The following is a 55,547-nucleotide window of genomic DNA, read 5'->3' on the forward strand; positions in this document are numbered from 1 at the left end:
TGCTCGCCACCCTGTCAAGGTGGAGGCCGCGGGTTCAAATCCCGTCAGGACCGCATCGATCGAAGCCCGCATCCTCATGGATGCGGGCTTCGCTGTCGTACAGGCGCCCCCTCGGGGGCGCGAGCCGCCCCGCAGGGGCCGGCGCACGGACCGAAAGGCCCGGATCCTCAGGGTCCGGGCCTTTCCGTCGTATTGACGGGCGCACCGGCCGGGGGTACCCAAGCAACTAGGGGAGTGTCCGCAGAGCAGCCTCGTCCGCCCGCCGGGCGGACGGGACCGCGCGGACGCGGCCCGGGGATGCGGGGACCCTTCTGCGGAGGTGGCATGGATGGCGGCGGCAGCCACGGTCAGGCCGGTCAGGCACGAGACGCGCGCCCTGCTGCGCGCCCACCTGGCGGCCGCTTCCGGCTACCGCCACCTCACCCGGCACTGCGTCGTCTGCCATCGCCTCCTGCGGCTCGCCATGGAGCTCCCGGACCTTCCCGACCTCCCCGAGGGGGACGCCGGGAGGCCGGAGGAGCCGCCCCCCAGCGTGTGACGCGAGTCACGAAAACAGTTTTTGAAGGTGCATAACTTAGCCCCTCCCTACAACGGACCAATTTAATATGTGCAATTGCACCGCCATGCAGGGGTGCCGAACGGCTTCCAGGAGGAGCGCCCCGCGGCCCTCCGGCGCCGGCCCGCCAACGCCCCGCACGCCCCTGAGCTGCGCCCCCGGGGCGTCCGCCCGGACATGAAAAGATCGCGCTGGACCCGGCGGAGTCCAGCGCGATCGATGACGAAGGCCCGTTGGGGCGGGCACCCGTCGGTGGAGCTATGGGTGGGCGATCCGGATTGGGGGACCCGGAAATGCCCGTTTCATCGGGGTGTTCAGGCCTCGCTGCGCTGCTGCGGAATGCCCGCAAGCAGTGCGCGGACCTCAGCCTCGCGGTACCGACGGTGTCCACCCAGGGTGCGGATGGACGTGAGCTTGCCCGCCTTCGCCCAGCGGGTCACCGTCTTCGGGTCCACGCGGAACATCGTGGCAACCTCAGCGGGGGTCAGCAGCGGCTCGGCATCAGGGGTGCGAGCGGTCATGAGCGGCCTCCTCGGGAGAACCGAACCTTCTCGGTTCTTTCCTCTAAATTCTGCACCTTGACCCGCGTTGCCCGAAATGGCGGACGCGAGCCGAGTCGGTTATAGGACGAACGGCTTGTCCTCGGCACTACAACTACACCATCTGTCCAGCCACGTTCGGCCAAACCGACGGAATTGCCCTCTCAGGTGTTCATCAGCGGCGGAAGCCGATGGACCATGCCATAACGGACAGTCACGTCACAGTGACGATCAGTCACAGAGCGATCAGGAGCCACCAGACCCCCCATAGCGTGCAATGCTTAGCCTTCCGCCCATAGTTGGACGGAAGGAGCCCCTCCCGGACTCCTTGTCCTATTTTGGCATGAGGTTGGGCGATGGGCGCAAGAGCCCGGTTAGTGCTGTCCGTCACGCTTGGCACAAAGGCCCGGATCGGGACTTGGGGCCCCGCCGTCCGGAAGCGAGATCATCTCAGTTGGCGTACTGGAGGTTCCGCACCGCACGCCACCGCTCCGTGAGCCGCTCGTACGCCGCGCCCGCACCCTCCTCGTCGCCGGCCCGCAGCGCCGCGATCCCCTCCGCCACGTCCGCCGCCGACCGGTCCGCGGCGAGGTCGTCCGCGGACAGGGCGTACACCAGGCCGCCGTAGTCCAGCTCCACGAGCGAGCGCGGGTGGAACTCCTCCAGCCAGCGCCCCACGTCCACCAGACCCTCCGTGAGCGGGCCCTCCTCCAGCGACTCCCGCAGGGCCTTCAGCGCCCGCGCCACCCGCCGCCGCGCCTGCACCATCGGCGTCCGGTAGCGCAGCACCGGCGCCTTGTCGGGGCCCTCGGCCCCGGCGTACTCCCGCTCCTCGTCGATGAAGAGCGCGAACCAGCGCACCGGGACCTGCCACACCGCCGTACGGATCCACGGCCGGGCGTCCGGGTTGGCCTCCCGCCACCGCTCGTGGTCCGCCTCCGCCTGCTCCCGCACCACCGGCGGCAGCGCCGCGTCCAGCACGGCCGGCGGCAGCAGCTCCGGCAGTTCCCGCAGGGCCAGCCAGCCGCGCAGCCGCGTGCGCCACGGGCACACGCACACCACGCCGTCCACCTCCGTGACGAAGGCGTCCCCGCTCTCGTGCACCGGCACCGGCACCGGCGGCGTCCCCACCAGACCCGCCAGCGCCCGGCGCAGCTCGTCCTGCGCGGTCGGGGCGGCCCCGCGGCGCGCGTAGCGGGCCCAGTGGGCGCGCTCGGGCTCCGGGAAGGCCGCCAGCGGCTCGTACACACGCAGGTAGGACGCGTACGGGACCGGGGCCGAGAAATCCGCAGGCATGTCGCAAATCCTTCCACGCCCGTACTCCGGGAGGGGGTGATCCTCGGCACTGTCTCCCGGCTACGCGCAGGTAGGACTTACTCTCATGCCGTCAAGGTCCTCCCCCACCCGCAGGGGGGCCTCACCGCCGCTTCGTACTTGGGAGTCACCACCGTGACCGATGTGACCGACGGCGTCCTGCACACCCTGTTCCAGTCGGAGCAGGGGGGCCACGAACAAGTCGTGCTCTGCCAGGACCGCGCCACCGGCCTGAAGGCCGTCATCGCCATCCACTCGACCGCCCTGGGCCCGGCCCTCGGCGGCACCCGTTTCTACCCGTACGCCTCCGAGGCCGAGGCCGTCGCCGACGCGCTGAACCTCTCCCGGGGGATGTCGTACAAGAACGCCATGGCCGGTCTGGAGCACGGCGGCGGCAAGGCCGTGATCATCGGCGACCCGGAGAAGATCAAGACCGAGCAGCTGCTGCTGGCCTACGGCCGGTTCGTCGCCTCGCTCGGCGGGCGGTACGTGACGGCCTGCGACGTCGGCACGTACGTCGCCGACATGGACGTCGTCGCCCGGGAGTGCCGCTGGACCACCGGCCGCTCGCCCGAGAACGGCGGCGCCGGCGACTCCTCGGTCCTCACCGCGTACGGCGTCTTCCAGGGCATGCGCGCCTCCGCCCAGCACCTGTGGGGCGACCCGACGCTGCGCGGCCGGAAGGTAGGCGTCGCCGGCGTCGGCAAGGTGGGCCACTACCTGGTGGAGCACCTGCTCACCGATGGTGCCGAGGTCGTCATCACGGACGTCCGGGAGGAGTCCGTGCGCCGGATCACCGACAAGTTCCCGCAGGTCACCGTAGTCGCGGACACCGACGCGCTGATCCGCACCGAGGGCCTGGACGTCTACGCGCCGTGCGCCCTCGGCGGTGCGCTGAACGACGACACCGTGCCCGTCCTGACGGCGAAGGTGGTGTGCGGCGCGGCCAACAACCAGCTCGCGCACCCGGGTGTCGAGAAGGACCTCGCCGACCGCGGGATCCTCTACGCGCCGGACTACGTCGTCAACGCGGGCGGGGTCATCCAGGTCGCGGACGAGCTGCACGGCTTTGACTTCGACCGGTGCAAGGCGAAGGCCACCAAGATCTTCGACACCACGCTGGCAATATTCGCACGTGCGAAGGAAGACGGTATTCCGCCGGCTGCCGCGGCCGACCGGATCGCCGAGCAGCGGATGGCCGAGGCCCGTCACCGGTAACCCGGCCCGGCCCCGTGGCCTGACCCGCGGTTGACAGGGGGCGCCCGCCGGCGAGGGGTGAGTCTCGGCCAGAGAGAGAAGACTCACGCCGGTCGGCGGGTCGCCCGGCAAGAAGAGGTTAAAATCGCAGCTGACCAGCGAGGACAGGGCACCTCGTCGGTCCGGCTCCGAGGCACGTCATGCGGGCGGCGTACCGTATGGCGGCGGAAGCAGGTACCGTTGAAGCCCTACGGGCCGGTCTCTCCACGGGGAGTCCGTTCCGAATCATGAACGCGTGTCAAGACTCTGGGGCCGTCGAGCCCCGTCACCGAGGGGGTCGAGCCATGGGGCGCGGCCGGGCCAAGGCCAAGCAGACGAAGGTCGCCCGCCAGCTGAAGTACAACAGCGGTGGGACGGACCTCGCACGCCTGGCCAGCGAGCTGGGCGCTTCGACTTCGAGTCAGCCACCGAACGGTGAGCCGTTCGAGGACGACGACGAGGAAGACGACCCGTACGCCCGCTACGCGGAGTTGTACAACGACGACGAGGACGAGGACGAAGAGTCCGGTCCGTCGTCTCAGCGTCGCGGCGCTTGACGCCTGCACTCTTCCGACCCGGTCCGGGGCCCTGCCCCGGACCGGGTTCTGTGCTGCTCAGGCCCGCACTCAGGCGGCGTAGTCGTTCACCAGCTCGGCACCGGTGGTGTGCTCACCGCGCTCGGTGATCTCACCGGCGACCCAGGCGTCGACCCCGCGGTCGGCCAGGGTGGTCAGCGCCACGTCGACCGATGCGGCGGGGACCACGGCCATCATGCCGACACCCATGTTGAGGGTCTTCTCCAGTTCCAGCCGCTCCACCTGACCCGTCGTGCCGACCAGGTCGAAGACCGCGCCGGGCGCCCAGGTCGAACGGTCCACCGTGGCGTGCAGACCGTCCGGGATCACCCGGGCCAGGTTCGCGGCCAGACCACCGCCGGTGATGTGGCTGAACGCGTGCACCTCGGTCGTGCGGGTGAGGGCGAGGCAGTCCAGGGAGTAGATCTTGGTGGGCTCCAGCAGCTCCTCGCCGAGCGTCCGGCCGAACTCCTCGACGCGCTGGTCCAGGCTCATGCCCGCGCGGTCGAACAGCACGTGGCGGACGAGCGAGTACCCGTTGGAGTGAAGGCCGGAGGACGCCATGGCGATCACCGCGTCACCCGTACGGATGCGATCGGCGCCCAGCAGCCGGTCGGCCTCCACCACGCCCGTACCGGCACCGGCGACGTCGAAGTCGTCCGGGCCCAGCAGGCCGGGGTGCTCGGCGGTCTCGCCGCCGACCAGGGCGCAGCCGGCGAGGACGCAGCCCTCGGCGATGCCCTTGACGATCGCGGCGACCCGCTCGGGGTGGACCTTGCCGACGCAGATGTAGTCGGTCATGAACAGCGGCTCGGCGCCGCAGACGACGATGTCGTCCATGACCATGGCGACCAGGTCGTGGCCGATGGTGTCGTACACGCCCATCTGGCGGGCGATGTCGACCTTGGTGCCGACGCCGTCGGTGGCGGAGGCCAGCAGCGGCCGCTCGTAGCGCTTGAGGGCGGAGGCGTCGAAGAGGCCGGCGAAGCCGCCCAGGCCACCGAGGACCTCGGGGCGCTGCGTCTTCTTCACCCACTCCTTCATCAGCTCGACGGCGCGGTCGCCCGCTTCGATGTCGACGCCCGCGGCTGCGTAGCTGGCACCGGTGGTCTCAGTCTCAGACATGACTGTGAGAGCTTTCGTGTCGTACTGCAGGGATTGCGGGGGTCCTACGGGCGGCGCAGCGCGTCGGCCGCGGCCGTGGCGGCGGGTCCGGCGGCCAGCTCGGTCTCCAGCAGCTGCTTGCCCAGCAGCTCCGGGTCCGGCAGCTCCATCGGGTACTCGCCGTCGAAGCAGGCGCGGCACAGCTTCTGCTTGTCGATGGTCGTGGCCTCGATCATGCCGTCGAGGGAGATGTACGAGAGGGAGTCGGCGCCCAGCGATTTGCCGATCTCCTCGACCGACATGCCGTTGGCGATCAGCTCGGCGCGGGTGGCGAAGTCGATGCCGAAGAAGCACGGCCACTTCACGGGCGGGGAGGAGATCCGGATGTGGACCTCGGCGGCCCCGGCCTCGCGGAGCATCCGGACCAGCGCGCGCTGGGTGTTGCCGCGGACGATCGAGTCGTCCACGACCACCAGGCGCTTGCCCTTGATGACTTCCTTCAGCGGGTTCAGCTTCAGGCGGATGCCCAGCTGGCGAATGGTCTGGGAGGGCTGGATGAAGGTCCGGCCCACGTACGCGTTCTTGACCAGTCCCGCGCCGAACGGGATGCCGCTGGCCTCCGCGTACCCGATCGCGGCGGGGGTGCCGGACTCGGGCGTCGCTATGACCAGGTCGGCCTCGACGGGGGCTTCCTTGGCCAGTTTCCGGCCCATCTCCACGCGGGAGAGGTACACGTTCCGGCCGGCGATGTCGGTGTCGGGGCGCGCCAGGTAGACGTACTCGAAGACACAGCCCTTGGGCTTCGCTTCCGCGAATCGGGAGGTGCGGATGCCGTTCTCGTCGATCGCGATCAGCTCGCCCGGCTCGACCTCGCGGACGTAGGCGGCACCGCAGATGTCGAGGGCGGCGGACTCGGAGGCGACGACCCAGCCGCGCTCCAGGCGGCCGAGGACCAGCGGGCGGATGCCCTGCGGGTCACGGGCGGCGTAGAGCGTGTGCTCGTCCATGAAGACGAGGGAGAAGGCGCCCCGGACCTCGGGGAGCACCTTGGCGGCGGCTTCCTCGATGGTCAGCGGCTTGCCGTCGTCGTCGACCTGGCCCGCGAGGAGCGCGGTGACGAGGTCGGTGTCGTTGGTGGCCGCCACCTGCGTGGCGCGGCCGTCCTTCTTGGGGAGGTCGGCGACCATCTCGGCGAGCTGGGCCGTGTTGACCAGGTTGCCGTTGTGGCCGAGCGCGATGGAGCCGTGGGCGGTGGCCCGGAAGGTCGGCTGCGCGTTCTCCCACACGGAGGCGCCGGTGGTCGAGTAGCGGGCGTGTCCGACCGCGATGTGACCCTGGAGGGAACCGAGCGAAGTCTCGTCGAAGACCTGGGAAACCAGGCCCATGTCCTTGAAGACGAGGATCTGGGAGCCGTTGCTGACCGCGATTCCCGCGGATTCCTGACCCCGATGCTGGAGGGCGTAGAGCCCGAAGTACGTGAGCTTTGCGACCTCTTCACCCGGAGCCCAGACACCGAAGACGCCGCAAGCGTCCTGGGGGCCCTTCTCGCCGGGAAGCAGATCGTGATTGAGTCGACCGTCACCACGTGGCACGCCATCGAGTGTAGGCGAGGTCGACCACTGGTCCGAATTGGCTACGGACCGCCGGGCGGCCGTGGACGGGTCCCACGTCCTCGGCCGCCCCGCTGACAGGGGGCTTTGTCGCACGGCGAGGTGTACGGGGTGTGACGGACCTCGCAGTGGCCCCCGGGGTCACTTGTCGGTCGCGGCCCCGGCCCCGGGGGCTTTCCCCTCGTCGGAGGCGGTGGCCGCGAAGCCCGCGCCGTCCGCGCCGGTCAGGGTGAGACTACGGTCCGTGATCTTGTAGGTGGTCCTGCCCTTCATCGCCTTGAGCAGGGCGCGCTCCACGTCCATCCCGGGGCCGGGGCACAGCTTGCGGGTGGAGGCGACCGGCCCGAAGGTGATCGCCGGGCCCTCGGTGACGGCCTTGGCGCTGAAGCTGTTGCAGCCGAGGTTGCCGCGGGCCGTACCGTCCTTGCCGAAGACGATGTACGCCTTGCCCTGCGCCGCGGCGGGCAGCGACGAGGCCGTCCGGTCCGAGGTGAGCGACTCGACCGTCCACTTCGTGCCCGTCAGGGGCGCGGCCGGCTGCTCGGTGAGCCGTACGGAGTCGCCGTCGGCGGTCGTGAGCGTGAGCGTGCCGTCCTCGAGCTCGGCCGTGACCTTGCCGTTCAGGGCCTTCTTCAGGGCGTTCTCGAAGCTCTGGACCGGCTTCTCGCAGGCCATCTCGGTCGTCACGGCCTGCCCGAAGGTGATGGTGTCGCCCTCGATGGCCGTGTCGGCGCCGAAGTGGTTGCAGCCGAGGTTGCCCCCGGCCCGCCCCTTGCTGTTGATGGACACGTGGGCGTCGGCCGGCGCCGCGGTCTTCTTGCCGTCGACGGTGACGCTCTCCACGCTCCAGCGGACGCCGGCGACCGGCACGTCCGGACGTACGGTGCCGCCGTCGCCCGCGCCGGGCCCCGGGCTGGTGCCGCAGGCGGAGAGGGCGAGGAACGCCACGAGAGCGGCGGACGCGGTCAGGTGGTGCTTGTGCATGGTCGGCATGCCCATGAGACGGATCGTTTCCGGGCTCGGTTCCCGTCCGGGGCACCGGAGCGGACGCCGGGGTGGGCGGAGAGGGTGGCTGCCGCCTGTCAGCCGAGCACGGGCAGCAGGGACGACAGGTCCGCGCGCTCGCCGCCGGCGGAGACCGCGGCCGTGGCGAGCGCGTCCTGCCAGGACGTACGGCCCGTGGCGAGGCGGATCCAGGTCAGCGGGTCCGTCTCCACGACGTTCGGCGGGGTGCCGCGGGTGTGCCTCGGCCCCTCGACGCACTGCACGACCGCGTACGGCGGCACCCGCACCTCCACCGCTCCGCCCGGCGCCTTCACGGCGAGGGCGTCGGCGAGGAGCCGTGTGCAGGCGGCCAGCGCCTGGCGGTCGTACGGGACGGTGAGCCCGGTCGCGTGGTGCAGGTCGTCGGTGTGGACGATCAGTTCGACGGTACGGGTCACCAGGAAGTCCCCGAGGCGGACGCCGCCGAAGCGCGTGGTGATCAGCCGGTCGTCGGAGGCCGACTCCAGGGCGGCGGCCAGTTCCCGCCCGGTCTCCTCGTACAGCGCGGCGAGCGCGGGCAGGTCCTCCGCGGCCGCCTCGGCGATCTCGCGGGTGTCGTGGTCGACGTCCCCGGCGTACTTCCGGGTGGCGAGCGGCCAGTCGAGCAGTTCCAGGTCGCGGGAGGCCGGCTCGGGGGCGGCCACGCCGCGGATGACGGAGCGCAACGCCATGGTGATGTGGGCCGCCAGTTCCCGGACCGTCCACTCACCGAGCCGCGTCGGCAGCGCCAGTTGCCCGGGCGTCAGGGTCAGGACCGCCTCCCGCGCGTGCCCGAACTGGGCGAGCACGGCGGCGCGGGTCTTCGCGGGGTCGTACTTCCGGGTGCGCTTCCTGGCCGGTGGCATGGACCGAAGGGTAACCCCCCACCGCATGGCAGGGGGCGGGGTCCGGGAGGACGATGGAAGAGGCGGCAGACGACGGGTACGAAAGGCGGGAAGCGACCATGAGCCAGCACCCGGACAGCGCCCTGGTCCACCAGGCGTACGACGCCTTCGGCAAGGGAGACATGGAGACCCTGGGCTCCCTGATGGTGTCGGACTGCGTCTACCACGCGCCGGGGTCGAGCCGGATCTCCGGCCACTACAAGGGCCGCGACAACGTCCTGGCCCTGTTCGACGAGCTTTTCCGGCTGACCGGAGGCTCCCTGCGCGTCGACCTCCACCACGTCTCCGTGGACGGCCGCGGGCACGCCGTGACCGCCCACAAGTGGTTCGCCGAACGCGGCGACCGCGGCATCGAGATGCGGGGCGGGCTGTTCTTCACGATCGTGGGCGGGAAGATCTCCGACATCGACGAGTGCGTCGAGGACATCGACGAGGCGGACGCCTTCTGGGGCCCGGCCGACTAGGCGGCCTGCGCACCACCGGCCCGTGCGCCGGCCGGTTCCGTGCCGGCCGGTTCCGCCGTGAACGTCTCGCCGCCCGCCGGGACGCCCACGCCGCGCCAGGTGAACGGCACGCCCCGGGCCGTGTCCAGGTCCGGGCCGTCCATCAGCTGGAAGTGCAGGTGCGGCTCGGTGGAGTTGCCCGAGTTGCCGCAGCGGGCGAGCTGCTGCCCCGCGACCACCCGGTCGCCCGTCCGGACGGTCAGGGAGTCCCGCTGGAGGTGCGCGTAGGCCGCGTACGTACCGTCGCCGAGGTCGAGGACGAGGTGGTTGCCGAAGATCCTGGACGGTCCCGCCATGTCCCGCAGCCACGCCTCGAAGAGCATCAGGTAGGCCACGCCGGGCAGTGAGTTACGGCTGAGGTGGTCGCGCTGGCGGTCCGTGGCGTGCACGACCGTCGCGTCGGCGACCGCCAGGAGCGGGGCGCCGAAGGCGGGGAAGTCGCTGCTGCGGCGCATGACGGGCCACAGGGCGCTGAACTCGGGACGCTCGCGGTCCTCCGGATCGGCGATGACGTCGATCGCGTACGTCTGGCCGTAGCCGTGGGTGCCGTGGCTCGGTGTCTTGTCGGCCGGGCTGTTGAGCGCCGACCAGCGGCCGGTGACGGGTGGGCCGATCTCCACCGGCGGGCGGGACGGCAGGGGATCGTTCAGGTGCCGGGCCCCTACGGCGATGGCGATGGCGTACGCCGCCACGATGGGCGGCAGCATCCACCACCACGCGTAGTCGAGGACGGCCCAGCCGTACACCGTGGCCAGGAAGGTCAGTTGCAGCAGCCGGTACAGGACCATGCCGAGCTTGCGTATCGTCATCGTTCCCCCAAGAAGATGGATCAGGGCCGGGCCGTGGCAAGGGCCGCGAGCAGCGGCACCACGCGGCCCGGCGGGACCTCGTAGCGACCGCGGCCCGCGGTGTGGAGCCAGCCGGCACCGGTCAGTTGGCGCAGGTGGTGGTAGATCTGGCCGGTCGTGCCGATCTCCTCCAGCGCGGCCAGCTCGGCGGCGGTGCGCCGGCCACCGACGATCTCGCGCAGGAGCCGCAGGCGGACCGGGTGCCCGAGCGCCGCGAAGGACTCCGCGGCCTCGGTCCAGTCGTCCTCGAGCTGCCGTTCGACGGGGAGGCCGTACTGCCACTCGTACTGCTCACCCGTGGGCAGTCGTACGGCCCCGGTGAACAGGACGCCGCCGTCCGCCGCGCCGGTCGCGGCGAGCCGCGCCTTGAGGCCCTCCAGCGCCCAGAAGTCGCCTTCGCCGACGGGCGGTACGTCCCGCCCGCCGCCCTCCAGCGCCGCCATGCGCCGTTCCAGCTCCGCGACGCGCTCTTCCAGCTCCATGGAGACGATCATACGTAGTTACGTAATATCGTTCAAGCGGGAAAAGACGAAACCCCCGCCCGGACCGCGAGGGTCCGGACGGGGGCGCCGGGAGGTGCGTCAGGCCAGCAGGCCCGGGATGGTCGCCTCGTGGGCCGTGCGCAGCTCGCCCAGCGGGATGCTGAACTCGCCCTGCACGTCGACCTCGTCGCCGTCCACCACACCGATGCGGACCGCGGGCAGGCCGCGCGCGCCGCACATGTCGGTGAAGCGGAGCTCCTCGCTGCGCGGCACGGCCACGACCGCACGGCCGGCCGACTCGCTGAACAGGAAGGTGAAGGCGTCCAGGCCGTCCGGGACGACCAGGCGCGCGCCCTTCCCGCCGCGCAGGCAGGACTCGACGACCGCCTGGACGAGACCGCCGTCCGACAGGTCGTGCGCCGCGTCGATCATGCCGTCGCGGGAGCCGGCGATCAGGATCTCGCCGAGGAGCTTCTCGCGGTCCAGGTCGACCTGCGGCGGCAGACCGCCGAGGTGCCCGTGGACCACCTCGGACCAGGCCGAGCCGCCGAATTCCTCACGCGTGTCGCCGAGCAGGTAGAGGAGCTGGCCCTCTTCCGCGAAGGCGATCGGCGTACGGCGGGTCACGTCGTCGATCACACCGAGGACGGCGACGACCGGCGTCGGGTGGATCGCCACCTCGCCCGTCTGGTTGTACAGCGACACGTTGCCACCGGTGACCGGGGTGCCCAGCTTCTGGCAGCCGTCCGCCAGCCCGCGCGTGGCCTCGGCGAACTGCCACATGACCGCGGGGTCCTCGGGCGAACCGAAGTTCAGGCAGTCGGAGATCGCCAGCGGCCTGGCGCCGGAGGCGGCGACGTTGCGGTACGACTCCGCCAGCGCGAGCTGCGCGCCCGTGTAGGGGTCGAGCTTCGCGTACCGGCCGTTGCCGTCCGTCGCGATGGCCACGCCGAGGTTGGTCTCCTCGTCGATCCGGACCATGCCGGAGTCCTCGGGCTGGGCGAGGACGGTGTTGCCCTGCACGAACCGGTCGTACTGGTCGGTGATCCACGCCTTGGAGGCCTGGTTCGGGTGGGCGACCAGCTTGAGGACCTGCTCGCGCAGCTCGTCGCCGGAGGAGGGCCGGGGCAGCTTGTTCGCGTCGTCGGCCTGGAGCGCGTCCTGCCACTCCGGGCGCTCGAACGGCCGGTGGTAGACCGGGCCCTCGTGCGCGACGGTGCGCGGCGGCACGTCCACGATCTGCTCGCCGTGCCAGAAGATCTCCAGCCGCTCGCCGTCCGTCACCTCACCGATGACGGTGGCGATGACGTCCCACTTCTCGCAGATCTCCATGAAGCGGTCGACGTGCTGCGGCTCGACGATCGCGCACATCCGCTCCTGCGACTCGCTCATGAGGATCTCCTCCGGCGAGAGGGAGGAGTCGCGCAGCGGCACGGTGTCCAGCTCCACGCGCATGCCGCCGGTGCCGGCGGAGGCGAGCTCGCTGGTCGCGCAGGACAGGCCCGCGCCACCGAGGTCCTGGATGCCCGCGACGAGCTTCTCCTTGAAGATCTCAAGGGTGCACTCGATCAGGAGCTTCTCCTGGAACGGGTCGCCGACCTGCACGGCGGGCCGCTTGGTGGGCTTCGTGTCGTCGAAGGTCTCCGAGGCCAGCACGGACACGCCGCCGATGCCGTCGCCACCGGTGCGGGCGCCGTACAGGATGACCTTGTTGCCGGGGCCGGACGCCTTCGCGAGGTGGATGTCCTCGTGCTTCATCACACCGATGCAGCCGGCGTTGACCAGCGGGTTGCCCTGGTAACAGGAGTCGAAGACGACCTCGCCGCCGATGTTGGGCAGGCCCAGGCAGTTGCCGTAGCCGCCGATGCCCGCGACCACGCCCGGCAGCACGCGCTTGGTGTCGGGGTGGTCGGCCGCGCCGAAGCGCAGCGGGTCGACGACCGCGACCGGGCGGGCACCCATGGCGAGGATGTCGCGGACGATGCCGCCGACGCCGGTGGCCGCGCCCTGGTAGGGCTCGATGTAGCTGGGGTGGTTGTGCGACTCGACCTTGAAGGTGACCGCGTACCCCTGGCCGACGTCGACGACGCCGGCGTTCTCGCCGATGCCGACGAGGAGGGCGTCGTTCTCGGGGGCCTTCTCACCGAACTGCTTCAGGTGGACCTTGCTGCTCTTGTACGAGCAGTGCTCGGACCACATGACGGAGTACATGGCGAGCTCGGCGCCGGTCGGGCGGCGGCCCAGGATCTCGCGGATGCGCTCGTACTCGTCCTGCTTCAGGCCCAGCTCGGCCCACGGCTGCTCGACGTCCGGCGTCTCGCCCGCGTGCTTGACGGTGTCGAGAGTCATGCGCTGACCAACTTCTTGAGGATCGAGGTGAAGAAACCGAGGCCGTCGGTGCGGCCCGTACCGACCAGCGGCTCGACGGCGTGCTCGGGGTGCGGCATCAGGCCGACGACGTTGCCGGCGGCGTTGGTGATGCCGGCGATGTCCCGCAGGGAGCCGTTGGGGTTGTAGCCGACGTACCGGAACGCGACCCGGCCCTCGGCCTCCAGCTCGTCGAGCACGCGCTCGTCGGCGACGTACCGCCCGTCCATGTTCTTGAGCGGGACGGAGATCTCCTGGCCCTGCTCGTAGTCGGCGGTCCAGGAGGTGCCGGCGTTCTCCACCCGCAGCTTCTGGTCGCGGCAGATGAAGTGCAGGTGGTCGTTCTGCAGCATCGCGCCGGGGAGCAGATGGGCCTCGGTGAGGATCTGGAAACCGTTGCAGATGCCGAGGACCGGCATGCCGGCCTTCGCCTGCTCGATGATCGTCTCCATCACCGGGGAGAAGCGGGAGATCGCTCCGGCGCGCAGGTAGTCGCCGTAACTGAAGCCGCCCGCGAGAACGACCGCGTCGACCTGCTTGAGGTCCTTGTCGCGGTGCCAGAGCGAAACGGGCTCGGCGCCCGCGAGCCGGGCGGCGCGCAGCGCGTCCCGGTCGTCCAGCGTGCCGGGGAAGGTGACGACTCCGATACGAGCGGTCACGCCTCTTCCACCTTTACGACGAAGTCCTCGATGACGGTGTTGGCGAGGAAGGTTTCGGCCATCTCGTGGATGCGGGCGAGGGCGGCGTCATCGACCGGCCCCTCCACATCGAGCTCGAAGCGCTTTCCCTGACGGACGTCGGCGATCCCCTTGAATCCGAGGCGGGGCAGTGCGCGCTGCACCGCCTGTCCCTGCGGGTCGAGGATCTCCGGCTTGAGCATGACGTCGACTACGACGCGTGCCACTGGCACTCCCGGTGGTGTGTTGCGTGGGCGGTTCCCTCAGCGTACCTGTCTCCTAAATCTACGCGAGTAGACATCTGGAGGTCCCTACAAGTGGCCGCCGGTCGACCACGAAGAACACGCCGGGAACGGCGAGGAAAAGAGCCGGAAAAGAAACGTCCCCGGCATTGCAGCGGACACGCTGATGCAATTGGCTGGGCTTCACAATGTGACGCCTTTCGCTGTACAAAGGAATGCAGAGGAAAGCGACATTGCCTCTCAACAGCCCTAAAATCGGTGTCGCCGCACGTCAGGGTGGCACACCGCGGGAAAGGACCGATATCCGTGGCGCAGCGCGTAGTGGTCACGCTCTTCGACGACATCGACGGAGGGGAAGCGGCGGAAACGGTCATGTTCGGCCTCGACGGTAAGACGTACGAGATCGACCTCAATCCCGCCAACGCAAAGAAACTTCGCAAGGCCCTCGCGCCCTACATGGCGGCCGGGCGCAAGCGCTCCGGCAGTGCCGTCGCGGGCACCGCCGCCAAGCCCCGGGCGTCGCGCGACGCGTACAAGCACACGGCCCTCGAACCCGACCCGGCGGCCGTCCGCGCCTGGGCCCAGTCCAACAAGATGGACGTGCCGGCCCGCGGCCGGATCCCCAAGCGCGTGTACGAGGCCTTCCGCGAGGCGAGCTGAGCGGGCGGGGAGCCGGGCCGGGCGGCACGGCTCCCCCCGGGCCGGCATCGCCGAGTTGCGCTGCACCCCGGGTGATCGGCTAGAGTCTGGATCACGCCGAGGGGCGAGGCCGGAAGGCCCCACCTCACGGAGCGTGCGGGTGTAGTTCAGTAGTAGAACATCCCCCTTCCAGGGGGAAGGCGCAGTGTGCGATTCCTGTCACCCGCTCCGCATCGCTTACCGAGCACTCCGGTGCATCAGGTACAGTGGTGTTCGCACCGCCCGGTGGCCCCTCTCGTGGGAGGCTGACGGTCGGGAGCACTGCGGACGTGGCTCAGTTGGTAGAGCATCACCTTGCCAAGGTGAGGGTCGCGAGTTCGAATCTCGTCGTCCGCTCAGAGTACGAAGGCCCCGGTCATCACGACCGGGGCCTTCGGCGTTCCCCGGGTCCGCTCGCCGGGCTGCCGGTCCCACCCGATGACATTTGTCATCGCGGACCGGTGACAGCGCGCCCTGCCCGCGCGGGCGGGGCGGCGCAAGCCTGGGGACATGACCAGTGATGTGCACGTGATCGAGGCCGAGGACCTCCGGCGCAGTTACACCGGAGGGTTCGAGGCCGTGCGCGGGATCTCCTTCGCCGTGGCCCCCGGCGAGGTGTTCGCCCTGCTCGGCACCAACGGCGCCGGCAAGACCTCCACCGTCGAACTGCTGGAGGGCCTGGCCGCGCCGAGCGGCGGCCGGGTGCGGGTGCTCGGCCACGATCCGTACCGCGAGCGCGGGGTCGTCCGGCCCCGGATCGGCGTGATGCTCCAGGAGGGCGGCTTCCCCTCCGACCTCACGGTCGCCGAGACCGTCCGCATGTGGTCCGGCTGCACCAGCGGGCCCCGGCCGGCCGGCGAGGCCCTGGAGATGGTGGGGCTGACCGCCCGTGCCCGCGTCCGCGTCAAGCAGCTGTCGGGCGGCGAGCGGCGGCGGCTCGACCTGGCGCTGGCCCTGCTCGGACGGCCCGAGGTGCTCTTCCTGGACGAGCCGACCACCGGGCTCGACGCCGAAGGGCGCCGCGACACCTGGGAGTTGGTACGGGCGCTGAGCGAGGACGGCACGACCGTCCTGATGACCACCCATTACCTGGAGGAGGCCGAGGCCCTGGCGGACCGGCTGGCCATCATGCACCGGGGGCGGATCGTGACGGCCGGCACCCCGGCGGAGGTCACCGCCTCCCGGCCCGCCCGCATCCGCTTCGTCCTCCCCGACGGCGTACCCGCGGCGCGGCTGCCGCTGTCGCTGCGGGCCGCCGCCACCGGACGCCGCGTCGAGATACGCACCCACGAACTCCAGGACGCGCTCGGCGAACTCCTGGGGTGGGCACGGGAGTCCGGCGTACGGCTGGAAGGGCTCGACGCCCGCTCGGCCTCGCTCGAAGAGGCCTTCCTCGACATCGCACAGACCGAAACGGCAGGGGTGTGACATGACGGCCAGGGCGGAACGCATGGGCGCGCTGGGGCGCGCCGAACTGACCCTTCTCGTCCGGAACCGCTACGCGCTCTGCGTGGCGCTGCTGATGCCGCTGCTGATGGTCGGCTTCATGCGGACCTCGCTCGACCGGGTCGGGCTGGAGGAGACCGGGATGAGCGTGGTCGAGGCATCACTGACCGGGGGCGTGGTGATGGCCCTGCTGCTCGTCGTGTACCTGAACCTCGTCTCCGCGTACGTAGCGCGCCGTGAGGAGCTGGTGCTCAAGCGGCTGCGCACCGGCGAGGCGTCGGACCCGGAGATCCTGGCCGGGACCGCGCTGCCGGCGGCCGTGCTCGGGCTGGCGCAGTGCGTGCTGATGGTGGTCGCCGGGGTGGCCTTCCTCGGCGTACGGACGCCGGAGCGGCCTGAACTCCTCGTACTGGGCGCCCTGCTGGGTGTGGTGCTGCTGACGGTGCTGGCCGCGGCGACCGCGGCGCTCACGAGGACGGTCGAGAGCGCGCAGATCACCACCATGCCGCTGTTCGTCGTCTCGTCGATCGGTTCCGGGCTCTTCCTGCCGCTGGAGGCGTTCCCCGACGAGATGGCCTCCGTGTGCGAACTGCTGCCGCTCACCGGCGTGATGACGCTCGTCCGGGCCGGCTGGCTGGGTGCCGGGGAGGCGACGGCCGGGGACCTGGCGGGCGCCGCGGTGACCGCGCTGGCCTGGATCCTGATCTCGGTGTTTGCTGTGCGGCGGTGGTTCCGCTGGGAGCCACGGCGCTGAGGGGGACGAGGACATGAAACTGACGGGGTGGTGGAGCCGGCGCAGCAACCCGGAGAAGGTGGAGCTCTACACCCGTTGGTCGTACCACACCTTCGTGGTGATCGAGGTGCTCTACATCGGGCTCGGGGTGCTCGGCGGGTCGCCGAGCCCGCTCGGCGGGTGGCTGTTCCTGCTGGTGTGCGCCCACTCCGTGCTGGGCGGCGTCCTGGCCTCCCGGGCCCTGGACTGGACCGTGGGCCGCCGGGGGCGCCCGCACCGGCTGATGGTGGCGCACGCGGTGGCGTCGTGCGTGCTCGCCGCGGGGGCACTGGCCCTGCGCCGGTCCGGGGCGCTCGGCGACATGGGGACCGCCGCCATCATGGTCACGGGGATGGTCGGCTTCGGAATCGGCGGGCTGGTGCTGGCCCTGGCCAAGGTCCGGCACATGCTCTGGCTGGTCCTCGGCTCGGCGGTCGGCACCGCGCTGATGTGCCTCGCCTTCGGCTTGCCGGTCGAGGAGGTCGTCGGGTTCTCGATCGGGGTGGTGATAGCCGGGCTGCTGCTCGCGTTCACCAGTGGTTTCTCGGGCTGGCTGCTGCGCTCCGTGTGGGAGCTCGACGCCGCGCGGGAGCTCCAGGCGCGGCTCGCGGTCGCGGAGGAGCGGCTGCGCTTCGGGCGCGACCTGCACGACGTCATGGGCCGCAACCTGTCGGTGATCGCGCTGAAGAGCGAGCTGGCGGTGCAGCTGGCGCGGCGGGGGCTGGCCGAGCGGGCGGTGGAGCAGATGGCCGAGGTGCAGCGGCTCGCGCAGGACTCCCAGCGGGAGGTGCGGGAGGTGGTGCGCGGCTACCGGGAGGCGGATCTGCACACCGAGCTGGAAGGCGCGCGCGGGGTCCTGGCCGCGGCCGGGATCGCGTGCAGCGTCACGGCCGGGGACGTCGCCCTGCCCGCTCCCGTGCAGTCGGCGCTCGCGTGGGTGGTGCGGGAGGCCACGACGAATGTGCTGCGGCACGGGGACGCGCGCCGCTGCACGGTGTCGGTGGGCGCGCAGGAAGGACGGGCGGTGCTGGTGGTCGAGAACGACGGGGTCGGGCAGTCCGCGGGAGGGGTCGGCGGCCCGGCGGCCGCCCCTGGGGCACCGGGGTCAGGCGGCACCGGTCTCACCGGGCTGCGGGAGCGGCTCGCCGCACTGGACGGGACGCTGGAGGCCGCGCGCCTGCCCGGCGCCCGGTTCCGGGTGACGGCCCGGGTCCCGCTGGGCGGGCCCGGCACCGGTCCCGGAGCCGAGCCGGCGAGCGCCGGGCCGGACGGTGGGACCGCCGTGATGCGGCGGGCTGCGGGCGCGGCACGGAAACGGGGACGCGTACGCATCAGGCGACGCGTGAGCGATCGGGAACGGGACGAGCGGCCTGCGGACGCCGGGGAACGCGGTGCCGGAGTGGCGGGAGGGGCGTGGTGACACCCGTGCGTGTGCTGCTCGCGGACGACGAGCACCTGATCCGGGGCGCCCTCGCGGCGCTCCTCGGGCTGGAGGGCGACCTGGAGGTGGTGGCCGAAGCGGGGTCCGGGCCCGAGGCGCTCGCCATGGCGCGGGCCCACCGGCCCGATGTGGCGGTGCTGGACCTGCAGATGCCGGGCGCCGACGGTGTGAAGGTCGCCACATCCCTGCGGGCGGAACTGCCCGAGTGCAGGACCATGATCGTGACCAGCCATGGCCGCCCAGGCCACCTGAAGAGGGCGCTCGCGGCCGGTGTGCGGGGCTTCGTGCCGAAGACCGTCAGCGCCCAGCAGCTCGCCGAGATCATCCGTACCGTCCATGCCGGACACCGGTACGTGGACCCGGAGTTGGCGGCGGACGCGATCTCCGCCGGGGACTCGCCGCTGACCGCCCGGGAGGCGGAGGTGCTGGAGCTCGCGGCGGACGGAGCACCGGTCGCGGAGATCGCCGAGCGGGCGTCGCTGTCCCCGGGGACGGTGCGGAACTACCTCTCCTCCGCCGCCTCGAAACTCGGTGCCGAGAACCGTCATACGGCAGTGCGTCTCGCACGCGAGCGAGGTTGGGTATAGTGGTTCCGCGCAACAGCGCATGCGGACGTAGCTCAGTTGGTAGAGCGCAACCTTGCCAAGGTTGAGGTCGCGAGTTCGAGCCTCGTCGTCCGCTCAGAGGAAAGCCCCCGGCCGGTCGGCCGGGGGCTTTCGCGTCGTCACGCCCAGCTCATCCCGGTCAGCCGCTCGTACGCCTCGATGTACTTGGCCCGCGTCGCCTCCACGACCTCCAGCGGCAGCGCCGGGGGCGGCTGCTCGCCGGCGCGGTCCCAGCCGGAGGCCGGGGACGTCAGCCAGTCCCGCACGTACTGCTTGTCGTACGACGGCTGGGCGCGGCCCGGCTCCCAGCTGTCGGCGGGCCAGAAGCGCGAGGAGTCCGGGGTCAGCACCTCGTCCGCGAGGACCAGCCCGTCGCCGCCGTGGCCGAACTCGAACTTGGTGTCGGCGAGGATGATGCCCCGGTCGCGGGCGATGTCGCGGGCGCGGGAGTAGATCGCGAGGGTCGACTGCCGCAGCTGCGCGGCGGTCTCCGCGCCCACCTGGCGGGCGACCTCCTCGTACGACACGTTCTCGTCGTGCTCGCCGACGGCCGCCTTGGTGGCGGGCGTGAAGATCGGGGCGGGCAGCTCGGAGCCGTCGGTGAGGCCCTCGGGGAGCGCGAGACCGCAGACGGTACGGCTCTCGTCGTACTCGGCCAGGCCCGAGCCGGTGAGGTAGCCGCGGGCCACGCACTCGACCGGGATCATGCTCAGCGACCTGCACACCAGCGTGCGGCCGGCCCAGTCGGCCGGGGCGCCGGCGGGCAGGTCGGTGGAGAGCACGTGGTTCGGGATCAGGTCGGCCAGCTGGTCGAACCACCACAGCGACAGCTGCGTGAGGACCCGGCCCTTGTCCGGAATCTCGGTGGGGAGCACCCAGTCGTAGGCGGAGATGCGGTCGCTGGCGACCATGACGAGGTCGCCCGCCTCGTTCTGGTACAGGTCGCGCACCTTGCCGGTGTGCAGGTGCACCAGGCCCGGAACCTCGACTGGCTCGGGCTTTTCGACGAATCCGGACACGGTTCCTCCCCGTGGTTCCGTACAAGGACAGTGCTGATTGTGTCCTATCCCGGGATCCAGTGTGCGCGCAGGTCAGCGCCTCGGCAGGCGCTGGTACGGCCACCGGGGTGGCGCGGTCGGCCGCCGCCGTCGCGCCGGGCCGCCCCGCGCTGCGCCGGGCCGGTCCGTCAGTCCCGTTTGCAGATGCGGTCCAGGAGGTTCGCCGTCGCCCGCTGGACGCGGAGGTCGATGTGGCCCGGGCGGTCGAGGGCGGGGGACCAGGCGAAGGTGCCGGAGGCGAAGACGAGGGCGCCGGAGGCGGCGCGGTAGAGGGAGGTCTCCTGGTGGCGGCGGGCGCCCTCCGCGTCCCGGTAGGGGGAGTGGGCCAGCAGGATGCGGTGCTGGTGCTGCGGGAGGGCCGTGCGGGGGAAGTAGCGGTCGGCCTCGCCGGCGACCATCCCCGGCAGTTCGTCGCCCTCGCCGGCACCGGTGGCGTCCCACAGCCAGTGCTCGGCGTTGCGGACGACCATGGGGTGCGGTTCGGGCACATGGCCCGCGTACTGGATGCCGAGCAGCTGCTGCTCGGCGCGGTCGATCTCGCGCCACAGGGCCGGTTTGCCCGGGCCGCGGCGTTTTCGGCAGGTGAGGAGGCGGTCGGGGACGCCGGAGGGCGAGGGGCCGAGCTCCACCTGCCAGTACATGGTGTTGGCGGAGAGGAAGACGAGCGAGGTGCCCTGGTCGCGGGCGGCCTCGACGGTGCGGCGCATGGGGACGGACCAGTACTCGTCGTGCCCGGGGAAGACCAGGCCCCGGTAACGGGTCGGGTCGATGCGTCCGGCGTGCAGGTCGCGGGCGTCGGCGTAGGCGAGGTCGTAGCCGTACCGCTCGGCCCAGCGGATGAAGTCGTAGGCGTGGCCGACGTGGAGCGGGAGGCCGGCGCCGGCGTACGGGCGGTCGAAGGACACGGTCGTCGCCGCGTCCTCCTCCCCGAGCAGCCGGCCGTCCTCGTCCCAGGCGTGGTAGAGGCTGGCCCCGGTCCGGCCGTCCTCGGGGTACAGGTTGTACGCCTGCCAGGTGATGTCCGGGAGCAGGAGCAGCAGGTCGGCGGGGTGGTGGTCGCGGACCGTGAAGGGGATGTGGGAGCGGTGGCCGTCGAGGGTGGTCAGGACGGCGACGTACGCACCGATCGACCAGTACGAGGGCACCTGGAGGCGCCAGGACAGCCACCAGTGGTGGCACGAGACCGTGCGGTCGGCGGTGAGCGGCGGGGGCTGGACGATGCCGGACAGGCGCGGGCTGGTGGTGATCTTGGCGGCGCCGTCGCCCGCGTAGTGCCCGATGCGATAGATGTCGACCGAGAACTGCTGGGGCGGGTCCACAGTGATGTGGAAGTCGATCGCCTCGCCGGGCGCGACAGCACCGGTGGAGGCGAAGCCCTTGATCTGGCGGCGCACGTCGTCGGCGGAGCGCGGCCCGCCGTGGCCGCCGCGCGCGAGTTCGGGGTCGGCGTACCAGGGGACGACCTGGCCCGTGTCGCCGAAGTACTGCTCGCTGCCGCGCAGCCAGGGCAGCGGCCCCTGACCGAACGGGTCGGTCACGGCGTGGGCGAGCGCTCCCGATTCCCACCGCCGAATCTGTTCCGCCCCCATGCTGCGCCCCTCCCTCGATGCCCCCGTGATGTGTTCAGTGCCGTTCCCCAGCACATCACATACCGCACGCACTCCGTCACCGTTCGTCGTTATTTGGCGGGAACGGAATGCGATATTCCAGTCGTATCGACTGCGGGCGGGTGCCCGTGGGCGCCGTCAGCGCAGGCGGACCGGCTTTTCGGGCCGTACGCCGACGGCGGCGAGCCAGTCGCGCAGCGGCCGGGGATCGGCGTCCTCGATGAGGGTGAGGACCGGACCGGCGAGGTCCGCACGCCGCTTGCCGTCCACCAGCAGGGCGGGACCGTCGAGCCAGTCCAGCCCGGGCGCGGCTCCGGCGGTGTCGACGGCGGCGCAGCAGACCATGGCCGTGACATGGTCCACGAGCAGGTCGCGCCCGGTGCGGGGCGGCTGCAGCGGGAGCAGAGGCAGGGGGTCCCCGCCGCCGGCCCAGCCGAGCGCGATCTCGGCGGGGTGCCCGGCCGCGGGCACCGCGGCCACCGCGGACACGGCCGGCACTCCGGGTCCGGAGGCGTCAGCGGGCGTGGGTGCGGATGCCGAGGCGGATGTCCGCGCCGGTGCGCGCTCCGGTGCGGGTGCCGGCGCCTGGGCGGGTGCCGCGTCGGGGCCCGGTCGGGGTCCGCTGCCGGTCCCGGGGATGGGCGCCTCGTCCACGGGGCCGTGAGGTGCCGCTCCGGGCCCGGAGCCGGGCGTCGGCGGGCCGGGGGGCGCAGCACCGGCGGGCGTCGGGCGAGGGGCCGCGGCCGGCTCCGCGTCCGGCGCGGTGGCCGCGGTCGGCGTGCCGTGAGCACCCGCCGGGTCGGCGCCGGGCGGGGCGGACGTCTGCGGTGCCGGGTCGGCGTGCGGGGTGCGCGGGGCGGCCGGAGCCGAGTCGGCACGGGTACCTGCGGCCGCGGCGGCCGGTGCAGGGTCCGGGGACGCCGTTCCGGGTGTCCGGCGGGCGCCGGAGGCCGGAGGAGCCTGCGCCTCAGGGGGCTGCGGCGAGAGGGGGCCAGGGGCGAGATCCGGCCATGGCACCGTGCGGGGCGGTGCCTCCTCCTCGGCGGCGAGGGTCGCGGTGATCGCCGCCGCGAGCGGGTCGGCCGTCTCCGGGGTGGTCAGGTGGTCGAGGACCCGGGACAGCGTGGGTTCGGCGGCGCCGCTGCGGACGCCCAGGCGGTCGAGGGCCCGGTGGAGGCGGGCGGCCTCCGTGCGCCATTTTCGGTCGACGACCTCGTCCGGGTACTGCTGCCAGTCCACCGGAGCCCAGTCGGGGCCCACCTCGGGCGGTCCGCCGTGGAAGAGGCGGGCGGCCAGCAGCGAGGCGGCCTCGTCGACCAGCCCCGGCTCCTCCAGCAGGTCGCACGCCGGCCGCTCGCCCAGCCGGGACGCGAAGCCCTCGGCGAGCCGGTCGCGCCGCGACAGCTCCGTCAGCGCGGAGACCACGCCCGCGTCCAGCCGGCAGGGCCACCGGCCCATCCGCCAGGCGGGCAGCGCCACCCGGGTCAGCAACCGGTCCCAGCCCGCGTACGCGAGCCCGACCTGCTCCTGCGCGACGATCCGCAGCCCGTAGTCCACAGCCTGTGCACGCTCGGAGGCGGCCGACGCGACGCCCCGCTCCATCTCCCCGACGTGCACCTGGCAGCCCCGCAGCAGCAGCCGTGCGGCCGCCGCCACGCCTCGCGCCCCCAGGCGCCGTACCGGATCGAGCCCCGGCCGGCCCGCCACCGCGACCGCGGCGTCCAGGCCCCGTACGAAGCGGCGCGCGGCGGCTATGTCCGGGTGCGCCGACGGTCCCGTGCCGGCGACGACCGGCGCCAGCACCGCGCGCAGCTCGCCCACGCGCATCCACCACAGGAAGGGCGAACCGATGACGAGCACGGGTGCCGCGTCGTGGCGGTGGGCGCCGGGTATGCGGTGCGCCCGGTGCGTACGGTCCTCCAGCCAGCTGTCGCAGTCGGGGGTCAGCGCTATCGCGGACGGCACCGGCACGTCCAGCCGTACCGCCAGGTCCTCGACCAGCCGGTACAGGTCCGGCGCCGACTCCTCGGCGATCTCCACCGTGGGGCTCAGCGCGGGACGCGCCCGGGCGATCACCGTCGCGACGGCGGCCGCGGCGAGGAGGGCCGGCACGGCGACGCAGGTCACCAGCCAGCGGGCGGCGTCCCAGCCGCCCCCGCGCAGGTGCCCGGTGGCCGGGCCCGCCCAGAGCACGACGGCGACAGCGGCCGGCAGCAGCGCGACGGCCACGGCCCTGCCGCGGACGCGCAGCACCGCGAGCGCACGGGCACGTGCGGCCCGCGCACCCCGCTCCTCACCCATTCCGGCATCGGACATGGCCGTACGTCACCCCCTCCTGCCCTGCGGCGGACTGCCCTGCGGTGGCGTTGCTCACTCCCCCACTGTGGCACCCGCCACTGACACCGCAATGCCGGTGGGCCAAGTGCCGGAACGCCTGCGCGGCACCCTAGTTGGGGCGTCGGCAGGCGTCATCCGGATGGCCCAGCCGTCACTCGATGGAATGGCTTTGGGTAAAGGTGAAGACGGTTCAGGGCTTCGCGGGTTTCACTCCCCGGCCACGGGGGCGGCGGCCTTGTGAGCGATGTCCGTGCGGTGCTGCGCGCCCGCCAGCCGGATGCGGCCGACCGCCGCGTACGCCCGCTCGCGCGCCTGTGCGAGGTCCTTCCCCGTCGCGGTCACCGACAGCACCCGGCCACCGGCGCTGACCACCGCGTCCCCGTCCCGCCGGGTCCCGGCGTGCAGCACGTACGCGTGCGGCGCGTCCTGCGCCGCGACCTCGTCCAGGCCCTCGATCACATCGCCCGTACGCGGCGTACCGGGGTAGTTGTGCGCGGCGACGACCACGGTGACGGCGGCCTCGTCCCGCCAGTTCAGCGGCGGCTCGGCGTCCAGGGTGCCCTTGGCGGCGTTCAGCAGGACGCCCGCGAGCGGCGTCCGGAGGCGGGCCAGCACGACCTGCGTCTCGGGGTCGCCGAAGCGCGCGTTGAACTCGATGACCCGGACGCCGCGCGAAGTGATCGCGAGACCCGCGTACAGCAGGCCGGAGAACGGCGTACCGCGGCGGCGCAGTTCGTCGACGGTCGGCTGCAGGACGGTCGCCATGACCTCGTCCACCAGCTTGGGGTCGGCCCACGGCAGCGGCGAGTACGCGCCCATGCCGCCGGTGTTCGGGCCCTCGTCGCCGTCCAGGGCGCGCTTGAAGTCCTGCGCGGGGGTGAGCGGCAGGACGGTGGTGCCGTCGGTGATCGCGAACAGGGAGACCTCGGGGCCGTCCAGGTACTCCTCGATGACCACGCGGTCGCAGGAGCGCGCGTGCGCACGGGCCTGCTCGATGTCGTCGGTGACGACGACGCCCTTGCCCGCCGCCAGGCCGTCGTCCTTGACGACGTACGGAGCGCCGAAGGCGTCGAGCGCCGTGTCGATCTCCTCGGGCGTGGTGCAGACGTACGAACGGGCCGTGGGCACGCCCGCCGCCGCCATCACGTCCTTGGCGAACGCCTTGGAGCCCTCCAGCTGTGCGGCCTCCCGGGAGGGGCCGAAGCAGGGGATGCCGGCCGCCCGTACGGCGTCGGCGACACCGGCGACGAGCGGCGCCTCCGGGCCGACGACGACCAGACCGGCCTCCAGCTCGGCGGCCAGGCGGGCCACGGCCGCGCCGTCGAGGGCGTCGACCTGGTGGAGCTCGGCGACCTCCGCGATTCCGGCGTTGCCGGGCGCGCAGTGCAGAGCGGTGACGTCGGGATCGAGGGAGAGGGAGCGGCACAGGGCGTGTTCGCGGGCGCCGCCGCCGATGACGAGGACCTTCACGCCAGCCAGGGTAGCCCGCGGGGAGGGGTGCCCCTTGTGCGGGATGCCGAGGACGCCCCTCCTACTCGTTCGTATATTCCTCCACCACGGTCGCCCCGAGCTCGCGGACGATCAGGTCGTGACCGGAGAGCGCCGAGTCGACGAGGTCGGGGTCGTCGTCCTCCGGCATGTCGTCCTCGGGCGCCACCGGCTGCGGGGCTGCGGGGGCGGACCGCCGGGGCTCGGCAGGCGCCGACGGCCCCGCGGCCGACGGCGGCATGCCACCCGGCCCCTGGCCCCCCGCGGCCTGCGGTGCCTGCTGCACGGGGCGGGGAGCGGCCTGCGGCGCGGGCTGCTGGGCCGGGCGGCCGCCGTAGCCGCCGCCGTAGCCGCCGCCGGAGGGCGCCGGGGGCGCGGAGCCGCCCGACGGGTCGATGATCGCCTCGATCTTCCAGTGGACGTTGAACTGCTCGGCGAGCGCCTGCTTGAGCACTTCCTCGCTGCCGCTGCTCGCGAAGTTGTCGCGCGCTCCGGCGTTGAGGAAGCCGAGCTGGAGGGTGGCACCGTCGAACCCCGCCACCTGCGCGTTCTGGCTCAGCAGGATCCAGGTGAAGCGGCGGCGGTTCTTGACCGCCTCCAGGATGTCGGGCCACATGGTGCGCACCTGGCCCGCGCCCTGGGCCATGCCGGGTGCGGGCGCGGCTGCCTGAGGGACGGCCGCCGGCGGGGCCTGGGGCGCCGACGCCGCACCGGACGCGGCCGCGGGCGCCGGACCGGATCCGGGCGCCTGGGCGGTGGGCCAGCCACCGGGGCGGCGGGCCTCGCCCTGGGAGCCCGGCGCGGACGCGGTGGGCCACGCGCCGGGCCGGCTGCCGATCTCCTGGGAGCCGGGCGCCGTGGCGGTGGGCCACGCCCCCGGTCGCGCCTCCCCCGTGGCGGCGGGCGCGGGTGCGGAGGAGGGCGCCGCGGGCGGGGTGGCCGGGGCATGCGGAGGGGCCGCGGCAGGAGCGGGCGGCGCGGCGGGCACGGGCGGCTGCGGGGCGGCGGGAGCGGTGGCGGGCTCCTCGGCGCCCGTGCCCCGTACCGCCGCGCGGGCGGCGGCGGGCCCGCCTCCCGAGGGCACCGGTGCGGCGTGGGCCGCGGGCGGCATCTGCGCGTGGGCCTCGGGCCCGGGCACGTACCCCATGGCGGGCCCCGGGCCGGTCGCCTGGAAGGAGGCGCCCTGCACGACCGAGCCCCGCTCCAGTCGGTCGAGGCGCGCCATCATCGAGCGCTCGTCGGCGAACGCGGCCGGCAGCAGCACGCGCGCGCAGATCAGCTCGAGCTGGAGCCGCGGCGACGTCGCCCCGCGCATCTCGGTCAGGCCGGTGTTCACGATGTCCGCGGCGCGGCTGAGCTCGGCGGCCCCGAACACGGACGCCTGCGCCTGCATGCGCTCGACCACATCGGCGGGCCCGTCGATGAGCCCCTTCTCGGCGGCGTCCCGAACGGCGGCCAGGATCACCAGGTCGCGCAGCCGCTCGAGGAGGTCGGCGACGAAACGTCTGGGGTCGTTGCCGCCCTCGACGACCCGGTCCACGACCTCGAACGCCGCCGCGCCGTCGCCGGAGGCGAAGGCGTCCACGACCGCGTCCAGGAGGGAGCCGTCCGTGTACCCGAGGAGGGCCGTGGCCATGGCATATGTCACACCCTCCTCGGTCGCGCCGGCGAGGAGCTGGTCCATGACGGACATCGAGTCACGCACCGACCCGGCCCCCGCGCGCACGACGAGCGGCAGCACGCCGTCCGCGACGGGGATCCTCTCCCGCTCGCACACCTCGGCCAGGTAGTCCCTCAGGGTCCCGGGCGGCACCAGCCGGAAGGGGTAGTGGTGCGTCCGGGAGCGGATCGTCCCGATGACCTTCTCGGGCTCGGTCGTCGCGAAGATGAACTTGAGGTGCTCCGGCGGCTCCTCGACCACCTTCAGCAGGGCGTTGAAGCCCGCCGAGGTGACCATGTGCGCCTCATCGATGATGTAGATCTTGTACCGGCTGCTCGCCGGGCCGAAGAACGCCTTTTCGCGCAGGTCACGGGCATCGTCCACGCCACCGTGCGAGGCGGCGTCGATCTCGATGACGTCGATCGAGCCCGGTCCGTTCCGCGCGAGGTCGCGACAGGACTGGCACTCCCCGCAGGGCGTGGGCGTGGGGCCCTGCTCGCAGTTCAGGCAGCGGGCGAGGATGCGCGCACTGGTCGTCTTCCCGCAGCCCCGCGGCCCGCTGAACAGGTACGCGTGGTTGACGCGGTTGTTCCGCAGGGCCTGCTGCAGCGGGTCGGTGACATGCTCCTGCCCGATGACCTCGGCGAAGGACTCGGGACGATAGCGGCGGTACAGCGCAAGGGACGACACCCTTACGACGATATCGGGCCCCGCCGACAACCGGCCCGGCCTGCGAAGGCCCGGGCCCGGAACGCAAGCGCCCCCCACGCACCCGCCAGAGCCGACCTACCCTTGCTGCCTTCCGGCCCTGGGGGAGTTCAGTCAGATAGCGCCACGTGAGGGGCTTCAGACAGCCTACCCGATTCCAGGGGCCGGTGGTCCACCCCCGGAGGCCCTCCGGAAGAGGGTTCGCGAGCACTCCTCAACGTCTTGTATTGTTTGCGGCGGAGGATTCGCCTAGAGGCCTAGGGCGCACGCTTGGAAAGCGTGTTGGGGGCAACCCCTCACGAGTTCGAATCTCGTATCCTCCGCCAGTGCCTCACCGGGCACGATGTCGAAGGGCCCCACCGTTCGCGGTGGGGCCCTTCGACGTTCCTCGGATCTCGTCGTCCTTGTCCTCACGCTCTCCCGCGTCCGCGGAGTCACGCCGGTGCAGGCCGGGCCGCGCGCACGAGGTCAGGACCGCCTCCCCGCGCGAGCAAGGCCTGGTTGCCCTGATCGCCCGGCACCCGCCCGGCGCCGGACCCCGACAGCGGGTCCGTACGTCCGGCGGCGTGCGCGGGTACGTGCCGCACATGACAGCGGCGGGGAGCCGGGTGGTCCCGGCCCCCCGCCGGGGGTCATCGCGTCGCGGCGGCGCCGGGCCGCTCGCGGCCGGCGGCGGCTCAGCCGTTCGCGTCGGCCTTGCGGCGGCGTACGACGAACATCGCGCCCGCGCCCAGCGCCACCGCCACCCCGCCCGCGAGGGCGATCTGCGGCACGGCGGAGGACGAGCCGGTGTTCGCGAGGGTGCCCGTCGCGGACACCGTCCGGCCGGCCGTGCCCTGCGGGGCCGTACCCGGCGTGTGGGGCGTGGTGCCGCTCGGCTTGGCGTCCTCGACCTTGCCCGGCTTGGTGCCCGCGGCGGCGATCTCGAACGTGTACTCCTGGAGCTCCGGGCTGCCGCCGCAGGTGCCGTCCTCGTTCAGGTAGTCACCCGCGACGAAGGCGACGCCCGCACCGGCCGGGGCCTTGGCGTCGACCGACAGGCGGAGCTTCACGTCCGCGTGGGCGCCGGCCTTCAGCGTGCCGAGGGAGTCGATGTACTCCTCCTCGCCGAGGACCTGCCACTTCGGGGAGGCGGCCGTGGACCACTGGACGGTCAGCAGGTCGTCGAGCGAGTTGTAGCCCGACTTGTCCACCGCGTAGACCGCGACGAACGGGTAGACGTCGTCCAGGGTCTTGTCGCTGCCGTTCGTCACGCGCAGCGAGAAGCTCACCGTCGTACCGGCGACGACCTTGGACGGCAGGCCGTTCACCACGGAGGTCAGCTGCGGCTCATCGACGCAGTCCTCCCAGGCGTCGTCCTCGTCGCCGTCCTCGTCCTCGTCGCCCTCCTCCGCCTTCGCGTCGGCGAGGGCCTTGTCGGCGGCCTGCTTGGCCTTCAGGGCGTCGGCGGTGGCCTGCCTCGCCTGCTCGTACTTCCGGGCGGCGGCGACACGGGCGTCGTCGGCCGCCGTTGCGGCGGCCGTGGCCTTCGCGTCGGCGTCGGCCTGGGCGGCCTTCGCGGTCCCGAGCGCGGCCTCGGCGTCGTCCACGGCCTTCTGCGCGGCGGCCTTCTGCTCCTCCGTGGCCTCGGCCGGCAGGGCGGCCAGCTCGGCCTCGGCGGCGGTGAGCGCCTGCTCGGCCGCGGTCGTCGCGGCGGCGGCGTCGGCGGCGGCCTTCTTCGCCGCCCTGGAGGCCACGGCGTGCGGCGCCTCGTCGGAGAACGCCGCGTCCATGGCGGTGTAGGCGGCCTTCTCGGCGGCGACGGCGTCGTCGTACGCCTTCTGCGCCGCGGCGGCGGCCTTCTCCAGCTCCTCGATCGAGGCCTTCGGTGCGTTCGACGCCGTCGACGTCCCGGAGAGCTTGCTCTGCGACGCCGCCGGCTGGGCGTCGGCGTACGCGGGGGTGACGGACAACATCACGACGGGCGTCGTCACGGCAGCGGCGACAGCCGTTGCGAGAGTGCGGCGGATCTTCACAAGAGCCCTTTTCTGGGTCCGAAAGAATGGGAGCCGTCGCGGCGGGGTGGCGCTCACGCAGCGCGACCGGCGGTCGTGATCGTATGACCGTGATAAAGGCGGGGGAAGCGGTATTGCCGCGGTGGCTCGGGCGGCGCGGGCCCTCGGGAGCCGACATAGGAGGGCATCGGTCGCAGTTGCCCACAGTTTCCGTGTTTTCTCTGTGACTCATGTCATAGAGATGGGTCACAGTGGCGGGAGGGGGCGCCACCGCATCCGAGGAGCGACGTCATGAAGTACCTGGTCATGGTGCAGGGCACACAGGCCGACTACGACGCGATGAAGGGCAGGGCGTCCGCGGACAGCCCCGCCTGGAACGAGGACGACGTGCAGGCGATGTACGCCTTCATGCAGCGGGTCAACGACGACCTCACCACCTCCGGCGAGATGGTGGACGCCCAGGGCCTCGCCGCACCGGCCCGGACCAGGTTCGTCACCGCCGGCGAGGACGGCCGGCCCGTGATCACCGACAACCCGTACGGCGAGACCGAAGTGCTGCTCGCCGGTTACTGGGTGCTCGACTGCGACAGCCTGGACCGGGTCACCGCGATCGCCGCCCGCATCGCGCAGTGCCCGGTGCCCGCCGGCTCGCCCGACTACCCGGTCGTCATCCGGCCCATCATGGACAGCGCCGACGACATGTGACCCGTACGGCCCGGAAGGCAGGCAGGCAGGCGGGCGGGCGGACCTCAGTGCGCCGCGTCCAGCCGGGACCGCTGGTCCGGCGTCAGTTCCAGGTCGACGGCCGCCAGGCTTTCGTCCAGCTGCGCCACCGACGACGCCCCGACGAGCGGGATCGACGGCACACCGGCGTCGATCATCCAGGCCAGCACCACCTGGTTGACCGTCGCCCCGGTCTCGGCGGCCACCTCGCGCAGCGCCGCCAGCCGCGCCGGCGTGCCCGCGTGATCCAGGGACCGGTCCTGCCGCCTGTCCTCCCGTACGTACCCGCCCGACAGGAGCGGGCTGTAGGCGACCAGCGTCAGGTCCGGCTCGGAGCGCAGGTAGCCGAGGAGCTGACCGTCCGTCACGCCGACGTCGCCGTCCGGGGACCACCGGCCCGGTACGTCGGTGCGGCGGCGCAGGTAAGTGTGGTGGTACTGCAGCACCTCGTAGCCGGGCAGACCGGCCGCCGCCGCCAGGGCACGGGCCCGCTCCACCTTCCACACCCAGTGGTTGGAGACGCCCAGCAGCCCGACGGCGCCGTCGGCGACGAGTCCCGCGAAGGCCTCGACCGTCTCCTGGAGCGGAACGGCGGGGTCGTCGATGTGCGCGTACAGCAGGTCGAGCTTCTCCATGCCGAGTCGCTCGCGGCTGCGCTCGGAGGCTTCCCGGACCGCCTTGGCGGACAGGCCGTCCCGGGGTGCGTCGAAGCCGCCGCCGGGGGCGGCCGGGCGGCCGCCGAGCTTGGTGGCGATGGTGATCTCGTCGCCGACGCCCCGGCTGCGCCGCCAGCGCCCGAGCACGGTCTCGCTCTCGCCGCCCTGGGTGCCGTCGACCCAGAACGCGTAGTTGTCGGACGTGTCGATGAAGGTCCCGCCCGCCTCGACGTACCGGTCGAGGAGGGCGAACGCCGTCGCCTCGTCCGTCGTCGTGCCGAAGAGCATGGCGCCCAGGCTGAGGACGCTCACCTCGCGGCGGGTGGCGGGATCGGTGCCGATGGTGCGGTAGCGCATGCGGAGTCGTCCCCCTCGTACGGCCCGCCGGTCGCGGGCGGCACGAGGGAGTCTCGTTCCTGGGGCGCTCTCCAAGTCAAGCCTTCCCGGCCCGGGTTCAGTGCGCGTGGGGGCCGGACATGTGCGGCTTCGCCCGCGGTACGAGGGCGAGGGCGACAGCCGCGCCGGCGGCGCCCGCGACCGCGCAGACGGTGAACGCGGTCGAGAAGCCCCCGGCCGTGCCGCTCTCGATGCCCGCCGCCGCGACGGTCGACACGACCGCGACGCCGACCGAACCGCCCACCTCGTGGAAGGTGTTGACGACTCCCGACGCCAGGCCGGCTTCGTCGTGCCCGACCAGGGCCGTGGCCGTGGTCGTGGCCGTGACGAAGACCGCGCCGATGCCGAACGACACGACGGCCAGCCCCGGCAGCAGGACCGCGTACACGCCCGGCTCGTCCGCGAGCCGCGTCAGCGGTACGCAGCCGGCGTCGGCGATCAGCAGCCCCCGGTGGCCGTCGGCCGGCTCCCGAGCCGTCCGACGAGCCGCGAGCCGAGGTGTGCGCCGAGCCCCGTCGCGACGGCGACCGGCAGGTGTGCCTGACGTACTACCGGTCCTGACCGGTGGCCCGACCGGTCGGGCGACCGTGCGGCGGGCCGGGCCCGCGCGCCCGCCGGGGCGCCGCCGGGGTCCGCGGGCGCGGCGCCGGGGCGCTCGCCCGGAAGCCGGACCCCGCGTGCGGCCGACACGCGGGGGCGCGATCATCGGGCCATGACGACCACGATCCGCCTCGCCCAGCAGCCGGAGGCCGACGCACTGCTGGCCCGCAGCCCTCTCGCCGCCCTCGTCGGGATGCTGCTCGACCAGCAGGTGCCCATGGAGTGGGCGTTCACCGGTCCGTACACGATCGCCCGGCGGCTGGGCAGCGACGACCTCGACGCGCACGAGATCGCCGCCTACGACCCGGAGGAGTTCGTCGCCCTGCTGACCGCCAAGCCGGCGGTGCACCGCTACCCCGGTTCGATGGCCAAGCGGGTGCAGCAGCTGTGCCAGTACCTGGTGGAGGAGTACGGCGGTGACGCCAGCGCCGTCTGGACGGACGCCGCCACCGGCGGGGAGCTGCTCGACCGGCTCCTCGCGCTGCCCGGGTTCGGCAAGCAGAAGGCGCAGATCTTCCTGGCCCTGCTGGGCAAGCAGTACGGCGTGCGGCCCGAGGGGTGGCGGGAAGCCGCGGGCCCGTACGGCGAGGCCGGGTCGTACCGCTCGGCGGCCGACATCACCGGACCGGAGTCGCTCGCCAAGGTCCGCTCGTACAAGCAGGAGGCCAAGCGCGCGGCCAAGGCGGCGGCCGCGCCGGCGAAGGCCGCCGGGACGACGAAGCGGACCAAATCCGGTAAGGCGTCGAAAAGTTCTCCCACGGAGTGACAGGTTCCGCGATGAATCGTACGGAATATTGCGTGAGTTGCGGCACATCTGTTCACAGACGGTGGGTAGATCGCTAGCTTCCCTTCAACCTCGTTCGCACCGGGAAGGACCTCTGTGACCGCATCCCCTCGCAGAGCCGTGGCCACCCTGGCCGCAGCCGCACTCGCGACCCCGCTCCTGCTGGCTTCCGCATCCCCCGCTTCCGCCGGCCGCCTCACGCCCGACGCGGGCGCCGGCGCCGCCAAGGACGCCGCCAAGCTGTCCAAGAAGCTGGTCCGCGAGGCGTCCGCCAAGGACGCCTACAAGCACCTGCAGAAGTTCCAGCAGATAGCCGACTCGGCCGGCGGTCACCGCGCGGCCGGCTCGCTCGGGCACGACGCCTCCGCGGCGTACGTGTACCAGCAGCTCAAGAAGGCCGGTTACCAGGTCGAGTACCAGAAGTTCGACTTCGTCTACACGGAGACCCAGGCCGAGAAGCTCGCGGTCGTCTCCCCCGCACCCCGCACCGTCGACATCAAGGCGATGACGTACACCGCCTCGACGCCGGTCGGCGGCGTCAAGGCGCAGGTGGCCGCCGTGCCGGCCCCGGCCGACGACGCGACGCCCGGCTGCGAGCCCACGGACTACGCGACCGGCACCTTCACCGGCAAGATCGCCCTGATCAAGCGCGGTGGCTGCGCCTTCGCCGACAAGCAGGCCCAGGCCGCCGCGGCGGGCGCCATCGGCGCGATCATCTACAACAACACCGACGGCGCCCTGTCCGGCACCCTCGGCGACCCGGCGCTCGGCAAGATCCCGACCGGCGGCATCAGCAAGGCGGACGGCGAGAAGCTCGCCGCCGACCTGGCGGCCGGCCCGGTCGAGGTGAACTTCGAGATCCGCCAGCTCCGCGAGACCCGCTCCACCAACAACGTCATCGCGGAGACGCAGCGCGGCAACGCCGCCAACACCGTGATGCTCGGCTCCCACCTCGACTCGGTGACCGCCGGCCCCGGCATCAACGACAACGGCTCCGGCTCCGCCGGCCTGCTCGACGTCGCGCTGAAGTTCGCCAAGTCCAAGGAGAAGGACAGGACCACCAACAAGGTGCGCTTCGCCTGGTGGTCGGCGGAGGAGAACGGCCTGCTCGGCTCCGAGCACTACGTCGACCAGCTCAGCGAGCTGGACCGCAAGGAGATCAAGCTCTACCTGAACTTCGACATGATCGCCTCGCCGAACTACGGGTTGTTCGTCTACGACGGCGACAACTCCGACGGCGTCGGTGCTCCCGCCGGCCCCACCGGCTCGGCGCAGATCGAGCGCGACATCACCACGTTCATGGACAAGCAGGGCCGTCCGCACGAGGGGACCGACTTCACCGGCCGCTCCGACTACGGCCCGTTCATCGCGGTCGGCATCCCCTCCGGCGGTACGTTCACCGGCGCCGAGGGCATCAAGACCGCCCAGCAGGCCGAGAAGTTTGGCGGCACGGCCGGGGTCGCGTACGACGCGTGCTACCACGCCAAGTGCGACGACATCAAGAACATCGACATGACGGCGTTCGACGCGAACATCGACGTCATCGCCAACGGCGTCGGCACCTACGCCCACGACCTCAGCTCGCTGCGCAAGCCGGTCGAGTTCGTCCCGACGGAGGGCGACGCGGGCAGCGGCGGCGGTCTGCACGAGGACCACGGCCACGAGGTGACGGAGTAACCGGGCAGCCGGTCACCGACACACCGCACGGCACACGGCGGGCACGCCGCGGGAGCCCCACTCCCGCGGCGTGCCCGCCGTCCTGTCCCGTTCCGTACCGATTCTCCGCCACCACATCGGCGCCGCGTGGCTGCGCCCGGCGCCGGTCGCCCGGTAGGCTTTCCGTGTGATCTTCAAGCGCATCGGTAACGGGCGGCCGTATCCCGACCACGGCCGGGAAAGCACCCGGGAGTGGGCGGACGTCGCGCCGCGCCCGGTCCGCCTCGATCAGCTCGTGACCACCAAGGGCCAGCTGGATCTGGAGACCCTCCTCGCCGAGGACTCGACGTTCTACGGCGACCTCTTCGCGCACGTCGTGAAGTGGCAGGGCGATCTCTACCTCGAGGACGGACTGCACCGCGCCGTGCGCGCGGCCCTCCAGCAGCGGCAGGTCCTGCACGCCCGCGTGCTCGAACTCGACTGACACCGCCGCCGCCGTACGACCGGACGCGACCGGCACCCCCCGTACGCCCGGGCGGTCCGGGCCGACCGGCGCCCCGCGTCGGCACGGCACAGCCGCTCCGCTCAGCCTTTCGGGGGCATTCCCACCCATCCGGCCCCCTGGATTGATCGTTTAGTAGGCATAGTCACGGGGCCGCATTACGCTGCGCCCATGAGCATGCTCACTCCCCCGGGTATGGGCGGAAAGTACCGCATCACGGGTAACGCCTACCCGCGCATGCGCCGCCCCCGTCGCCGCCGCCGGATCGTGCTCGCGGCGCTCGCCGCAGTGGTCGCCCTCGGCCTGGCCGGCTGGGGGACACTGCAGCTCATCGACGTCTTCGGCGGGGGCGGTACGGCCGGCGGCAAACGCACCACGGCCGCCGGCCCCGGCTGCAAGCCGCGCAAGGCCCCCGCGGTCGTCCACGCCCCGCTCCAGCCCGCCCAGATCACGGTGAACGTCTACAACGCGACCCCGCGCGCGGGCCTCGCCAAGTCGACCGCCGACGAGCTGAAGAAGCGGGGCTTCGCCATCGGAAAGGTGGGCAACGCGCCCGTCACGTACGACAAGAAGGTGCCCGGGGCCGCCCTCCTGCTGGGGGCCGCCGACGCCACCAGGGGCGCCTTCCCGGTCCTCGGTACGCAGCTCAAGGGGGCCGTGCTCAAGACGGACACCCGCCAGACGGCGGACGTGGACTTCATCATCGGCACGGCGTTCAAGAGCCTGGCCGCCCCGAAGGACGCGACCGCGGCCCTGACGGCCCTCTCCAAGCCCGCCCCGACGCCTTCCGGCTGCTAGCGCCCGCCTTCCGGGCCCTTCTTCCGGGGCCTTCCTGATCCGGGCGGATCCGGCAGGGTCCCGGAGCGTGAGCCCGCCCGGGCAGGAGCCGAAACAGAAGCCCGGGCCGGAAACCCGGCCCGGGCCGCAACCCGGGCCGGGGCCCGGGCGGGGTGTCAGCCGCGGCTCATTCGGCGGTGCCGTACATGCGGTCGCCCGCGTCGCCGAGGCCCGGGACGATGTATCCGTGCTCGTTGAGGCGCTCGTCCACCGAGGCCGTGACGACGGTGACCGGCGTGCCCGCCAGCTCGCGCTCCATCACCTCGACGCCCTCCGGCGCCGCCAGCAGCACGACCGCCGTGACGTCGTCGGCACCGCGCTCGATCAGCTCCCGGATCGCGGCGACCAGCGTGCCGCCCGTGGCCAGCATCGGGTCCAGCACGTACACCTGGCGGCCGGAGAGGTCCTCCGGCATCCGCGTGGCGTAGGTGGACGCCTCCAGCGTCTCCTCATTGCGGATCATGCCGAGGAAGCCCACCTCGGCGGTCGGCAGCAGCCGCACCATGCCGTCGAGCATGCCCAGGCCGGCCCGCAGGATCGGCACCACCAGCGGCTTCGGGCTCGACAGCTTCACGCCGGTCGTCCCGGTCACGGGGGTCTCGATGTCGACCTGCTCGGTGCGCACGTCCCGGGTGGCCTCGTACGCGAGCAGGGTGACCAGCTCGTCGGCGAGCCGCCGGAAGGTCGGGGAGTCGGTGCGCTTGTCGCGCAGAGTGGTGAGTTTGTGCGCCACCAGCGGGTGGTCGACGACGTGGATCCGCATGTCCTCAACAGTAGCCCGCACTGGCATCAACCCCGCCCCTGGAGGGAAGGTGGGGAGGTCAGGACGGATTCACCTGGGGGTGGTGGTCGCGATGCCCGACCCGGAACGCCCGAACGCCCGGGATGCCCCGGATACCCCGGACGGCCGCCAGCGGCGCGAACGGTCCACGCCGGACGCGCCGGAGACGGACGCCGAGCGCCGCCGGCGCCGCGCCCAGTTCCTCCGCGAGCTGAACGAGGCCAAGGCCCTGCGCGACCGCGTCCAGCCGCGCCGCGCCAGGGCCGCCAGGATGCGCCAGGCGATGCGGATGCGGACCTTCCGCTGGTGATGCCTGGTGACATGGACGGCGAATCGGGCTCAGACTGGTGCACGACGCAAGAGCGGAACACCTCTCCTGAAGCCCTCGCATCTGCCACGATGCCGAGTGGGCGGGGCATTCAGGAGCATGCCGCCCGATCGTCACACCTCTGATCAGTGGGAGAGTCACGGTGTACTTCGCCGCACTGCTCGCGCGCACCGAAGACGGGTGGGAAGCGAGCGACACAGAGCTCGACGATGTGGAGACCTTGTCGGACCTGACCGAGCTCGCCCGCGAGGCCTCGGTCGACGACGACACAGTGCTCGTCTTCATCGAGCAGGAAGACGCATGGTTCGGCATCGTCCGCGTGGAGGGTGAGGACGACCCTCGCATCTACATCTCGGACGGCGCGGCCGCCGCCCGCTCCTCGTACGGGGAGATGCTCATCAAGGAACTGCTCGGCGACGACCTGGACGACGACACCGCCGACCTGGACGCGCTGGACCTCGACGGCACCGAGGACGGCGAACCGGCCGAGGACGACGAGGAGGAGGACGCGGAGGTGGCGGCCGAAGCCGTGCCCGCCGAACCGGTCGGCGACCGGCTGATCCTGGACGACCTGGGCCTGTCGGAGAAGGAGCTGCTGGCTCTGGACACCGACGCGCTCAGCGAGATCGCGGACGCGCTCGGCGCCGCGGAGGTGCTGGAGACCGTCCGCTAGTGCGACCCGTACATCCCTTGTCCGCCCCCGTCGATCCCGTACCCGGTTCCGTACCCGATCCGGTACGGGATCCATGGCGCGCGCCGATGCGCCGGGCCATGGAGGAGGCCGAGCGCGCCGCGCTGGCCGGTGACGTGCCGGTCGGCGCGGTCGTGCTGGCACCCGACGGCACGGAGATCGCCGCCGGGCACAACGAGCGCGAGGCGACCGGCGATCCGACCGCGCACGCCGAGGTGCTGGCGCTGCGCCGGGCGGCCGAGCGGCTCGGGGCGTGGCGGCTGTCCGGCTGCACACTGGTCGTCACGCTGGAACCGTGCGTGATGTGTGCCGGCGCGCTCGTGCAGTCGCGGGTGGAGCGGCTGGTGTTCGGGGCGCTGGACGAGAAGGCCGGTGCCGTGGGCTCGCTGTGGGACCTCGTACGGGACCGGCGGCTCAACCACCGCCCGGAAGTGGTGCACGGGGTACTGGCGGAGGAGTGCTCGGCGCTGCTGACACGCTTCTTCCGCGAGCGCTGACCCGGCCGGAACGGACCGGGGACGGGCCGGGGACGGGGACGCCGGCGTGCTTCGGCGGCGGCGTCGGCCATCGATTTCAGCGAAGCGGCACCTTTGGGCTAAGCTCTCTCTCGGTAGCGTGTCCGAGCGGCCGAAGGAGCTCGCCTCGAAAGCGAGTGTGGCGCAAGTCACCGAGGGTTCAAATCCCTCCGCTACCGCTCTTCCGTGAAGGGCCCCGGCACACCGACGCGCCGGGGCCCTTCGCCATGCCCTCGGTTAGACTCACGCGACCGCCCAGGGGATCACAGGGGAGAACGGGGAGTCCGGGCCGATGGTGCAAGCGAAGAAGGTCACGCTCTATGTCGTCGTCGTCTTCGTGCTGTACACGATCATCAACTCCCCGGACCGGGCCGCCGACCTCGTGCAGGTAGGGTTCGAGGGCATTTCGAGCGCCGCTCAGGGCGTCGGCGCGTTCATGACCGAGCTGGTCAACTAGGCATTCGAAGCACCGAGGAGTCCGCTGTGATCCGCCACTTGGTCCTCTTCAAGCTCAACGAAGGTGTACGGCGCGACGAGCCGCGCGTCGTCGAGGCCGTGAAGGCGTTCGAGGAGCTCGGCGGGATCATCCCGGAGCTGACGTTCTGGGAGTGCGCCTGGAACATCACCGACCGGCCGATCGCGTACGACTACGCCATCAACTCCGCCGTCCAGGACACGGACGCCCTCAAGCGGTACCTCGAGCACCCGGCCCACCAGGCGGCCGCCGGCCGGTGGCGCGAGTTCGCCACCTGGGTGATCGCCGACTACGAGTTCTGAGCCCCGCCTCCGCCCGCGGCTTCCCGAGCCCCGCACCGGTCGTTCCCGGTGCGGGGCTCGTCGTTTTGCCCGCGTCGCGGACGACAACACGGCGTTATCGGGTGCTTGCACACAGTGGACATGTCTTGTGATGCTATGACCGCTTTTGACGCATCAGTTGACCGTACTTGATCGCGAAGGGGTGGCGTGGACGTGCCGGCCAGTACGACGCCTCAACAGGTGCCGCCCCAGAACGAGTCCGAGGGCCGCGCCAAGCCGCAGGGGCGGGCCGCCGACACCCGGGCGCTCACCCAGGTCCTCTTCGCCCAGCTCAAGGGGTTGCAGCCGGGCACACCGGAGCACAACCGGGTGCGCGGGGCGCTCATCGAGGCGAACCTCCCCCTGGTGCGGTACGCCGCCGCCCGCTTCCGGTCCCGCAACGAGCCGATGGAGGACGTCGTCCAGGTCGGCACCATCGGCCTGATCAACGCGATCGACCGGTTCGACCCGGACCGGGGGGTGCAGTTCCCGACCTTCGCCATGCCGACCGTCGTAGGAGAGATCAAGCGGTACTTCCGCGACAACGTGCGGACCGTCCACGTGCCGCGCCGACTGCACGAGCTGTGGGTGCAGGTGAACGGGGCGACCGAGGACCTGACGACGGCTCACGGGCGCTCGCCCACGACCGCCGAGATCGCCGAGCGGCTGAAGATCTCCGAGGAGGAGGTGCTGTCCTGCATCGAGGCGGGACGCTCGTACCACGCCACCTCCCTGGAGGCCGCACAGGAGGGCGACGGGCTGCCGGGGCTGCTCGACCGGCTCGGCTACGAGGACCCCGCCCTGGCGGGCGTCGAGCACCGGGACCTCGTGCGGCACCTGCTCGTACAACTGCCCGAGCGGGAGCAGCGGATTCTGATGCTCCGCTACTACAGCAATCTGACCCAGTCCCAGATCAGCCAGGAACTGGGCGTCTCGCAGATGCACGTGTCAAGGCTCCTGGCCCGCAGCTTCGCCCGGCTCAGATCCGCAAACAGGATCGAGGCGTAACCGGATCGGGTAGACCCGTACAGCCCACTTCGGGCGCACCAAAAGCCGCACACCCCCTGTTTCCTGCACGGATTCCCCCCTTCCTTGTCGACAAGTCACTACAGCGTGTTGCCGACATGTGACATTCTGCTGGAACCGCGTTTGCCGCAGTCTCGGCGCCGGTATTTCAGGTGGAGGCTGCGTTCCTCCGATGGTCGCGGCCCACGCGACCGTCCGCGACCTCAAGGGGGTGGCATGTCCGCAGAACAGGGCAGCTCGAAGGTGCTCACGCTCACGCCCGCGTCCGAGCTCGCGCCGGTGGCCATGACCGGGCCGGTACCCATGACCGCGCCGGTGTCCGTGACGGCACCGGCGCTCGTGACGCTCCCGGCGCCCGTGACGGCGCCGACGGCCATGGACAGCGCGGCCGGCGCGCTCGCCGACGCCCCGCCGACCGCGCCGGCGGCCCCGGACGCCTCGGCGGCCATCGACACCCGCACGCTGTCCCGCTCCCTGTTCCAGCGGCTCGCCGTACTCGATCAGGACAGCCCCGAACGCACGTATGTCCGCGACACGCTCATCGAGCTGAACCTGCCGCTCGTGCGCTACGCCGCGGCCCGCTTCCGCAGCCGCAACGAGCCGATGGAGGACATCGTCCAGGTCGGCACGATCGGCCTGATCAAGGCGATCGACCGGTTCGACTGCGAACGGGGCGTGGAGTTCCCGACGTTCGCGATGCCGACGGTCGTCGGGGAGATCAAGCGCTTCTTCCGCGACACGTCGTGGTCGGTCCGCGTCCCGCGCCGGCTCCAGGAGCTGCGCCTCGCGCTGACCAAGGCCAGCGACGAGCTGGCGCAGAAGCTCGACCGCTCGCCCACCGTCCCCGAACTGGCCGCCGTGCTGGGCGTGTCCGAGGAGGACGTGGTCGACGGCCTCGCGGTCGGCAACGCGTACACGGCGTCCTCGCTGGACTCGCCCTCGCCCGAGGACGACGGCGGCGAAGGGTCGCTGGCGGACCGCCTCGGCTACGAGGACAGCGCCCTGGAGGGGGTGGAGTACCGCGAGTCGCTCAAGCCCCTGCTGGCCAAACTCCCGCCCCGCGAGCGCCAGATCATCATGCTGCGGTTCTTCGCCAACATGACGCAGTCGCAGATCGGCGAGGAGGTCGGCATCTCGCAGATGCACGTCTCGCGGCTGCTGACCCGGACGCTGGCGCAGCTGCGGGAAGGCCTCATCTCCGACTGAGCCCCGCGAAGGGCTTCATAGCTGACGGATCATCAGTCACACTTGCGCGATGACCGCGAGGTGGCTCGGACGTGCGGCGGTGGCGCTCTGCGTGGGCGGGGCGCTGACCGCGTGCGGCAGTGGTGGCGACGGTGAGGGCAGGGCGGCGGTCGGAGCGGTCGGCTCCCGGCCGGGCGGCGCCCCGTCCGGACCCGTGCCGCCCTCCGGCGAGGTGGTCCTGGTGCCCCTGGACGGTGCGGCGGCTGACAGGCGCACGGGCACGGACCCCGCCGGCAGCGGCGGCGGCCCGGGGGCGCGCAACGCATCGGGCGCAGGTGCGGGCACGCCCGGTACGGGGGCGGCACACGGTCGCGGCACGCCTCCGGGTACATCCGGTACGGAGTCGGGCCCGGGCTCCGTCGCGGGTGAGGACCCTGCGGGCGCAGGCTCCGGCAGACCCGTGCCCGGTACGCCGGTACCCGGTGGGCCGACGCCCGGCACGCCCACGCCCTCCACGCCCGCACCCTCCACGCCGCCGACGGACCGGCCGCCACCGCCCGCCCCCGCCGCGCTCGTCGTCGGGGATCACGTACGGACGCCGACGGACCGCCGCTGGTGCGAGAAGGTCACGGTGGAGTTCCGCAACACCGGTGGCGCGCCGGTGCGTTCGGGCACCGTCACCTTCGCCACACACATCATCGGGGCGCTCGGCGTCGACTGGGCGACGGTCGTGTCGACCCAGCCGCTGCCCGCGCCCCTCACCGCCGGCGCCGCGAAGAGGGAGACGTACACGGTGTGCGTGGACGCCTGGCGGGTGCCGCTGGGCATGCACATCGACACCCGGGACGTCACCGCCGACTGGAACGCGGGCGCGTGAAGCGAAGGGGTTCACCCCGCGCGGACGACCGCCCGCGCCCGTGGAGCGGAGGCGAGGAGCCGAAGGGCTTCACCTCGCGCGGGTGGCCGGCCGCCCCGGCGTCCCCGTGAAAGTGCAGCTCAGGCGAGGGCGAGCCAGGCGACGGCGGCGACGATGACGACGACCGCGACCACGCCGGCGATCAGGCCGGCCCGGGAGCGGGCCGGGGCCGCCGCCGGCTGCTGCCGCGCGGGCGCGCCCTCGTCGACGAACGCGCGGAACATCTGGGTGCTGCCCGCCGGGTCGTAGTTACCCTCGGGACCCTGCGGAGCATGGGGGTTGTGTGCCATGGGGCAGGACCCTAGCGAACACGGGCCCGCCGCCCCACCTCCGGTCCCGGTTGACCTCCCCTTTGCCAGGTCTTTAGTCACCTTCGCCCGTTTTTAGTTTGCCTGTAGCAACCAACCTCTTCTATGGTTGCTCTAAGCAACAAGATGCGTGGGGGTGTCCATGGCCGAGCGGAGTCAGTACGAAGAGCTGGCCCGGCAACTGAGCGCCATCGGCGCCGTCAAGCGTGGTCTCGCGCGGCTGCTGCCCGCCGAGTGCCCGCCCGGCTCCACCGCCGTGCTGGCCCTGCTCGACCGGTACGGCGAGATGCGGATGAGCCGGCTGGCCGAGCTGCTCGCCGTCGACATGTCGGTGACCAGCCGGCATGTGGCGCACGTCGCCGAGCGCGGCCTGATCGAGCGGCAGCCGGACCCGGGCGACAAGCGCTCGCGCATCCTGCGGCTGACCCCGGCGGGCAAGGACCTGCTCGACGACCTCGGCCGCCGGTCGGCGGACCTGTTCGCCCACCACCTCAAGGACTGGTCCGACGACGACGTCGGACAGCTCAACGCGATGCTGGCCCGCCTCCGTCGCGACTTCGGGGACTGCCGGGCCCACGCCACCACCCGTACACCCGCGCAATAGACCAGACGTAAAGGAAGTTCATGTCTACGACCACACCGACCGGTGTGCGGGGCGGCCACCACGCCAAGACCCGTGACGGTGGCGGCGGCGCGCCGATGACGCACCGGCAGATCATGGAGGCGTTGTCCGGGCTCCTGCTCGGCATGTTCGTCGCCATCCTGTCGTCGACGATCGTCTCCAACGCCCTGCCGGAGATCATCTCCGACCTCGGCGGCGGTCAGAGCGCCTACACCTGGGTCGTGACGGCCGCCCTGCTGTCGATGACCGCCACCACCCCGCTGTGGGGCAAGCTCGCCGACCTCTTCTCCAAGAAGCTGCTGGTGCAGCTCGCCCTCGTCATCTACGTGGCGGGCTCGGTCGTCGCCGGTCTGTCGCAGAACACCGGCATGCTCATCGCCTGCCGCGTCGTCCAGGGCATCGGCGTGGGCGGACTGACCGCCCTCGCGCAGATCATCATGGCCGCGATGATCTCCCCGCGGGAGCGCGGCCGCTACAGCGGCTACCTCGGCGCGACCTTCGCCGTCGCCACCGTCGGCGGACCGCTGCTCGGCGGCGTGATCACCGACACCGACTGGCTGGGCTGGCGCTGGTGCTTCTACGTCGGCGTGCCGTTCGCGATCATCGCGCTTGTCGTGCTCCAGAAGACGCTGAAGCTGCCGGTGGTCAAGCGGCAGGTCAAGGTCGACTGGGCGGGCGCCCTCCTCATCAGCGCCGCGGTCTCGCTGCTGCTGATCTGGGTCACCTTCGCCGGTGACAAGTACGACTGGCTGTCGTGGCAGACGTACGTCATGGTCGGCGGCGCGGTGGCGCTGGGCGCGCTCTTCCTGCTCGTCGAGTCGAAGGCGAGCGAGCCGATCATCCCGCTGCGGCTGTTCCGCAACCGCACGATCACGCTGGCCTCGCTCGCGTCGCTCTTCGTCGGTGTCGCGATGTTCGCGGGCACCGTGTTCTTCAGCCAGTACTTCCAGCTGGCGCGCGACAAGTCGCCGACGATGTCCGGCGTCATGACCATCCCCATGATCGCGGGCCTGTTCGTCTCCTCGACCGTCTCCGGTTTCGTCATCACCAGGACCGGCCGGTGGAAGGCCTGGCTGGTCAGCGGCGGCGTGCTGGTGACGGGGGGCCTCGGCCTGCTGGGCACCATCCGGTACGACACCGCCTACTGGCACATCGCGCTCTACATGGCGGTCCTGGGCCTGGGCCTCGGCATGATGATGCAGAACCTCGTCCTGTGCACGCAGAACCAGGTCGCCCCGGCGGACCTGGGCTCCGCGTCGTCCGTGGTCACCTTCTTCCGGTCCCTGGGCGGTGCGATCGGCGTCTCGGCGCTGGGCGCCGTCATGGCCAACCGCGTCACCCACTACGTCCAGGACGGCCTCACCGAGCTCGGCCCGAAGGGCGCGACGCTCGGCCACGGCGGCACGGGCGGCGGCGGCATCCCCGACATGGACGCCCTGCCGGCCCCGATCCGCACGGTCATGGAGAGCGCGTACGGACACGGCGTGGCGGACGTCTTCCTCTACTCGGCGCCCTTCGCCCTGGTCGCCTTCCTGGTCACTCTGTTCATCAAGGAGGTCGCGCTGAAGAGCAACGCGACGAAGGCCGGGCCGGACGCCGTGACGAAGGCCGGACCGGAGACCGCGTTCGCGGCTGCCGCGTCCGCCGGACCGGTCGACGAGCCGGCCCCGAACACGGTTCCCGGGCTGCCGGACGGCCCCGTGAACGGGAGCGCGAACGGCACCGTGGCCGGCACCGCCGTCCGCGGCACCGTCCGCACCGCCGATGGAGCGGCCGTCGCCCGCGCCGCCGTCACCCTCATCTCGCTGGGCGGGCGGCAGCTGGGCCGCTCGGTCCCCCACGCCGACGGCAGGTACGCGCTGGACGCCCCGGGTTCCGGCTCGTACGTCCTGATCGCCTCCGCCGACGGCTTCCAGCCGCAGGCGTCCACGATCGTCGTCGGCGAGGAGCCGCTGCACCACGACATCCTGCTCTCCGGTACGAGTGGGCTCGCCGGCGCGGTGAGGGCCGCCGAGGGCGGGGCACCGGTCCCGGGCGCGATGGTGATCGTGACGGACGTCCGGGGTGATGTGCTGGCCAGCGGCACGTCCGCGGAGGACGGCACCTTCCTCTTCGGCGAGCTCGTGCCCGGCGCGGTGACCGTCGCGGTCAACGCCGACGGCTACCGGCCGCTCGCCCTGCCGGTGGAGATCGGCAGTCAGGGCGTCACCCGGATCGAGGCCCCGCTGGAGGCGGGCGCCCGGCTCCAGGGCACCGTACGGGCCGGGGCGGAGCGCCGCCCGCTGGCGGACGCGCGCGTCACGCTCGTCGACGCGGCCGGGAACGTCGTCGCCACGGTGACGACCGGCGAGGACGGCGCGTACGGCTTCGCCGACCTGAACGCGGGCGAGTACACCGTCATCGCGACCGGCTACCCGCCGGTGGCCGGTGCGCTCACCGTGACCGGCCACGGTCTGGACGGCCACGACATCGAGCTCGCCCACCCCGGCGAGTGACCCACGGCTCGGGTGCCCCGAGCGGAGGCACCCGATGAAGGGGCGGCAGGCAGGGGACGGCCTGCCGCCCCGCTTTCGTACGAGGAGAAGGACCCCATGGCACTGCACGCACAGGTACGCACCCGCGACGGCTGGGCGGTCCAGCACGCGGTGGTGACGGTGACCGACATGACCGGCACGCAGGTGCTGCGGGCCGATGCCGGGCCCGACGGGGTCGTCGCCTCCGGTGCACGGCTCGAGCCCGGCCCGTACACGGTGGTCGTCACGGCCGTCGGATACGCCCCGGCCGCGCGCACCGCGCTGGTGGGGGCCGGCGGACGGGCCGAACTCGGCGCGGTGGTGCTCGCCCGTGCGGGCGGCGTGGAGCTCCCGCCCCCGGGGATCTGGACCCTGGACCCGGCGCACTCGTCGGTGGGCGCGGTGGCGCAGCACCTGGGCATCTCCAGCGTGCACGGCCGCTTCACCGAGTTCGCCGGACGCATCCGGATCGCCCCGGACCTCGGGTCGTCCCGGGTGGAGGCGGTGATCGCGGCGGCCTCCATCGACACGGGCAACGCCCTGCGCGACAAGCACCTGAAGTCCCCGGACTTCCTGGACGTGGAGGCGTACCCCGAGATCGTCTACCGCAGCCGCGGCCTGACCCCCGCGGGCCCGGACCGCTGGACCGTCCACGGCACGCTGTCGCTCCACGGCATCAGCCGGGACGTCGACCTCGACCTGTCGTACCTGGGCACCGGCCAGGACCCGTGGGGCGGGACGCGGGCGGCCTTCCGCGCCACGGCCGAGCTGCGGCGGGACGACTTCGCGATGCACTACAACCAGGTGGTGCAGGCGGGGATCTCTGCGATCGGCACGACGCTCAAGGTGGAGCTGGACGTCCAGGCGGTGCAGGGCGACGGACTGCCCGCGTCCCTCTGAAGCGGGTCCGCAGAGCGGCGTCACCGACTGCGGGACGGGACCGGGCCGGACGGGTGCACGGGGCCGGGCAGGGCGGGTGGACGGGACCGGGCAGGACAGTGCGGGGCCGGGCAGGGCGGGTGGACGGGACTTCGTGGAGAGGCCTAGTCCGCCGTGCCGTCCCGGCGCTTCATCGCCTCGATGCCGGCGATCAGGAGCTCCAGCGCGAAGTCGAAGTCGCGCTCGCGCATCTCCTGCACCGTGTCACCGCCGCGCGCCGCCATCAGCTCAGTGGCGCGCCGGAAGTCCCGCTCGTAGCCGGGCTGGGCCAGGACGGCGCTCATCGCCTCGCGGTAGTACTCGTCCTGGCTCAGGCCCGCGCTCGTGCAGCGCTGGATGAAGTGGCCCTCGATGGTGCCGAACCCGTACACGAACTGGAAGACCGCCGACATGGCGCCTGTCTGCCCATGGGCCGGCAGGCCCGTGTTGCCGATGACGCGCTGCACGCACAGCGCGAACGCCATCGCGTGGGGGCCGATGTTGAGGAAGCGGCCGATCAACGGGGAGACCCACGGGTGGCGCACCAGCAGGGCCCGGTAGCCGGTGGCCAGCTCCCGCAGCTGGACGCGCCAGTCCGCGGCGGCTTCCGGACCCGGGTCCCGCTCCCGGTCCGGGTCCGGCGCCGGTGCCCCCTCCGGCGCGGGGGCCCCTTCCGGGCTCGGGTTCGAGACCGGGTCCGTGTTCGGGTTCGGGACCGGACCCGGGTCCGGCAGGGTGAGCTCGCCGAAGACCGCGTCGATCGCGAGCTCCAGCAGATCGTCCTTGGTGTCGACGTACCAGTAGACCGACATCGCCGTGACGTTCAGCTCCGCCGCGAGCCGCCTCATCGAGAACTTGGCCAGGCCCTCGGCGTCGAGCAGCCTGACCGCCGCCGCCGTGATCCGCTCGCGGTCGAGCCCCGAGGGCTGGTCCGCCTTGCGGGTCCGCGGAGTCCGGCCCCCGCCCTCCAGCCACACGCTGGAGTGCGCCGGGCGCTTCGTGCGGTCGCCTGCCGACACCATGGGGGTTCCTCCTCGTTCCTGGCCCCCGATGCTATGCCCGCGTCCGCTCGGCACGCCTGAGCAGCAGCGCCGCCAGCAGGCCGCCCGCCAGGACCGCCGCCGCGCCCACCAGTTGGCTGGTCTCCAGGCTGGTGGCGAAGGCCTCCGCGATGCGGGCCCTGTCGGCCGGGCCGTCCGCCGCCGCGAGCGCCGCCGGGAGGGAGGCGGCGGAGACGGACACCAGCGCGGTGAACCGGGAGTTGAGCACGGCTCCCAGGACGGCGACGCCCAGGCCGTTGCCGAACTCCGCGAGCGTGCCGTTGATGCCGGCGCCCACGCCCGCCTTCTCCGGCGGTATCGCGCTCATGATGGCGTTGGCCATGGCCGGCATGGACAGGGCGACGCCCGCACCCATGACGACCAGCCCGAGCAGCATGCCTCCGTAGCCGTGCGCCCCGCCCAGGACGGCGATCGCGGCGAGGCCCGCCGCGACCATGGCCATGCCGAGCGCGATGGTCCACGGCGTACCGAGCTTCGGCAGCAGCCGCGCGCCGACCCCGCTCAGGTTGAGGACGACGACGGTGAGCGCGAGCGGCGCCGTGCGCAGGCCGGCGTCCAGCGGCCCGTACCCGAGCACGAACTGCAGGTGCTGCGTCAGCAGGAACAGCGAGCCGGTCATGCCGAAGGCGACCAGGATCGCGCCCGCGACCGCCCCCACGAACCGCTGGTTGCGGAAGAAGTGCATGTCCAGCATGGGGTGCGGGGTGTGCAGCTCCCACAGGGCGAACGCGCCGAGGACCACCGCGCCGACCGAGGCGGCGACCAGCACCTGGCCGGACGTCCAGCCGTGCTCGGGGCCCGAGATGATCGCGTACACCACGGCGGTCATACCGATGGTGGACAGCAGCGCGCCGAGCAGGTCCGGCCGGTCGCCCTGCTTGTGCTTGGACTCGGGTACGAGCGCGGCGACGGCGGCGAGACCGATGACCGCCACGGGAATGTTGATCAGGAAGATCGCGCCCCACCAGAAGTGGTCGAGCATGAAGCCGCCGAGCAGCGGTCCGGCGGCGAAGCCGAGCGAGCTGACCGTGGACCACAGGGCGATGGCCTTGACCCGCTCGGTGTCGTCGAAGACCTGGACGACGACGGCGAGGGTGGTGGTCATCAGCAGCGCGCCGCCGACGCCCATGCCCGCACGCGCGGCGATCAACTGCCCGGAGCTCTGGGCGAGGCCGGCGGCGAGCGAGCCGACGCCGAACAGGGCGAGCCCGATGAGCAGCATCTTCCTGCGCCCGTAGCGGTCGGCGGCGTTGCCCGCGGTGAGCAGCAGGCCGGACTGGACGAGCGAGTAGGCGTTGATCATCCACTGCACGTCGGACGTCGTGGCGTCGAGCTCGTCGGTGAGGGAGGGGATGGCGACGTTGAGGACGGTGTTGTCGAGCAGCACGGTGAGCTGGGCGAGGCAGATGACCCCCAGGATCAGCCAGCGCTGCGGGTGGCCACCGCCGGACGATCCGGGGGCGGTGGTGGAGTGCTCGGCGCTCGTGGCCGTCATGCGGGCAGCTCCTTGTACGGTGTACGGGACGTGGTCTCGTACACCGTACAAGAGTTCTCGTACGCCGTATAACTGTTTTTCCGTGGCAGGGTCGCGCCGTGACGCCCTGAGGGCCTCAGCACCTCACACCCCTCAGGGTTTCAGCACCTCAGCACCTCAGCACCCCTCAGCACGTCAGCACGTGCAGGTGTCACCCGCTCGCCGGAACGGTCAGGTCGTAGAGCGTGACGCCGTCCACGGTGACCTTCGTGAACGCGTCCGCCACCCAGGTGCTGATCGCGGACGCGGCGCCGGAACCGCCCGGGCCTCCCGGGCCGCCGCCGGGGCCGGCCTCCGGGTCGCCGCCCGCACCGCGCCCGCCGCCCGCGATGAAGTAGTGGATCCTGCCCTCGGCGACGTACTGCTGGAACCGGGCGAGGGTGGGCGACGGGTCGCTGCCGTTGAAGCCGCCGACAGCCATGACGGGCTTCTCGGTGGCGAGCTGGTAGCCGGCCGCGTTCTGGGAGCCGACGGTGGCGGCGACCCAGGTGTAGGAGGAGGCGTTCCGCATGAGCCGGGAGGCGACGGCGGAGCCCACCTCGGGACCGTCGAGCAGTCCGCCCCCCGCACCTCCGCGCGGCGCCCGGCCGCCGGGGCCACGACCCCCGTCACCGGGGGCCCGGCCCGCGGACGCCTGCCCGGGAGCGGCCGGGCCCGTCGGCGTCTGGCCCGTCGGCGTCTGGCCCGTCGGCGTCTGGCCGGGAGCCTGGCCGGGACCGGTGCCCGGCGCCGCGCCCGGGGGCAGCATTCCTCCCCGCGCGTTCCCCCCGAAGGGGCCACCGGGACCGCCCGCACCGCCCGGGCCTCCGCCCCGCGCCGACGCGGGCCCCGCCGTGACGATGGAACCGGTGTGCCCCATCCCGAGGGTGGCCACCGTGTACGCGGCCGGCCCCGCCAGGCCCGCCGCCAGCGCGAGCGCCGCCGCGCCGAGCGCCACCCGCCGCCCCCCGGCACGCGCCAGCAGCAGACCCGCCCCGGCCGCAAGGCCGCCCGCCAGGACCAGCCAGCGCAGCCACGGCACGAAGTCGGGCGTCCGGCCCAGCAGCACGTACGCCCACACCGCCGTACCCGCCGCCACCACGGCCAGGACCGCCGAGGCCGCCACACCGCCCCGCTCCTCCCACAGCACGGTCACGCCCATGCCGACGAGCGCCGCGACGTACGGGGCCAGCGCCACCGTGTAGTACTCGTGGAAGATGCCGGCCATGAAGCTGAAGACCACCAGCGTCGTCACCAGCGACCCGCCCCACACCAGGAACGCCGCCCGGGCCGTGTCCGTCCGGCCCGCCCGCCGGGTGAGGACGAGCCCCGCGGCGAGCAGCAGCAGCGCGGCCGGCAGCAGCCACGAGATCTGACCGCCGACGGCGTCGCCGAACATCCGCCACACACCCGTCTCTCCCCAGCCGCGACCACCGCCACCACCGCCGCCCGGGCCACCGCCGACACTGCCGGTCTCCTCGCCGTTGATGCGGCCGAGGCCGTTGTAGCCGAAGGTCAGCTCCAGGAAGCTGTTGGTCTGCGAGCCGCCGACGTACGGGCGCGAGGACGCCGGCCACAGCTCGACGACCGCCACCCACCAGCCGCCGCAGACGACCAGCGCGAGCCCCGCCAGGGCGAGTTGGCCGAGCCGCCGGCGTACCGTCGCCGGCGCGGACACCGCGTACACCACGGCCAGCGGCGGCAGGATGAGGAAGGCCTGCAGGGTCTTCGTCAGGAACGCGAACCCGACCGCCACCCCCGCCCCGACCAGCCACGCCGTCCGGGCGCCCTCCAGCGCCCGCAGCACGCAGTACACGGTGACCGACATCAGCAGCGCCAACAGCGCGTCCGGGTTGTTGAAGCGGAACATCAGCGCGGCGACGGGCGTCAGCGCGAGCACCGCGCCCGCCACCAGCCCGGCCGCCGCGCTGAAGCGGCGCCGGACGGCCGCGTGCACGACGGCGACCGTCCCGACGCCCATCAGCACCTCGGGGACGAGGATCTGCCACGACCCGAGCCCGAAGAGCCGTACGGACAGGGCCATCGGCCACAGCGCGGCCGGGGGCTTGTCGACGGTGATGGAGTTCCCCGCGTCCGACGCCCCGAAGAAGAACGCCTTCCAGCTCTCACTGCCCGCCTGGACGGCGGCCGAGTAGAAGGAGTTGGCGTACCCGGAGGCGTCCAGGTTCCACAGGTACAACAGGCCGGTGACGAGCAGCAGCACCGCCAGGGCCGCCCGTTCCCGCGACAGGACCGGTACCCGCAGGGCCGTCCTCGCTCCGGGTGCCGTCGCCGATACCGGCTTCGCCCCAGGCGTCCCCGCCGCAGCCGGATTCGTCCCGGCCGGATTCGCGCCGGCCGGATTCGTGCCGGCCGGATTCGCGGCGGCCGGATTCGCGGCGGCCGGATTCGTGGCGGCCGGATTCGTGGTGGTCTTGTCCGTCATCGCGCGTCCCCCAGGGTGTGATCGTCGGCACGCCGGTCCGGAAAGACCCAGGCGCGGAAGAGCAGGAAACGCAGCACCGTCGCGGCCAGGTTCGCCGCGATCAGCACGGCGAGCTCCGTCCCGTGCCCCGCGCCGCCCGCGGATGCGCCCGCGGAACCGGTCGCGGAGCCGGTCGCCGCGGCCAGCGCCGCCAGCGAGCCGCTGGTGAGCGCCAGCCCGATGGCGAACACCACGAGCCCTTGCGCCTGGTGGCGCACGGCGCGCTCCCGGCCCCGTACCCCGAACGTCAGACGGCGGTTCGCGGCGGTGTTGGCGACCGCCGACAGCAGCAGGGCCGCGCCGTTGGCGGCCTGCGGTCCGGTGCCCGCGCGGAAGGCCGAGTAGAGCGCCAGGTAGAGGAGCGTCGACAGCGCGCCCACGGCGCAGAAGCCGGCCAGCTGGCGGGCCAGCCCGCCCGGCACGCCGCTGATCGCCCGGTCGCGCGGATCGTCGCCGAACGGCCGCGCCAGCCGGTCCAGCGGCAGCGTGCCCTTGGCGAGCGCGCGCCCCACGCGCCACACGCCCTTCAGGTCCTCCGCCGCGGTCCGCAGGATGTGGACGGTGGAGTCCGGGTCGTCGACCCAGTCGACCGGCACCTCGTGGATGCGCAGCCCGGCCCGTTCGGCCAGGACCAGCATCTCGGTGTCGAAGAACCAGCCCGTGTCCTCGACCATCGGCAGCAGCCGCTCGGCCACCTCGCGCCGTATCGCCTTGAACCCGCACTGCGCGTCGCTGAACCGGGCGGCGAGCGAGCCGCGCAGGATGAGGTTGTACGTACGGGAGACGAGCTCCCGCTTCGGGCCGCGCACCACGCGCGAGCCGCCCGCCAGCCGGGACCCGATCGCGAGGTCGGAGTGCCCGGAGATGAGCGGGGCGACCAGCGGGAGCAGCGCGTTGAGGTCGGTCGACAGGTCGACGTCCATGTAGGCGAGGACGGGCGCCTCGGAGCGGGACCAGACGGTGCCGAGCGCGCGGCCGCGGCCCTTCCGTTCCAGCCGCACGGACCGTACGCCGGGCAGTTCCGCCGCCATGCGGGCGGCGATGGCCGGCGTGCGGTCGGTGCTGGCGTTGTCGGCGACGGTGATGCGGAAGCCGTACGGGAAGGTGCGGGCGAGGTGCGCGTGCAGCCGCAGCACGCACGGTTCGAGGTCCTTCTCCTCGTTGTGCACGGGGATCACGACATCCAGGACGGGCCGCCCGCCGGTGTCCCGTACGGGCAGGTGCTCCCGGGCCGGAAGCGTGAGGCATTCCATGGGTGTTGGCATGCCGCCGACCCTCGCGGCGGTGGCTGTCATGCCCGTGTGACGAGCCTGTGGGCGGCCTGTGAGTCCTCGGCCGGCAGGTGCACGGTGAAAACCGTCCGCCCGGGTGCGCTGCGCACGGCCACCTCGCCGCCGTGCGCGGCGACGATCGCGCGCACGATGGCGAGCCCGAGCCCGGTGGAGCCGGCGACGGCGCGGGAGGCGGGGCTGATGCCGCCGACGGGGTCGGCGCCGGGGCTGATGCCGGCGACGGGGTCGGCGCCGGGGCTGATGCCGGCGACGGGGTCGGCGCCGGGGCGTGAGCGGGAGGCGTCTCCGCGGGCGAAGCGCTCGAAGACGTGCGGCAGGAGATGGGGCGGGATGCCGGGCCCGTCGTCCTCGACCTCCAGGACGGCGCATGTGTCCGTCCGCCGCACGCGCGCGGTGACCACCGTCCCGGGCGGGGTGTGCGTACGGGCGTTGCCGAGGAGGTTGAGCAGCACCTGGTGCAGCCGGGCGGGATCCCCGTGCACCGGCACGGGCGCGTCGGGCAGTTCGAGGCGCCAGCGGTGCTCGGGACCGGCGGCACGGACATCGCCGACGGCATCGACGACGAGCGGAGCGAGATCAGTGCTCCGGTACGAGAGCGGCCGTCCCGCGTCCAGCCGCGCCAGCAGCAGCAGATCCTCCACGAGCCCGGTCATCCGGGTCGCCTCGGCCTCGATGCGTCCCAGCGCGTGCCGGGTGTCCGGGCCCGGCCGCTCCGTCCCGCGCCGGGTGAGCTCGGCGTATCCGCGGATCGACGCCAGCGGCGTCCGCAGCTCGTGGCTCGCGTCCGCCACGAACTGCCGAACCCGCATCTCACTCTCCTGCCGGGCGTGCAGCGCCGCGTGCACATGGTCGAGCATCCGGTTGAGGGCCGCGCCCACCCGGCCCACCTCGGTGCGCGGATCGGCCTCGGCGTCCGGCACCCGCTCGTGCAGTGCCGGCTCGCCGCTGTGCAGCGGCAGTTCACCGACGCGCGCGGCGGTCGCGGCGACGCGCCGCAGGGGGCGCAACGCGAACCCGACGAGTGCGGCGCCCGCGATGCCGGCGGCGAGCAGGGCGGCGGCCGTCACGCACACCTCGACCACGATCAGCGTGCCGACCGTGTCCTGCACGCCCGCGAGCGGGAACCCGAGCACGAGCGTGTCGTCCGGCGAAGCCAGTACGCGGTACTCGCCCAGCCCGGGCAGGTCCACCGTGTGCACCGCGCCGTCGCGCGGCGCCGCGGACAGCGCGGCGGTCTGCGCCGCGTCCAGCGGGGCCGGCGCGTCCCCGGGGCGCTCGCCGACGAGCCGCCCGGCCGCGCCCAGCGGCCCACCCGGGGCGGCGGCGCGCCCGCCGACGGTGCCGAACTCGTGGCCGGGGGCGGTGACGAAGCCGAGCTCCCGGTCCGGCCAGTGCATCCGGTCCGCTCGCAGCACCGCCTCGCGCAGCCGCTCGTCCTCCTGGCCGACGAGGTACGAGCGCAGGGCGATGGTCGTGACCGCGCCGATGACCGCCGCGACGACCGCGATCAGCGCGACCGCCGCCAGGACCAGCCGCGCCCGCAACGACCACGGCCGCCGCCACCCCCGCATGCCTCCGGCCCACGACCGCCACCGCCCGCGCACGCCTCGCGCCCACGACCGCACCCCCCGCACGGCTCGCGCCCAGGACCGCCACCACCGCTGCACGCCCCGTACCGGCAGCCGCCGCCGAGGTGGCCTCACCCGCCGGGCTTGATCAGGTAGCCGGCGCCGCGCCGGGTGTGGATCATCGGTGGGCGGCCCGCGTCGATCTTCTTCCGCAGGTACGAGATGTAGAGCTCGACCACGTTCGCCTGCCCGCCGAAGTCGTAGCTCCACACGCGGTCGAGGATCTGCGCCTTGCTCAGCACCCGCCGCGGGTTGCGCATCAGGTACCGCAGCAGCTCGAACTCCGTCGCCGTCAGGTGGACCCCGGCCCCGCCGCGCGTCACCTCGTGGCTGTCCTCGTCGAGGACGAGATCACCGACGACGAGCAGCGACTCGCTGCGTGCGGTCGCCGCCGCGCCCGAGCGCCGGATCAGCCCGCGCAGCCGCGCCACGACCTCCTCCAGGCTGAAGGGCTTGGTGACGTAGTCGTCGCCGCCCGCCGTGAGCCCCGCGATCCGGTCCTCCACGGCGTCCTTCGCCGTCAGGAACAGCACTGGTACGTGGGGAAGTTCGCGCCGCACCCGGCCGAGGACCGCCAGCCCGTCCATGTCGGGCAGCATCACGTCCAGGACGACGGCGTCCGGCCGGCACTCCCGCGCCGCCCGCACCGCACCCGCTCCGTCCCCGGCGCTGTGCACGTCCCACCCCTCGTAGCGGAGGGCCATGGACAGCAACTCCGCGAGCGACGCCTCGTCGTCGACGACGAGCACGCGGACGGGGCTCCCGTCGGACCTGAGCAGTTCGGCACGCATGTCGGCACGGATGTCGGCACGCCTCTCGGTACGCATGCGCCCACGGTCGCGGCCGCCCCTGAAGGAACGCTTTTCCCTTCCTGTGAATCCGCTAAGAAAGCGCCGGGTCGGCGAAGAGCCGGGCCCCGTTCCCGTGACAGACCGCCCGCAGCCACTCCTCCCCGAGGCCGAGCCGCTCGAGCGCCTCCAGCTGGTGCAGGTACCCGTACGGGATGTTCGGGAAGTCGCTCCCGAGCAGGATCCGGTCCCC

At 72.6% G+C, this 55,547-nt stretch carries 53 protein-coding genes, 5 tRNA genes and 1 other RNA gene (1 of these 59 running past the window's edge); 30 read left to right on the forward strand and 29 right to left on the reverse strand.

Annotation, left to right across the window (positions count from 1 at the left end):
* Positions 1-328: 328 nt before the first annotated feature.
* Positions 329-538, forward strand: a complete 210-nt coding sequence (locus IH00_RS37180) for a DUF6274 family protein (RefSeq protein ID WP_039946687.1) — start codon at positions 329-331, stop codon at positions 536-538.
* A 332-nt stretch (positions 539-870) separates the two neighbouring features.
* Here IH00_RS37180 and bldC read toward each other — a convergent pair whose 3' ends face one another.
* A complete protein-coding gene (gene bldC, locus IH00_RS0109495; RefSeq protein WP_003949541.1) occupies positions 871-1,077 on the reverse strand; it encodes a developmental transcriptional regulator BldC in 207 nt (68 codons plus the stop codon).
* Positions 1,078-1,545: 468 nt separating this feature from the next.
* Positions 1,546-2,391: a DUF8083 family protein gene (locus IH00_RS0109500; protein WP_031071630.1), complete on the reverse strand. Its 846-nt coding sequence runs from the start codon at positions 2,389-2,391 to the stop codon at positions 1,546-1,548.
* Positions 2,392-2,544: 153 nt separating this feature from the next.
* Between IH00_RS0109500 and IH00_RS0109505 the strand changes: the two genes are divergently transcribed.
* Both IH00_RS0109505 and IH00_RS0109510 read left to right on the forward strand, forming a co-directional pair.
* Entirely contained in the window at positions 2,545-3,627 is a 1,083-nt protein-coding gene (locus tag IH00_RS0109505; protein WP_031071633.1) for a Leu/Phe/Val dehydrogenase, read from the forward strand.
* A gap of 323 nt (positions 3,628-3,950) precedes the next feature.
* Positions 3,951-4,202 (forward strand): DUF3073 domain-containing protein, encoded by a 252-nt coding sequence (locus IH00_RS0109510; RefSeq protein WP_031071635.1) that lies wholly within the window; start codon positions 3,951-3,953, stop codon positions 4,200-4,202.
* A 69-nt stretch (positions 4,203-4,271) separates the two neighbouring features.
* On the opposite strand, the gene purM is transcribed toward IH00_RS0109510, so the two are convergent.
* From purM to IH00_RS0109530, 4 genes are all read right to left on the reverse strand, one after another.
* On the reverse strand, positions 4,272-5,345 hold the full coding sequence (gene purM, locus IH00_RS0109515; protein ID WP_031071636.1) for a phosphoribosylformylglycinamidine cyclo-ligase: 1,074 nt from the start codon (positions 5,343-5,345) through the stop codon (positions 4,272-4,274).
* 44 nt (positions 5,346-5,389) lie between these two features.
* Positions 5,390-6,916, reverse strand: coding sequence for an amidophosphoribosyltransferase (gene purF, locus IH00_RS0109520; RefSeq protein WP_031071638.1), 1,527 nt, complete (start codon positions 6,914-6,916; stop codon positions 5,390-5,392).
* Positions 6,917-7,075: 159 nt separating this feature from the next.
* On the reverse strand, positions 7,076-7,933 hold the full coding sequence (locus IH00_RS0109525) for an META domain-containing protein (RefSeq protein ID WP_107064431.1): 858 nt from the start codon (positions 7,931-7,933) through the stop codon (positions 7,076-7,078).
* An 83-nt stretch (positions 7,934-8,016) separates the two neighbouring features.
* Entirely contained in the window at positions 8,017-8,823 is an 807-nt protein-coding gene (locus IH00_RS0109530) for a maleylpyruvate isomerase family mycothiol-dependent enzyme (RefSeq protein ID WP_031071643.1), read from the reverse strand.
* 98 nt (positions 8,824-8,921) lie between these two features.
* Here IH00_RS0109530 and IH00_RS0109535 point away from each other — a divergent pair, with 98 nt between their 5' ends.
* The gene (locus IH00_RS0109535) at positions 8,922-9,326 is read left to right on the forward strand and encodes a nuclear transport factor 2 family protein (protein WP_031071645.1); all 405 of its coding nucleotides are present in this window, start codon (positions 8,922-8,924) and stop codon (positions 9,324-9,326) included.
* On the opposite strand, the gene IH00_RS0109540 is transcribed toward IH00_RS0109535, so the two are convergent.
* The 5 genes from IH00_RS0109540 to purS form a co-directional block, all read right to left on the reverse strand.
* The gene (locus IH00_RS0109540) at positions 9,323-10,174 is read right to left on the reverse strand and encodes a M23 family metallopeptidase (protein WP_031071647.1); all 852 of its coding nucleotides are present in this window, start codon (positions 10,172-10,174) and stop codon (positions 9,323-9,325) included. The genes IH00_RS0109535 and IH00_RS0109540 overlap by 4 nt on opposite strands.
* Before the next feature lie 20 nt (positions 10,175-10,194).
* Positions 10,195-10,695 carry an ArsR/SmtB family transcription factor gene (locus tag IH00_RS0109545; protein ID WP_031071649.1) on the reverse strand — a complete coding sequence of 167 codons (501 nt, stop codon included), beginning with the start codon at positions 10,693-10,695 and terminating at the stop codon, positions 10,195-10,197.
* A 99-nt stretch (positions 10,696-10,794) separates the two neighbouring features.
* Positions 10,795-13,044 carry a phosphoribosylformylglycinamidine synthase subunit PurL gene (purL, locus tag IH00_RS37185; RefSeq protein ID WP_039946690.1) on the reverse strand — a complete coding sequence of 750 codons (2,250 nt, stop codon included), beginning with the start codon at positions 13,042-13,044 and terminating at the stop codon, positions 10,795-10,797.
* Positions 13,041-13,721, reverse strand: a complete 681-nt coding sequence (gene purQ, locus IH00_RS0109555; RefSeq protein WP_031071651.1) for a phosphoribosylformylglycinamidine synthase subunit PurQ — start codon at positions 13,719-13,721, stop codon at positions 13,041-13,043. Before purQ ends, purL begins: the two co-directional genes overlap by 4 nt.
* A complete protein-coding gene (purS, locus tag IH00_RS0109560; RefSeq protein WP_031071653.1) occupies positions 13,718-13,966 on the reverse strand; it encodes a phosphoribosylformylglycinamidine synthase subunit PurS in 249 nt (82 codons plus the stop codon). Before purS ends, purQ begins: the two co-directional genes overlap by 4 nt.
* 321 nt (positions 13,967-14,287) lie before the next feature.
* Here purS and IH00_RS0109565 point away from each other — a divergent pair, with 321 nt between their 5' ends.
* From IH00_RS0109565 to IH00_RS0109600, 8 genes are all read left to right on the forward strand, one after another.
* Positions 14,288-14,641: a histone-like nucleoid-structuring protein Lsr2 gene (locus IH00_RS0109565; protein WP_031071655.1), complete on the forward strand. Its 354-nt coding sequence runs from the start codon at positions 14,288-14,290 to the stop codon at positions 14,639-14,641.
* A 135-nt stretch (positions 14,642-14,776) separates the two neighbouring features.
* Positions 14,777-14,848, forward strand: a tRNA-Gly gene (locus tag IH00_RS0109570).
* Between the two features lie 95 nt (positions 14,849-14,943).
* A tRNA-Gly gene (locus tag IH00_RS0109575) sits at positions 14,944-15,016 on the forward strand.
* A gap of 153 nt (positions 15,017-15,169) precedes the next feature.
* On the forward strand, positions 15,170-16,087 hold the full coding sequence (locus IH00_RS0109580) for an ABC transporter ATP-binding protein (protein WP_031071656.1): 918 nt from the start codon (positions 15,170-15,172) through the stop codon (positions 16,085-16,087).
* A 1-nt stretch (position 16,088) separates the two neighbouring features.
* Positions 16,089-16,859 carry an ABC transporter permease gene (locus IH00_RS0109585; protein ID WP_031071658.1) on the forward strand — a complete coding sequence of 257 codons (771 nt, stop codon included), beginning with the start codon at positions 16,089-16,091 and terminating at the stop codon, positions 16,857-16,859.
* A gap of 13 nt (positions 16,860-16,872) precedes the next feature.
* Positions 16,873-18,297, forward strand: coding sequence for a sensor histidine kinase (locus IH00_RS0109590; protein ID WP_063835342.1), 1,425 nt, complete (start codon positions 16,873-16,875; stop codon positions 18,295-18,297).
* Positions 18,294-18,905 (forward strand): response regulator transcription factor, encoded by a 612-nt coding sequence (locus tag IH00_RS0109595; protein ID WP_031071663.1) that lies wholly within the window; start codon positions 18,294-18,296, stop codon positions 18,903-18,905. The genes IH00_RS0109590 and IH00_RS0109595 overlap by 4 nt, the downstream gene beginning before the upstream one ends.
* A gap of 21 nt (positions 18,906-18,926) precedes the next feature.
* Positions 18,927-18,999: transfer RNA gene (locus IH00_RS0109600), tRNA-Gly, on the forward strand.
* A 43-nt stretch (positions 19,000-19,042) separates the two neighbouring features.
* On the opposite strand, the gene IH00_RS0109605 is transcribed toward IH00_RS0109600, so the two are convergent.
* The 6 genes from IH00_RS0109605 to ffs form a co-directional block, all read right to left on the reverse strand.
* Complete coding sequence (locus IH00_RS0109605; protein ID WP_031071664.1) at positions 19,043-19,942, reverse strand: phosphoribosylaminoimidazolesuccinocarboxamide synthase; 900 nt, start codon at positions 19,940-19,942, stop codon at positions 19,043-19,045.
* A 167-nt stretch (positions 19,943-20,109) separates the two neighbouring features.
* Positions 20,110-21,570 carry a N,N-dimethylformamidase beta subunit family domain-containing protein gene (locus IH00_RS0109610; RefSeq protein ID WP_031071666.1) on the reverse strand — a complete coding sequence of 487 codons (1,461 nt, stop codon included), beginning with the start codon at positions 21,568-21,570 and terminating at the stop codon, positions 20,110-20,112.
* Between the two features lie 156 nt (positions 21,571-21,726).
* On the reverse strand, positions 21,727-23,904 hold the full coding sequence (locus IH00_RS0109615; protein WP_031071668.1) for a hypothetical protein: 2,178 nt from the start codon (positions 23,902-23,904) through the stop codon (positions 21,727-21,729).
* 228 nt (positions 23,905-24,132) lie between these two features.
* Positions 24,133-25,395: a phosphoribosylamine--glycine ligase gene (gene purD / locus IH00_RS0109620; protein WP_031071670.1), complete on the reverse strand. Its 1,263-nt coding sequence runs from the start codon at positions 25,393-25,395 to the stop codon at positions 24,133-24,135.
* A gap of 61 nt (positions 25,396-25,456) precedes the next feature.
* On the reverse strand, positions 25,457-27,763 hold the full coding sequence (locus IH00_RS0109625) for a DNA polymerase III subunit gamma and tau (RefSeq protein ID WP_031071672.1): 2,307 nt from the start codon (positions 27,761-27,763) through the stop codon (positions 25,457-25,459).
* A 60-nt stretch (positions 27,764-27,823) separates the two neighbouring features.
* An RNA gene (gene ffs, locus IH00_RS39475) (signal recognition particle sRNA small type) lies at positions 27,824-27,922 on the reverse strand.
* Between the two features lie 97 nt (positions 27,923-28,019).
* On the opposite strand from ffs, the gene IH00_RS0109630 reads away from it, so the two are divergent.
* Positions 28,020-28,107 (forward strand) — tRNA-Ser (locus tag IH00_RS0109630).
* Between the two features lie 351 nt (positions 28,108-28,458).
* Here IH00_RS0109630 and IH00_RS0109635 read toward each other — a convergent pair.
* Entirely contained in the window at positions 28,459-29,754 is a 1,296-nt protein-coding gene (locus IH00_RS0109635) for an LPXTG cell wall anchor domain-containing protein (protein ID WP_324615777.1), read from the reverse strand.
* 312 nt (positions 29,755-30,066) lie between these two features.
* Between IH00_RS0109635 and IH00_RS0109640 the strand changes: the two genes are divergently transcribed.
* Positions 30,067-30,480 carry a YciI family protein gene (locus tag IH00_RS0109640; RefSeq protein WP_031071677.1) on the forward strand — a complete coding sequence of 138 codons (414 nt, stop codon included), beginning with the start codon at positions 30,067-30,069 and terminating at the stop codon, positions 30,478-30,480.
* Between the two features lie 44 nt (positions 30,481-30,524).
* On the opposite strand, the gene IH00_RS0109645 is transcribed toward IH00_RS0109640, so the two are convergent.
* Together IH00_RS0109645 and IH00_RS37190 are read right to left on the reverse strand one after the other, a co-directional pair.
* The gene (locus tag IH00_RS0109645) at positions 30,525-31,511 is read right to left on the reverse strand and encodes an aldo/keto reductase (RefSeq protein WP_031071679.1); all 987 of its coding nucleotides are present in this window, start codon (positions 31,509-31,511) and stop codon (positions 30,525-30,527) included.
* A 97-nt stretch (positions 31,512-31,608) separates the two neighbouring features.
* Complete coding sequence (locus IH00_RS37190) at positions 31,609-31,938, reverse strand: hypothetical protein (protein ID WP_031071681.1); 330 nt, start codon at positions 31,936-31,938, stop codon at positions 31,609-31,611.
* 324 nt (positions 31,939-32,262) lie between these two features.
* On the opposite strand from IH00_RS37190, the gene IH00_RS0109655 reads away from it, so the two are divergent.
* From IH00_RS0109655 to IH00_RS0109670, 4 genes are all read left to right on the forward strand, one after another.
* Positions 32,263-32,916, forward strand: a complete 654-nt coding sequence (locus IH00_RS0109655) for an HhH-GPD-type base excision DNA repair protein (RefSeq protein WP_031071683.1) — start codon at positions 32,263-32,265, stop codon at positions 32,914-32,916.
* 138 nt (positions 32,917-33,054) lie between these two features.
* Positions 33,055-34,611 (forward strand): M28 family metallopeptidase, encoded by a 1,557-nt coding sequence (locus IH00_RS0109660; RefSeq protein WP_031071685.1) that lies wholly within the window; start codon positions 33,055-33,057, stop codon positions 34,609-34,611.
* Between the two features lie 166 nt (positions 34,612-34,777).
* On the forward strand, positions 34,778-35,074 hold the full coding sequence (locus IH00_RS0109665; protein WP_031071687.1) for a type II toxin-antitoxin system VapB family antitoxin: 297 nt from the start codon (positions 34,778-34,780) through the stop codon (positions 35,072-35,074).
* Between the two features lie 189 nt (positions 35,075-35,263).
* Positions 35,264-35,890, forward strand: coding sequence for a LytR C-terminal domain-containing protein (locus IH00_RS0109670; RefSeq protein WP_078887655.1), 627 nt, complete (start codon positions 35,264-35,266; stop codon positions 35,888-35,890).
* Positions 35,891-36,056: 166 nt separating this feature from the next.
* Here the strand turns inward: IH00_RS0109670 and upp are convergent, their stop codons facing one another.
* Positions 36,057-36,692: a uracil phosphoribosyltransferase gene (gene upp, locus IH00_RS0109675; protein WP_031071690.1), complete on the reverse strand. Its 636-nt coding sequence runs from the start codon at positions 36,690-36,692 to the stop codon at positions 36,057-36,059.
* Positions 36,693-36,783: 91 nt separating this feature from the next.
* Here upp and IH00_RS0109680 point away from each other — a divergent pair, with 91 nt between their 5' ends.
* The 9 genes from IH00_RS0109680 to IH00_RS0109720 all read left to right on the forward strand — a co-directional run bounded on the left by IH00_RS0109680 (position 36,784) and on the right by IH00_RS0109720 (position 42,127).
* Entirely contained in the window at positions 36,784-37,020 is a 237-nt protein-coding gene (locus IH00_RS0109680) for a hypothetical protein (protein ID WP_031071692.1), read from the forward strand.
* 160 nt (positions 37,021-37,180) lie between these two features.
* Positions 37,181-37,711, forward strand: coding sequence for a tRNA adenosine deaminase-associated protein (locus IH00_RS0109685; protein ID WP_031071694.1), 531 nt, complete (start codon positions 37,181-37,183; stop codon positions 37,709-37,711).
* Positions 37,712-37,797: 86 nt separating this feature from the next.
* Positions 37,798-38,226 (forward strand): tRNA adenosine(34) deaminase TadA, encoded by a 429-nt coding sequence (tadA, locus tag IH00_RS0109690; protein ID WP_031071697.1) that lies wholly within the window; start codon positions 37,798-37,800, stop codon positions 38,224-38,226.
* A gap of 112 nt (positions 38,227-38,338) precedes the next feature.
* A tRNA-Ser gene (locus tag IH00_RS0109695) sits at positions 38,339-38,423 on the forward strand.
* A 113-nt stretch (positions 38,424-38,536) separates the two neighbouring features.
* Positions 38,537-38,701, forward strand: a complete 165-nt coding sequence (locus tag IH00_RS43315; RefSeq protein ID WP_199819726.1) for a hypothetical protein — start codon at positions 38,537-38,539, stop codon at positions 38,699-38,701.
* A 26-nt stretch (positions 38,702-38,727) separates the two neighbouring features.
* On the forward strand, positions 38,728-39,021 hold the full coding sequence (locus IH00_RS0109705) for a Dabb family protein (RefSeq protein WP_031071698.1): 294 nt from the start codon (positions 38,728-38,730) through the stop codon (positions 39,019-39,021).
* A gap of 186 nt (positions 39,022-39,207) precedes the next feature.
* Positions 39,208-40,047, forward strand: a complete 840-nt coding sequence (locus IH00_RS0109710) for an RNA polymerase sigma factor SigF (protein ID WP_199819727.1) — start codon at positions 39,208-39,210, stop codon at positions 40,045-40,047.
* A gap of 234 nt (positions 40,048-40,281) precedes the next feature.
* Positions 40,282-41,271, forward strand: coding sequence for an RNA polymerase sigma factor SigF (locus tag IH00_RS0109715; RefSeq protein ID WP_078887656.1), 990 nt, complete (start codon positions 40,282-40,284; stop codon positions 41,269-41,271).
* Between the two features lie 49 nt (positions 41,272-41,320).
* A complete protein-coding gene (locus IH00_RS0109720) occupies positions 41,321-42,127 on the forward strand; it encodes a hypothetical protein (protein WP_063835344.1) in 807 nt (268 codons plus the stop codon).
* 119 nt (positions 42,128-42,246) lie between these two features.
* Here IH00_RS0109720 and IH00_RS0109725 read toward each other — a convergent pair whose 3' ends face one another.
* Positions 42,247-42,456: a hypothetical protein gene (locus tag IH00_RS0109725; RefSeq protein WP_031071706.1), complete on the reverse strand. Its 210-nt coding sequence runs from the start codon at positions 42,454-42,456 to the stop codon at positions 42,247-42,249.
* Positions 42,457-42,616: 160 nt separating this feature from the next.
* On the opposite strand from IH00_RS0109725, the gene IH00_RS0109730 reads away from it, so the two are divergent.
* From IH00_RS0109730 to IH00_RS0109740, 3 genes are all read left to right on the forward strand, one after another.
* Positions 42,617-43,078 (forward strand): MarR family winged helix-turn-helix transcriptional regulator, encoded by a 462-nt coding sequence (locus tag IH00_RS0109730; protein ID WP_031071709.1) that lies wholly within the window; start codon positions 42,617-42,619, stop codon positions 43,076-43,078.
* A gap of 20 nt (positions 43,079-43,098) precedes the next feature.
* Positions 43,099-45,591: an MFS transporter gene (locus IH00_RS0109735; RefSeq protein ID WP_031071710.1), complete on the forward strand. Its 2,493-nt coding sequence runs from the start codon at positions 43,099-43,101 to the stop codon at positions 45,589-45,591.
* Between the two features lie 96 nt (positions 45,592-45,687).
* Complete coding sequence (locus tag IH00_RS0109740; protein WP_031071712.1) at positions 45,688-46,509, forward strand: YceI family protein; 822 nt, start codon at positions 45,688-45,690, stop codon at positions 46,507-46,509.
* A 143-nt stretch (positions 46,510-46,652) separates the two neighbouring features.
* On the opposite strand, the gene IH00_RS0109745 is transcribed toward IH00_RS0109740, so the two are convergent.
* The 7 genes from IH00_RS0109745 to IH00_RS0109775 form a co-directional block, all read right to left on the reverse strand.
* Complete coding sequence (locus IH00_RS0109745; protein WP_031071713.1) at positions 46,653-47,549, reverse strand: TetR/AcrR family transcriptional regulator; 897 nt, start codon at positions 47,547-47,549, stop codon at positions 46,653-46,655.
* Positions 47,550-47,580: 31 nt separating this feature from the next.
* Positions 47,581-49,083, reverse strand: coding sequence for an MFS transporter (locus IH00_RS0109750; RefSeq protein WP_031071715.1), 1,503 nt, complete (start codon positions 49,081-49,083; stop codon positions 47,581-47,583).
* A 190-nt stretch (positions 49,084-49,273) separates the two neighbouring features.
* Positions 49,274-51,547: an ArnT family glycosyltransferase gene (locus IH00_RS0109755; protein ID WP_078887657.1), complete on the reverse strand. Its 2,274-nt coding sequence runs from the start codon at positions 51,545-51,547 to the stop codon at positions 49,274-49,276.
* Positions 51,544-52,881 (reverse strand): bifunctional glycosyltransferase family 2/GtrA family protein, encoded by a 1,338-nt coding sequence (locus IH00_RS0109760; RefSeq protein ID WP_107064432.1) that lies wholly within the window; start codon positions 52,879-52,881, stop codon positions 51,544-51,546. Before IH00_RS0109760 ends, IH00_RS0109755 begins: the two co-directional genes overlap by 4 nt.
* Entirely contained in the window at positions 52,878-54,449 is a 1,572-nt protein-coding gene (locus IH00_RS0109765; RefSeq protein ID WP_039946698.1) for a sensor histidine kinase, read from the reverse strand. Before IH00_RS0109765 ends, IH00_RS0109760 begins: the two co-directional genes overlap by 4 nt.
* Positions 54,450-54,577: 128 nt before the next feature.
* Positions 54,578-55,333, reverse strand: coding sequence for a response regulator transcription factor (locus tag IH00_RS0109770; RefSeq protein WP_063835346.1), 756 nt, complete (start codon positions 55,331-55,333; stop codon positions 54,578-54,580).
* Between the two features lie 55 nt (positions 55,334-55,388).
* On the reverse strand, positions 55,389-55,547 hold the final stretch of the coding sequence (locus IH00_RS0109775; protein ID WP_031071724.1) for an amidohydrolase family protein. 735 nt of this gene lie beyond the right edge of the window; 159 of the gene's 894 nt are visible here — the last part of the coding sequence; the start codon falls outside the window, past its right edge; the stop codon is at positions 55,389-55,391.

The organism is Streptomyces sp. NRRL S-118 (genome assembly GCF_000716335.1).
Taxonomy (GTDB): Bacteria; Actinomycetota; Actinomycetes; order Streptomycetales; family Streptomycetaceae; genus Streptomyces.

What these genes read in the sequence shown, in the direction of transcription:
- IH00_RS0109670 (WP_078887655.1), top strand. Translation starts at nt 35,264, where the DNA reads ATGAGCATGCTCACTCCCCCGGGTATGGGCGGAAAGTACCGCATCACG.
- bldC (WP_003949541.1), bottom strand. Translation starts at nt 1,077, where the DNA reads ATGACCGCTCGCACCCCTGATGCCGAGCCGCTGCTGACCCCCGCTGAG.
- IH00_RS0109525 (WP_107064431.1), bottom strand. Translation starts at nt 7,933, where the DNA reads ATGGGCATGCCGACCATGCACAAGCACCACCTGACCGCGTCCGCCGCT.
- IH00_RS43315 (WP_199819726.1), top strand. Translation starts at nt 38,537, where the DNA reads ATGGTGCAAGCGAAGAAGGTCACGCTCTATGTCGTCGTCGTCTTCGTG.
- IH00_RS0109750 (WP_031071715.1), bottom strand. Translation starts at nt 49,083, where the DNA reads ATGACGGCCACGAGCGCCGAGCACTCCACCACCGCCCCCGGATCGTCC.
- IH00_RS0109545 (WP_031071649.1), bottom strand. Translation starts at nt 10,695, where the DNA reads ATGGAGCTGGAAGAGCGCGTCGCGGAGCTGGAACGGCGCATGGCGGCG.
- IH00_RS0109740 (WP_031071712.1), top strand. Translation starts at nt 45,688, where the DNA reads ATGGCACTGCACGCACAGGTACGCACCCGCGACGGCTGGGCGGTCCAG.
- IH00_RS0109590 (WP_063835342.1), top strand. Translation starts at nt 16,873, where the DNA reads ATGAAACTGACGGGGTGGTGGAGCCGGCGCAGCAACCCGGAGAAGGTG.
- IH00_RS0109530 (WP_031071643.1), bottom strand. Translation starts at nt 8,823, where the DNA reads ATGCCACCGGCCAGGAAGCGCACCCGGAAGTACGACCCCGCGAAGACC.
- upp (WP_031071690.1), bottom strand. Translation starts at nt 36,692, where the DNA reads ATGCGGATCCACGTCGTCGACCACCCGCTGGTGGCGCACAAACTCACC.
- IH00_RS0109755 (WP_078887657.1), bottom strand. Translation starts at nt 51,547, where the DNA reads ATGACGGACAAGACCACCACGAATCCGGCCGCCACGAATCCGGCCGCC.
- IH00_RS37180 (WP_039946687.1), top strand. Translation starts at nt 329, where the DNA reads ATGGCGGCGGCAGCCACGGTCAGGCCGGTCAGGCACGAGACGCGCGCC.
- purM (WP_031071636.1), bottom strand. Translation starts at nt 5,345, where the DNA reads ATGTCTGAGACTGAGACCACCGGTGCCAGCTACGCAGCCGCGGGCGTC.
- IH00_RS0109765 (WP_039946698.1), bottom strand. Translation starts at nt 54,449, where the DNA reads ATGCGGGGGTGGCGGCGGCCGTGGTCGTTGCGGGCGCGGCTGGTCCTG.
- IH00_RS0109735 (WP_031071710.1), top strand. Translation starts at nt 43,099, where the DNA reads ATGTCTACGACCACACCGACCGGTGTGCGGGGCGGCCACCACGCCAAG.
- IH00_RS0109715 (WP_078887656.1), top strand. Translation starts at nt 40,282, where the DNA reads ATGTCCGCAGAACAGGGCAGCTCGAAGGTGCTCACGCTCACGCCCGCG.
- IH00_RS0109760 (WP_107064432.1), bottom strand. Translation starts at nt 52,881, where the DNA reads ATGACAGCCACCGCCGCGAGGGTCGGCGGCATGCCAACACCCATGGAA.
- IH00_RS0109615 (WP_031071668.1), bottom strand. Translation starts at nt 23,904, where the DNA reads ATGTCCGATGCCGGAATGGGTGAGGAGCGGGGTGCGCGGGCCGCACGT.
- IH00_RS0109730 (WP_031071709.1), top strand. Translation starts at nt 42,617, where the DNA reads ATGGCCGAGCGGAGTCAGTACGAAGAGCTGGCCCGGCAACTGAGCGCC.
- IH00_RS0109535 (WP_031071645.1), top strand. Translation starts at nt 8,922, where the DNA reads ATGAGCCAGCACCCGGACAGCGCCCTGGTCCACCAGGCGTACGACGCC.
- IH00_RS0109645 (WP_031071679.1), bottom strand. Translation starts at nt 31,511, where the DNA reads ATGCGCTACCGCACCATCGGCACCGATCCCGCCACCCGCCGCGAGGTG.
- IH00_RS0109725 (WP_031071706.1), bottom strand. Translation starts at nt 42,456, where the DNA reads ATGGCACACAACCCCCATGCTCCGCAGGGTCCCGAGGGTAACTACGAC.
- IH00_RS0109510 (WP_031071635.1), top strand. Translation starts at nt 3,951, where the DNA reads ATGGGGCGCGGCCGGGCCAAGGCCAAGCAGACGAAGGTCGCCCGCCAG.
- IH00_RS0109540 (WP_031071647.1), bottom strand. Translation starts at nt 10,174, where the DNA reads ATGACGATACGCAAGCTCGGCATGGTCCTGTACCGGCTGCTGCAACTG.
- purL (WP_039946690.1), bottom strand. Translation starts at nt 13,044, where the DNA reads ATGACTCTCGACACCGTCAAGCACGCGGGCGAGACGCCGGACGTCGAG.
- IH00_RS0109610 (WP_031071666.1), bottom strand. Translation starts at nt 21,570, where the DNA reads ATGGGGGCGGAACAGATTCGGCGGTGGGAATCGGGAGCGCTCGCCCAC.
- IH00_RS0109720 (WP_063835344.1), top strand. Translation starts at nt 41,321, where the DNA reads ATGACCGCGAGGTGGCTCGGACGTGCGGCGGTGGCGCTCTGCGTGGGC.
- IH00_RS0109770 (WP_063835346.1), bottom strand. Translation starts at nt 55,333, where the DNA reads ATGCGTACCGAGAGGCGTGCCGACATCCGTGCCGACATGCGTGCCGAA.
- IH00_RS0109500 (WP_031071630.1), bottom strand. Translation starts at nt 2,391, where the DNA reads ATGCCTGCGGATTTCTCGGCCCCGGTCCCGTACGCGTCCTACCTGCGT.
- IH00_RS0109640 (WP_031071677.1), top strand. Translation starts at nt 30,067, where the DNA reads ATGAAGTACCTGGTCATGGTGCAGGGCACACAGGCCGACTACGACGCG.
- IH00_RS0109680 (WP_031071692.1), top strand. Translation starts at nt 36,784, where the DNA reads ATGCCCGACCCGGAACGCCCGAACGCCCGGGATGCCCCGGATACCCCG.
- IH00_RS0109580 (WP_031071656.1), top strand. Translation starts at nt 15,170, where the DNA reads ATGACCAGTGATGTGCACGTGATCGAGGCCGAGGACCTCCGGCGCAGT.
- IH00_RS0109585 (WP_031071658.1), top strand. Translation starts at nt 16,089, where the DNA reads ATGACGGCCAGGGCGGAACGCATGGGCGCGCTGGGGCGCGCCGAACTG.
- IH00_RS0109745 (WP_031071713.1), bottom strand. Translation starts at nt 47,549, where the DNA reads ATGGTGTCGGCAGGCGACCGCACGAAGCGCCCGGCGCACTCCAGCGTG.
- tadA (WP_031071697.1), top strand. Translation starts at nt 37,798, where the DNA reads ATGCGCCGGGCCATGGAGGAGGCCGAGCGCGCCGCGCTGGCCGGTGAC.
- IH00_RS0109655 (WP_031071683.1), top strand. Translation starts at nt 32,263, where the DNA reads ATGACGACCACGATCCGCCTCGCCCAGCAGCCGGAGGCCGACGCACTG.